The sequence below is a fragment of the Nonomuraea spiralis genome, from assembly GCF_014648435.1.
Lineage (GTDB): Bacteria > Actinomycetota > Actinomycetes > Streptosporangiales > Streptosporangiaceae > Nonomuraea > Nonomuraea spiralis.
The window spans coordinates 1-57,671 of record NZ_BMRC01000013.1; the positions used below are offsets into that span (position 1 = coordinate 1).

General features: G+C 73.3%; 48 protein-coding genes (1 of these 48 running past the window's edge). 21 read left to right on the forward strand and 27 right to left on the reverse strand.

Annotated features, from left to right (window positions below; translation table 11 throughout):
• The first annotated feature begins 259 nt into the window (after positions 1-259).
• Positions 260-1,075, forward strand: coding sequence for a TetR family transcriptional regulator (locus IEZ27_RS29565; protein ID WP_229824458.1), 816 nt, complete (start codon positions 260-262; stop codon positions 1,073-1,075).
• Here the strand turns inward: IEZ27_RS29565 and IEZ27_RS29570 are convergent.
• A complete protein-coding gene (locus IEZ27_RS29570; protein WP_189650258.1) occupies positions 973-1,893 on the reverse strand; it encodes an alpha/beta hydrolase in 921 nt (306 codons plus the stop codon). The genes IEZ27_RS29565 and IEZ27_RS29570 overlap by 103 nt on opposite strands.
• Before the next feature lie 158 nt (positions 1,894-2,051).
• Between IEZ27_RS29570 and IEZ27_RS29575 the strand changes: the two genes are divergently transcribed.
• The 3 genes from IEZ27_RS29575 (at position 2,052) to IEZ27_RS29585 (ending at position 3,613) form a co-directional block, all read left to right on the forward strand.
• Entirely contained in the window at positions 2,052-2,945 is an 894-nt protein-coding gene (locus IEZ27_RS29575) for a prephenate dehydrogenase (RefSeq protein WP_189650259.1), read from the forward strand.
• A 100-nt stretch (positions 2,946-3,045) separates the two neighbouring features.
• On the forward strand, positions 3,046-3,297 hold the full coding sequence (locus IEZ27_RS29580; protein ID WP_189650260.1) for a phosphopantetheine-binding protein: 252 nt from the start codon (positions 3,046-3,048) through the stop codon (positions 3,295-3,297).
• A 52-nt stretch (positions 3,298-3,349) separates the two neighbouring features.
• The gene (locus tag IEZ27_RS29585) at positions 3,350-3,613 is read left to right on the forward strand and encodes an acyl carrier protein (protein ID WP_125637904.1); all 264 of its coding nucleotides are present in this window, start codon (positions 3,350-3,352) and stop codon (positions 3,611-3,613) included.
• A gap of 109 nt (positions 3,614-3,722) precedes the next feature.
• Here the strand turns inward: IEZ27_RS29585 and IEZ27_RS29590 are convergent, their stop codons facing one another.
• Positions 3,723-4,550, reverse strand: coding sequence for an S-methyl-5'-thioadenosine phosphorylase (locus IEZ27_RS29590; protein WP_189650261.1), 828 nt, complete (start codon positions 4,548-4,550; stop codon positions 3,723-3,725).
• Positions 4,551-4,948: 398 nt separating this feature from the next.
• Between IEZ27_RS29590 and metK the strand changes: the two genes are divergently transcribed.
• From metK to IEZ27_RS29610, 4 genes are all read left to right on the forward strand, one after another.
• Positions 4,949-6,136, forward strand: coding sequence for a methionine adenosyltransferase (metK, locus tag IEZ27_RS29595; RefSeq protein WP_189650262.1), 1,188 nt, complete (start codon positions 4,949-4,951; stop codon positions 6,134-6,136).
• A 159-nt stretch (positions 6,137-6,295) separates the two neighbouring features.
• Complete coding sequence (locus tag IEZ27_RS29600; RefSeq protein WP_229824459.1) at positions 6,296-6,943, forward strand: isochorismatase family protein; 648 nt, start codon at positions 6,296-6,298, stop codon at positions 6,941-6,943.
• Between the two features lie 143 nt (positions 6,944-7,086).
• The gene (locus IEZ27_RS29605; protein WP_189650263.1) at positions 7,087-7,644 is read left to right on the forward strand and encodes a hypothetical protein; all 558 of its coding nucleotides are present in this window, start codon (positions 7,087-7,089) and stop codon (positions 7,642-7,644) included.
• Positions 7,644-8,183, forward strand: coding sequence for a hypothetical protein (locus IEZ27_RS29610; protein WP_125637908.1), 540 nt, complete (start codon positions 7,644-7,646; stop codon positions 8,181-8,183). Before IEZ27_RS29605 ends, IEZ27_RS29610 begins: the two co-directional genes overlap by 1 nt.
• On the opposite strand, the gene IEZ27_RS29615 is transcribed toward IEZ27_RS29610, so the two are convergent.
• From IEZ27_RS29615 to IEZ27_RS29625, 3 genes are read right to left on the reverse strand one after another with little or no spacing between them, the layout of a single operon-like run.
• Complete coding sequence (locus tag IEZ27_RS29615) at positions 8,127-8,852, reverse strand: alpha/beta fold hydrolase (RefSeq protein WP_189650264.1); 726 nt, start codon at positions 8,850-8,852, stop codon at positions 8,127-8,129. The genes IEZ27_RS29610 and IEZ27_RS29615 overlap by 57 nt on opposite strands.
• A 17-nt stretch (positions 8,853-8,869) precedes the next feature.
• Positions 8,870-9,640 (reverse strand): 4'-phosphopantetheinyl transferase family protein, encoded by a 771-nt coding sequence (locus tag IEZ27_RS29620; protein ID WP_229824460.1) that lies wholly within the window; start codon positions 9,638-9,640, stop codon positions 8,870-8,872.
• Positions 9,637-9,972 (reverse strand): hypothetical protein, encoded by a 336-nt coding sequence (locus tag IEZ27_RS29625; RefSeq protein WP_229824461.1) that lies wholly within the window; start codon positions 9,970-9,972, stop codon positions 9,637-9,639. Before IEZ27_RS29625 ends, IEZ27_RS29620 begins: the two co-directional genes overlap by 4 nt.
• 376 nt (positions 9,973-10,348) lie before the next feature.
• Between IEZ27_RS29625 and IEZ27_RS29630 the strand changes: the two genes are divergently transcribed.
• Positions 10,349-11,761: an MFS transporter gene (locus IEZ27_RS29630; RefSeq protein WP_189650265.1), complete on the forward strand. Its 1,413-nt coding sequence runs from the start codon at positions 10,349-10,351 to the stop codon at positions 11,759-11,761.
• Between the two features lie 46 nt (positions 11,762-11,807).
• Here IEZ27_RS29630 and IEZ27_RS29635 read toward each other — a convergent pair whose 3' ends face one another.
• The gene (locus IEZ27_RS29635; RefSeq protein WP_189650266.1) at positions 11,808-13,391 is read right to left on the reverse strand and encodes an acyl-CoA carboxylase subunit beta; all 1,584 of its coding nucleotides are present in this window, start codon (positions 13,389-13,391) and stop codon (positions 11,808-11,810) included.
• 241 nt (positions 13,392-13,632) lie between these two features.
• On the opposite strand from IEZ27_RS29635, the gene IEZ27_RS29640 reads away from it, so the two are divergent.
• Positions 13,633-13,824 (forward strand): hypothetical protein, encoded by a 192-nt coding sequence (locus IEZ27_RS29640; RefSeq protein WP_189650267.1) that lies wholly within the window; start codon positions 13,633-13,635, stop codon positions 13,822-13,824.
• Between the two features lie 198 nt (positions 13,825-14,022).
• Here the strand turns inward: IEZ27_RS29640 and IEZ27_RS29645 are convergent, their stop codons facing one another.
• On the reverse strand, positions 14,023-15,009 hold the full coding sequence (locus IEZ27_RS29645; RefSeq protein WP_189650268.1) for a helix-turn-helix domain-containing protein: 987 nt from the start codon (positions 15,007-15,009) through the stop codon (positions 14,023-14,025).
• 97 nt (positions 15,010-15,106) lie between these two features.
• The gene (locus tag IEZ27_RS29650) at positions 15,107-16,225 is read right to left on the reverse strand and encodes a hypothetical protein (RefSeq protein ID WP_189650269.1); all 1,119 of its coding nucleotides are present in this window, start codon (positions 16,223-16,225) and stop codon (positions 15,107-15,109) included.
• Between the two features lie 229 nt (positions 16,226-16,454).
• Here IEZ27_RS29650 and IEZ27_RS29655 point away from each other — a divergent pair, with 229 nt between their 5' ends.
• Entirely contained in the window at positions 16,455-17,957 is a 1,503-nt protein-coding gene (locus IEZ27_RS29655) for a benzoate-CoA ligase family protein (protein WP_189650270.1), read from the forward strand.
• Positions 17,958-18,021: 64 nt separating this feature from the next.
• On the opposite strand, the gene IEZ27_RS29660 is transcribed toward IEZ27_RS29655, so the two are convergent.
• From IEZ27_RS29660 to IEZ27_RS29680, 5 genes are read right to left on the reverse strand one after another with little or no spacing between them, the layout of a single operon-like run.
• Positions 18,022-18,825: a TIGR03084 family metal-binding protein gene (locus IEZ27_RS29660; RefSeq protein WP_189650271.1), complete on the reverse strand. Its 804-nt coding sequence runs from the start codon at positions 18,823-18,825 to the stop codon at positions 18,022-18,024.
• Positions 18,826-18,838: 13 nt separating this feature from the next.
• Positions 18,839-19,876, reverse strand: coding sequence for a carboxymuconolactone decarboxylase family protein (locus IEZ27_RS29665; RefSeq protein ID WP_189650272.1), 1,038 nt, complete (start codon positions 19,874-19,876; stop codon positions 18,839-18,841).
• A 10-nt stretch (positions 19,877-19,886) separates the two neighbouring features.
• Positions 19,887-21,539, reverse strand: coding sequence for a GMC family oxidoreductase N-terminal domain-containing protein (locus IEZ27_RS29670; RefSeq protein ID WP_189650273.1), 1,653 nt, complete (start codon positions 21,537-21,539; stop codon positions 19,887-19,889).
• The gene (locus IEZ27_RS29675) at positions 21,536-22,096 is read right to left on the reverse strand and encodes a DUF5987 family protein (RefSeq protein WP_189650274.1); all 561 of its coding nucleotides are present in this window, start codon (positions 22,094-22,096) and stop codon (positions 21,536-21,538) included. Before IEZ27_RS29675 ends, IEZ27_RS29670 begins: the two co-directional genes overlap by 4 nt.
• Before the next feature lie 14 nt (positions 22,097-22,110).
• Complete coding sequence (locus tag IEZ27_RS29680; protein ID WP_308427314.1) at positions 22,111-22,641, reverse strand: sigma-70 family RNA polymerase sigma factor; 531 nt, start codon at positions 22,639-22,641, stop codon at positions 22,111-22,113.
• Between the two features lie 207 nt (positions 22,642-22,848).
• Here IEZ27_RS29680 and IEZ27_RS29685 point away from each other — a divergent pair, with 207 nt between their 5' ends.
• Positions 22,849-23,700 (forward strand): metallophosphoesterase family protein, encoded by an 852-nt coding sequence (locus IEZ27_RS29685; protein ID WP_229824463.1) that lies wholly within the window; start codon positions 22,849-22,851, stop codon positions 23,698-23,700.
• 227 nt (positions 23,701-23,927) lie between these two features.
• The gene (locus IEZ27_RS29690; RefSeq protein WP_125637920.1) at positions 23,928-24,686 is read left to right on the forward strand and encodes a helix-turn-helix domain-containing protein; all 759 of its coding nucleotides are present in this window, start codon (positions 23,928-23,930) and stop codon (positions 24,684-24,686) included.
• A gap of 49 nt (positions 24,687-24,735) precedes the next feature.
• Here IEZ27_RS29690 and IEZ27_RS29695 read toward each other — a convergent pair whose 3' ends face one another.
• The 12 genes from IEZ27_RS29695 to IEZ27_RS29750 all read right to left on the reverse strand — a co-directional run bounded on the left by IEZ27_RS29695 (position 24,736) and on the right by IEZ27_RS29750 (position 43,289).
• Positions 24,736-26,106 (reverse strand): cytochrome P450, encoded by a 1,371-nt coding sequence (locus IEZ27_RS29695; RefSeq protein ID WP_189650276.1) that lies wholly within the window; start codon positions 26,104-26,106, stop codon positions 24,736-24,738.
• Entirely contained in the window at positions 26,103-26,636 is a 534-nt protein-coding gene (locus IEZ27_RS29700; protein WP_189650277.1) for a flavin reductase family protein, read from the reverse strand. Before IEZ27_RS29700 ends, IEZ27_RS29695 begins: the two co-directional genes overlap by 4 nt.
• 24 nt (positions 26,637-26,660) lie before the next feature.
• Positions 26,661-27,089: an acyl-CoA thioesterase gene (locus IEZ27_RS29705; protein ID WP_189650278.1), complete on the reverse strand. Its 429-nt coding sequence runs from the start codon at positions 27,087-27,089 to the stop codon at positions 26,661-26,663.
• 3 nt (positions 27,090-27,092) lie between these two features.
• Positions 27,093-32,777, reverse strand: a complete 5,685-nt coding sequence (locus IEZ27_RS29710) for a type I polyketide synthase (protein WP_189650279.1) — start codon at positions 32,775-32,777, stop codon at positions 27,093-27,095.
• Complete coding sequence (locus tag IEZ27_RS29715; protein WP_189650280.1) at positions 32,774-33,745, reverse strand: enediyne biosynthesis protein; 972 nt, start codon at positions 33,743-33,745, stop codon at positions 32,774-32,776. Before IEZ27_RS29715 ends, IEZ27_RS29710 begins: the two co-directional genes overlap by 4 nt.
• Before the next feature lie 4 nt (positions 33,746-33,749).
• Positions 33,750-35,696 carry a CRTAC1 family protein gene (locus IEZ27_RS29720; protein ID WP_189650281.1) on the reverse strand — a complete coding sequence of 649 codons (1,947 nt, stop codon included), beginning with the start codon at positions 35,694-35,696 and terminating at the stop codon, positions 33,750-33,752.
• Positions 35,693-36,670, reverse strand: coding sequence for a DUF1702 family protein (locus IEZ27_RS29725; protein ID WP_189650282.1), 978 nt, complete (start codon positions 36,668-36,670; stop codon positions 35,693-35,695). The genes IEZ27_RS29720 and IEZ27_RS29725 overlap by 4 nt, the downstream gene beginning before the upstream one ends.
• A gap of 144 nt (positions 36,671-36,814) precedes the next feature.
• On the reverse strand, positions 36,815-37,807 hold the full coding sequence (locus IEZ27_RS29730) for a DUF1702 family protein (protein ID WP_189650283.1): 993 nt from the start codon (positions 37,805-37,807) through the stop codon (positions 36,815-36,817).
• Between the two features lie 171 nt (positions 37,808-37,978).
• Positions 37,979-38,167, reverse strand: a complete 189-nt coding sequence (locus IEZ27_RS29735; protein WP_189650284.1) for an acyl-CoA carboxylase subunit epsilon — start codon at positions 38,165-38,167, stop codon at positions 37,979-37,981.
• A gap of 96 nt (positions 38,168-38,263) precedes the next feature.
• A complete protein-coding gene (locus tag IEZ27_RS29740; protein WP_189650285.1) occupies positions 38,264-41,035 on the reverse strand; it encodes a helix-turn-helix transcriptional regulator in 2,772 nt (923 codons plus the stop codon).
• A gap of 58 nt (positions 41,036-41,093) precedes the next feature.
• Entirely contained in the window at positions 41,094-42,932 is a 1,839-nt protein-coding gene (locus tag IEZ27_RS29745) for a 2-isopropylmalate synthase (protein ID WP_189650286.1), read from the reverse strand.
• Between the two features lie 18 nt (positions 42,933-42,950).
• Complete coding sequence (locus IEZ27_RS29750) at positions 42,951-43,289, reverse strand: hydroxyisourate hydrolase (RefSeq protein ID WP_125637931.1); 339 nt, start codon at positions 43,287-43,289, stop codon at positions 42,951-42,953.
• Positions 43,290-43,632: 343 nt separating this feature from the next.
• Here IEZ27_RS29750 and IEZ27_RS29755 point away from each other — a divergent pair, with 343 nt between their 5' ends.
• The 7 genes from IEZ27_RS29755 to IEZ27_RS29785 all read left to right on the forward strand — a co-directional run bounded on the left by IEZ27_RS29755 (position 43,633) and on the right by IEZ27_RS29785 (position 53,831).
• Entirely contained in the window at positions 43,633-43,827 is a 195-nt protein-coding gene (locus tag IEZ27_RS29755) for a hypothetical protein (protein ID WP_125637932.1), read from the forward strand.
• 215 nt (positions 43,828-44,042) lie between these two features.
• Positions 44,043-47,108, forward strand: coding sequence for an AfsR/SARP family transcriptional regulator (locus IEZ27_RS29760; RefSeq protein WP_229824464.1), 3,066 nt, complete (start codon positions 44,043-44,045; stop codon positions 47,106-47,108).
• Positions 47,109-47,204: 96 nt separating this feature from the next.
• Positions 47,205-48,263 carry a glucose-1-phosphate thymidylyltransferase gene (locus IEZ27_RS29765; protein ID WP_189650288.1) on the forward strand — a complete coding sequence of 353 codons (1,059 nt, stop codon included), beginning with the start codon at positions 47,205-47,207 and terminating at the stop codon, positions 48,261-48,263.
• A gap of 24 nt (positions 48,264-48,287) precedes the next feature.
• Positions 48,288-49,835, forward strand: coding sequence for an MFS transporter (locus IEZ27_RS29770; RefSeq protein ID WP_229824465.1), 1,548 nt, complete (start codon positions 48,288-48,290; stop codon positions 49,833-49,835).
• Between the two features lie 78 nt (positions 49,836-49,913).
• A complete protein-coding gene (locus IEZ27_RS29775; RefSeq protein WP_189650289.1) occupies positions 49,914-51,842 on the forward strand; it encodes an ATP-binding protein in 1,929 nt (642 codons plus the stop codon).
• Positions 51,839-52,492, forward strand: coding sequence for a response regulator (locus tag IEZ27_RS29780; RefSeq protein WP_189650290.1), 654 nt, complete (start codon positions 51,839-51,841; stop codon positions 52,490-52,492). Before IEZ27_RS29775 ends, IEZ27_RS29780 begins: the two co-directional genes overlap by 4 nt.
• Positions 52,493-52,571: 79 nt before the next feature.
• On the forward strand, positions 52,572-53,831 hold the full coding sequence (locus IEZ27_RS29785) for an alpha/beta hydrolase (protein ID WP_189650291.1): 1,260 nt from the start codon (positions 52,572-52,574) through the stop codon (positions 53,829-53,831).
• Positions 53,832-53,963: 132 nt separating this feature from the next.
• Here the strand turns inward: IEZ27_RS29785 and IEZ27_RS29790 are convergent, their stop codons facing one another.
• Positions 53,964-55,115, reverse strand: coding sequence for an alpha/beta hydrolase family protein (locus IEZ27_RS29790; protein WP_189650292.1), 1,152 nt, complete (start codon positions 55,113-55,115; stop codon positions 53,964-53,966).
• Between the two features lie 124 nt (positions 55,116-55,239).
• A complete protein-coding gene (locus IEZ27_RS29795) occupies positions 55,240-56,448 on the reverse strand; it encodes an acyl-CoA dehydrogenase family protein (protein WP_125637940.1) in 1,209 nt (402 codons plus the stop codon).
• Positions 56,449-56,621: 173 nt separating this feature from the next.
• Here IEZ27_RS29795 and IEZ27_RS29800 point away from each other — a divergent pair, with 173 nt between their 5' ends.
• Positions 56,622-57,671, forward strand: partial view of an acyl-CoA dehydrogenase family protein gene (locus IEZ27_RS29800; RefSeq protein ID WP_229824466.1) — the 5' portion only. 126 nt of this gene lie beyond the right edge of the window; the window shows 1,050 of its 1,176 coding nt (coding positions 1-1,050); the start codon lies at positions 56,622-56,624; its stop codon lies beyond the right edge, outside the window.

Below are 57,671 nucleotides of genomic sequence, written 5' to 3' on the forward strand. Positions count from 1 at the left end.
TCGGCTCCCACCTCGCCCGCATGGAACTCCGCACCGCACTCGACGTCTGGCTCCAGCGCATCCCCGACTTCACCCTCGCCGACCCCGACGCCGTCACCTGGGCCGCCAGCCAGGTACGCGGACCACGTACGCTCCCGCTGCGCATCGGGTGATCGACGCCCGCCGGGGAGGAAGGTGACCGGGTGACCGGTTACGCCGGGCGGGTGTGGTGATCCGTTCGGTGGTCACGTTCCGGGTGGGCGGGCTGTTTAATGCTGCCATGGGCCGAATCGCCGGCGTCACCGCCGCGGAGACTCGTCAACGGTTGTTGCGCGCCGCCGCCGAAGTGTTCGCCGAGCGCGGCTACGACGGCACCCGCGTCGCGGACATCGCCGCCGCCGCCGGGGTGAGCAACGGCGCGTTGTACGCGCACTTCGGCTCCAAGGCCGAACTGCTCGTGGCGGCGCTTGGCGCGCACGGACGGCGGCGGCTGGCCGACCTGTTCGCCGCCGACCCCGACCGGCCGGTCCCCGATCTGCTCCTGGAGATCGGACGGTGGCTGCCGCAGCGCCGCGACGCCCGCGGCTACCTCATCGTCGAGGCCCTCGTCGCCGCCCGCCGGGACGAGGACGTCGCCAGGCCCATGCGCGACCACGTCGGCGAGAGCGCCGGATCCATGGCCGCGCTGGTACGCCTCGCCCAGGACCGGGGGGAGCTGGACCCGGCGCTGTCGCCCGCCGCGCTGGCCCACTTCTGCCTGCTGCTGTCGATGGGCAGCGCCCTGGTCACGCCCGACCTGCACGCCGTCGACGACGAGGAGTGGGCGGCCCTGCTCGCCCGCGTCGTCGGCGCGCTCACCGCCCCCACTTCCACCCCCGCCCCCGCCTCCGAAGGGAGCACCGCCATGAACGTACGCATCGACCCCGAGCGCTGCCAGGGACACGGCCGCTGCCACGACCTCGCGCCCGCGCTGTTCGGCGAGGACGAGGAGGGTTACGGGCAGGCGCTCGGCGACGGGGTCGTCCCGCCGGACGAGCAGCGGGCGGCCCACCTGGCCGCCGCCAACTGCCCGGAACGCGCGGTCGAACTCTCCTGACCCGCCACACCCTCCGAAGCCGCGGCCTCCACACCCTCTGAAGCTGCGGCCTCCACACCCTCTGAAATCGCGGCTTCCACGGCTGCCGCGATCAGCGGCCAGGCACTCGACAGCGGGTCGATCAGGCTGAAATGCCCGGCGTCCGCCGGTTCGACCAGGACCGCCGACGTCTCGCCCGCGGCCAGGCGGCGGCTCATCGACACGGGCAGCACCCGGTCCTTGACCCCGTGCACCAGCACCAGCGGCCCCCGGTCGTAGGGCAGCAGGCGCATCGGGTCCACCTCGTCGAGCAGGTCGGCCCGGTCGTGGAGCAGGGCGCGCGCGGCGCCGCCGCCGAGCCCCGCGGTGAACGCCTCACCCAGGTCGCAGACGGCGGCCAGGCCCACCACTCCCAGGATCGCCGGGTCGCCGTGCCACCGGGAGCCGGGCGGCAGGCGGTGCCGCAGCGCCGACCACAACGCGAGATGGCCGCCCGCGGAGTGGCCCACCAGCAGCACCCCGGACGGGCACTCCGCCAGGACGAGCCCGAGCGCGGCGCAGACATCGTCGAACGTCCCCGGGTGGCCGCCGCCCTCCTGGCCCACCCGGCGGTACTCGGGCAACCAGACGGTGTGGCCGAGCGCGGCCAGGGCGGCGGCCATGGGACGGGTGTGCCGCCGGTCGTACCCGGCCAGCCAGTAGCCGCCGTGCAGCAGGACGAGGGGCGGGCGGCCGGTGCCCTCGTAGACGTCGATCACCTGGTCGGGGTGGCTGTCGCCGTAGCGGAGGACGCGGTCGGGAGGGCGTACCGGCCGGGACAGCAGGTCGTGGTAGGACATGTCGTGATCGTAGGAGCGCGTACAGGGGCTTGACCTGGGGTTGCGCTGGCAGGAACATGCCGTCGGGCGGCAGCAAGAAGACGGGTCGCGTACCGCCGCCGGGGGCCGGGCGCCGCGACGATGGGGGAGTGACGTCCGAGGGAAGTGAGGTTCTGGCCATGTCCCCAATCCGCCGTGTCGTGGTGATCGGCTGTGGGTTGATCGGCACGTCCGTGGCGTGCGCGCTGCGGCGGGCGGGCGTGCGCGTCGAGCTGGCCGACCACGACCCGTGGGCGCTGGCGCAGGCCGCGCGGATGGGGGCGGGCACCGCGCTGCGGGCCGGGGACGGCCCGGCCGACGTGGTGGTCATCGCCACGCCGCCGTCGTCGGTGGCCGCCGTCCTGCGCGAGGCGCAGGCCCGGGGGCTCGGCACGGTCTACACGGACGTGGCCAGCGCCAAGACGCGCGTCCTCGCCGAGGCGGAGCGGATCGGCTGCGACCTGACCGGTTACGTGCCGGGCCACCCGATGGCCGGGCGGGAGATCTCCGGACCGGGGGCCGCGCGGGCGGGGCTGTTCGAGGGCAGGACGTGGGCGCTGTGCCCGCACCCGGCGCTCTCGCCGCGCGCCCTGCGTACGGTGTCGGCGCTCGCGTCCGCGTGCGGGGCCGAGGTGACGTTGCTCGCGCCGGACGCCCACGACCGGGCGGCTGCGGCGGTGTCGCACGTACCGCTCGTGTTGTCGGCGGCCCTGGCCGCCAGGTTCGCGGCGCGGAGCCCGGACGGGGACCCGGGGGAGGTGGGCGCGTTGCCGCTGGCCGCCGGGGCCTTGCGGGACGTGACCCGGGTGGCCGGCAGCCCCGCCGGCATGTGGCGCGACATCCTGGCGCACAACGCGGGCCCGGTGGCGGACCTGCTGGAGGCGATGAGCCATGACCTGGGCCGCGTCGCCGCCGCCCTGCGCGCCGCCGACGACGGCCCGGTGGCCGAGGTGCTGGCCAGGGGGAACGAGGGACACGCCCGCATCGTCCGCGCGCTGTCCCGCACCCGGGAGCCGGAGCGGGCCGCGTCCTGACCCGGCGGCCGGCGTCCTGAGGGGAAGTGCGCACGGGAGGACAAGCGCCCCCCTCGCCCCCGCCTTATCGTCGCCCCAGGGAGGCTCAGGGGAGGGCGCTGTGCGCGACACGGACCCGGTGGACGTCGACAGGCACGTCACCGACATCTGGAACACGGTGCTCGACGTCGGCGCGGACGAGTGCGACGCCACCTTCGGCGAGCTCGGCGGCACGGCGCTCGCCGCGCTGCGGATGGCCGCCCAGATCCAGGACCGCCTCGGCGTGGCCGTCGACCTGGCCACGCTGCTCCACGACGGCACGCTGGACGCCCTGCTCGGCCAGGTCAGGGCCAGGGCACTCTCGGAGATGTAGGTCCGTGGGCCCGTTGCGAGAATCACGTGCAGACCTTGAGAAGGGACGGCCCATGACCGGCGAACTGAGCCTCTCCGAGCTCCGGGAGAAGGTCGGCGACATCTGGTACGACGTGCTCGACGTGCCCGAGGGACTGGAGGCGGCGACGTTCTCCGACCTCGAAGGGGAGTTCGCGGCCGCGGCGCGGCTCGTCGGGCGGATCAAGGAGGAACTGGGCATCTCCATCGACGTCGGCGACGTCTTCGACGCCGACCCGAACCTGGAGGCCCTGGTGGAGCGCGTCGCCCTGGACGCGCACGTGCCGACGGCGGTGTAGGCCGCGCGATCCGACCCGGGTTCCCGCGGTGCGGCGGGAACCCGGGTTTCCGTGTGTCCGCGGCCGCTCCCGTCAGGCGGCTGAGGTGAGTCAGGCGGGTCAGGTGAAGTCAGGCGGGCAGGGAGCCGAGGTGGTTCTCCTCGGCCGGGAGGGCGGCGTCCTCCAGGGCCCGCGGGCACCCGCACGCGCGGACGCGCGGCAGCCGTCCCACCGTCGCCAGGACCAGCGCCCGCAGCCGGTCCAGCCCCTCGTGGAAGATCGTGAACAGCTCGTCCCGGCGTGCGCCCGGGCCCACGCCGAGCCCGGCGTCCAGGTCCGTCACCAGCGCGACGGGCACGTAGCACAGGGCCAGTTCGCGGGCGAGCGTCGCCTCGGGGCAGCCGGTCATGTCGACCAGCGACCAGCCCTGCGCCGCGTACCACTGGGACTCGGCCCGGCTGGACAGGCGCGGGCCCTCGATCACCACCATCGTCCCGCCGTCCACGCAGTCCTGGCCGGTCGCCGCCGCGGCGCCGAGCACCGTCTCGCGGCCCACCGGGCAGTACGGGTCCGCGAACGGCACGTGCACGGCCGCGTCGTCGAAGTACGTACGGGCCCGTCCGGAGGTCCGGTCCACGAGCTGGTCGGGCACCACCATCACACCCGGCCCCAGCTCGGGCCGGAGCGAGCCGACCGCGCACGGCGCCAGGATCTGGCGCACGCCCACCGAGTGCAGCGCCCACAGGTTCGCCCGGTAGTTGATGCGGTGCGGCGGCCGTCGGTGGTCGCGGCCGTGCCGGGGCAGGAAGGCGACCGTGCGGCCACCCGCCTCGGTGAGCGAGAGCGGGGCGGACGGTTCACCGTACGGGGTGGTGAGCGTGATCTCGCGCGCGCCGTCGGCGACCGAGGAGAACCCGCTCCCGCCGATGATCCCGATCTCCGCGCTGATTCCGTTCATGATCAGCCTTTCGTCGCCGGGGCGGCCGGGACCCGGCGTAGGTGATCCGCCCGGGAAAGGGGCATCAAGTGCATCGTGGTCCCTCCGCGCGGCCGGGGCATCTCCTGGATTGCCCGACCGGTCCCGATGCCGCACAGCGAAAGAACCCGGCACGCCCGGCCGTGGTTATTCTCGGAACCGAACCTTCGTCGCGCAGGTCATCGGAGAAGAATGCTCGACGCCGATCTTGGATGATCTGTGTCCGGGAAATTCGAATTGTTTCCCGCCGCCAGGATGTGGAGCCGTTCTCATGCCAAAACTGATTCATCTGCCGAAGCCCAGGAAACCGCGTACTCCGGTGACCGCTCTCGACCTGCGCACCCCTTCGGGGCGCCGGCTGCCCTACTGAGGGGGCGGCCGTGTCACGCCGTTTGTTCACCTCCGAATCCGTCACCGAAGGCCACCCCGACAAGATCGCCGACCGGATCAGCGACAGCATCCTGGACGCCCTGCTGGAGAAGGACCCCGGCAGCCGGGTCGCGGTCGAGACGCTGATCACCACGGGCATGGTGCACGTCGCGGGCGAGGTCACCACGCAGACGTACGTCGACATCCCCGCCCTGGTCAGGCAGACCGTCCTCGGGATCGGGTACGACACCTCCCAGAAGGGCTTCGACGGCGCCTCGTGCGGCGTGTCGGTGTCGATCGGCACCCAGTCGCCCGACATCGCGCTGGGCGTGGACGACGCCTACGAGCACCGCGGCGCGGACGACGCCGACGAACTGGACCGGCAGGGCGCCGGCGACCAGGGGCTGATGTTCGGCTACGCGTGCGAGGAGACGCCCGAGCTGATGCCGCTGCCCATCATGCTGGCCCACCGGCTGGCCCGGCGGCTGGCGGAGGTCCGCAGGGCCGGTACGGTGCCGTACCTGCGGCCGGACGGCAAGACGCAGGTCACCGTCGAGTACGAGGGCGACCGGCCGGTGCGCCTGGACACCGTCGTGGTGTCCACCCAGCACGCGGCGCACGTCGCGCTGGAGGAGCTGCTGACCCCCGACATCACGCGCGAGGTCGTCGAGCCGGTGCTGGCCGGGGCGGGGATCGACACGACCGGGTACCGGCTGCTGATCAACCCCACGGGCCGGTTCGAGGTCGGCGGCCCGATGGGCGACGCGGGCCTGACCGGCCGGAAGATCATCATCGACACGTACGGCGGCATGGCCCGGCACGGCGGCGGCGCCTTCTCCGGCAAGGACCCCTCCAAGGTCGACCGGTCGGGCGCCTACGCCATGCGCTGGGTGGCCAAGAACGTAGTGGCCGCCGGGCTGGCCGGGCGGTGCGAGGTCCAGGTGGCGTACGCGATCGGCAAGGCGCGGCCGGTTGGCCTGTTCGTGGAGTGCTTCGGCACCGAACGCGTGCCCCAGGGGCGCATCCACGACGCCGTGCGCGAGGTCTTCGACCTGCGGCCGGCCGCGATCATCAGGGATCTCGACCTGCTGCGTCCCGTCTACGCCACCACCTCCGCGTACGGGCATTTCGGCCGGGACGAGTTCACGTGGGAGCGGGTGAATCGTACCGAGGACCTGCGGGCGGCGGCCGGACTGTGACCGTGGATCCGGCAGGCCGGCGTACGCCCGGGAAAAAGGGAATGGCTGGAAACGGCGGCGGGAAGTCAGCTTCCTGCCGCCGTTCCGCATTTCCCGGGCGGCGCCGGCGGCACATCATGAAAACAGCCTCAAAAAGCTGAGAGAAATTCGGAGGTCGCCGTGCCGGTCATTTCAGAAATCGAGCCCTATCCGATGCCGGACGCCGCCGAGCTGCCGCCCGCCGCGGTCACCTGGACACCCGACCCGCGCCGGGCCGTGCTGCTCCTGGTGGACCTCCAGCACGCCTGCCTCGACCTCTTCCCGCCCGGCGAGGCGCCGCTGACCGACCTGGTACGCAACGTGAGGGCACTGCGCGACCTGTGCGCGGGCCTCGGCGTACCGGTGGCCTACGCGGCCCAGCCGGGCCTGCTGACCGGCGAGCAGCAGGGGCTGGCGAAGGACTTCTGGCGGCGCAGCGACCGGCTGGAGCCCGCCCGGCGCGGATTCCCCGACCAGCTCGCCCCGGGGCCGGGCGACTGGATCTTCACCCGGCGGCGCTACAGCGCCTTCCACGAGACCACCCTGCTGTGGTGGCTGCGCGAGTCGGGACGCGACCAGCTCCTCATCGCCGGCGTCTACGCCCACATCGGCGTCCTGACCACCGCGCTGGACGCCTTCACCCACGACATCCAGCCGTACGTGGTGGCCGACGCCGTCGCCGACCTCACCGCCGCCGACCACCGGCAGGCGCTCGGGTACGTCGCCGGCCGCTGCGGCGTCACCCTGACGACCAAGCAACTGCTCGCCGGACTACCGCGCAATTTGTGAGTTGTCAGGCCCGGGTTCGCGACGGACACTGATTCCGCGATCTCCCGGAGCGGGCGCATTCGAAGGGGACCGAAACCATCCACCGGCGATCTCGCCGTGCCGGGACGACGCGTGACCGACGATCCCGGAAGCCGAGGTTTCGCATGGCCACCCACACGGTGTCGACGCCGACCGGCCTGTTGACCGCGCTCAACACCCGGTACCACAAGCCCGCCCTCACCCTCTACCTCGTCGTGGTGCTGGCCCACTGGGCCGAGCACGTCGCCCAGGCCATCCAGGTCTACGTGCTGGGCTGGCCGCTGAAGGAGGCGCGCGGCGTCCTCGGCATGCCCTTCCCCTGGCTGGTCAGTTCCGAGTGGATGCACTACGGCTACGCGCTGCTGATGCTCATCGGCCTGCTCATGCTGCGGTCCGGCTTCACCGGCAGGTCACGTACGTGGTGGAACATCTCCCTGGGCATCCAGGTCTGGCACCACCTGGAGCACCTGCTGCTGCTCCTCCAGGCGCTCACCGGGAACAACCTGCTGGGCCGGCCGGTGCCGACGAGCATGATCCAGCTCCTCGTCCCGCGCATGGAGCTGCACCTGTTCTACAACGGGCTGGTCTTCGTGCCCATGGTGGTGGCCATGCTCCTGCACCGCCGTCCCCGCCCGGCCGAGCGGGCGGCCATGCGCTGCGCCTGCGCCGTGTCGCCCGCGTGATGGCGGGCTCCGGGCGCCGCGGGGTCTCCCCGGCCTTCTCGTTCGTCCTCAGCCTGGTGGCGGGCTTCCTGCTGGTCCTGACCGTGCCGAACCTCGGCACGGTCGTCCGTGCCGCCCGCGCCGACGGCGCGCCCGGGGTGTTCGTGCCGCGCACGCTGTCGTGCATCACGCATCCGGGGCACGAGTCCTGCGTCTGGACGGGGGACTTCCGCTCCGACGACGGCGCCATCCGCCGGTCGGACGTCGAGATCTACGGCAGCGACCGTTACACCCACCAGGCCGGGCAGCCGGTCCGCGCGGTGGACATCGGCTCCGGCGGCCGCGTCTACGGGCCGGGCGGGTCGAACGAGTGGGTCTTCAGCGCCCTTCTCTTGGTCGTGGCGCTGGGCCTGCTGTGGTTCCTGCACGCCGGTTCGCTGCGGCGGCTGCTTCCCGGCTCCTCGCGGCCCGGGCTAGCACCGGGTCCCGAGGTCGCCGGCCACTCAGCGGAGGCCGGCGAGCGTGCCGGACAGGAGAGCGGCGAGCGGGCCGGGCGCTGACACCATCGGCCAGCAGCCCGTGTCCAGGGTGTGGAAGTCCCACGACGGCTCGGCGCGCAGCGCGGACACGTCGGGGGACAGACTGCCCTGGAAGTGGTCCAGGGCGCAGACGACGTAGCTGGCCTTCTGCCGCTCCAGCGGAGTGCTGAGCACGGCGGGGTCGGCCACGGCGCGCCCCGGGTGGCCGACGAACCGGGCGGCCAGCCAGCGCGCCTGCGCCGCCGTGAGGCCCTGTCCCTCGGCCACCAGGGTGTGGTCGGGGGCGGGCCAGCGGCCCCCGCCCGACTCGATCAGGCGCAGCTCCTGCTCCCGCTGCCGGTCGGGGAAGGCGTGCAACATCGAACGGCCGTCGTGCGGCAGGAACGCCTCGACGTACACGGTGTGCGCGACGCGGCCCGGCGCCCGGTCGGCGACCTGCCCGGCCACCAGCCCCGAATAGCTGTGCCCGACGAGCACGACGTCGCGCAGCCCCTCGTTCTTCAGCAGTGTCAGCACCTCGTCGACGTGCGTCTCCAGGCCGACCCCCGCGACGTCGTCGCGCGGCCCGGACAGGCCGCGCAGGGTGACGGCGCGGGCGTCGTGCCCGAGCAGGCGCAGCCGCCGGACGACGGGCTCCCAGATCCACGCGCCCGACCAGGAGCCCGGCAGGAGGAGGAAGGTCCCCTTCATCTGGATCGTCCCCCTGCTCACGCGACGCCGGCCAGCGGCCCCGGCACGGGGCCACGTGCGAAGTCTGCCCGCGCGGCGGGCAGGTGGAACTCCACCGCCTCGACCGGACGGTCGGTGATCACCGCGACCGCGGCGACGTAGCCGCTGCCGGGCGACAGGACGCGGAAACGCAGGCTCTCCGGCGGGATGTCCAGCGGCCAGCTCAGCAGGGCCGGATCCTCCGCCGGCCCGCTCACCGCCACCTCCGTCGGAGGCACCCGCAGGCCGTGCCCGGTGGCCTTGAGCGCCGCCTCCTTGCGGACCCAGACCTTCGCGAACGCCTCGTACCTGTCCTCCTGGGGGAACGCCTCCAGAACGGTCAGCTCGGCCTCGGTGAGCGCGCAGCGGGCCAGGTCGTCCACCGGGTCGGCCGGTACGGCCTCCACGTCCACGCCCACCGGCCCCTCGGCCGTCACCGCCACCGCCACCCGGTCCTCCGAGTGCGAGACCGACACGTGCAGCGGGAAGCCGCGCGCCCGGACCCGCGGCTTGCCGTGATACCTGGTGCAGTCCGGGCACGACCGGTCCACCACCACCTCCTCGGGACGGATCCCGAACTGCACGGCGCTCGCGGTGCGCAGCAGCCACGACCCCGTGAGGAACCGCCTGCGGTCGGGCTCACGGCGGAACCGCGCGGCCCGCTCCAACTCGGGCTCGCTGAGCACCGACAGCAGGGTCTCCTCCGGATGGTCCCGCGGGCCGGCCCACCAGACCTGGCACTCTCCCGGCGCCACCACAGATGCGATCACTGGTCTTCCTCCCTTACGGCTGTGCTGTTCTGGGACAGGACATGGCAGGCCACCAGCTCCCACCGGTCCACCTCGGGGTTGGCGAGGGTCTGCGTCACCTCGGCGCGCACCTGGGCGCTCGTCACGGGCTCGTCCACGCGCATCCGGATGACGATGTCCCCGCCGGCCTGGGTGAGGTCCTTGTGCCAGTGGCCCGGCAGGAGCGCCATGATGCGGATCCCGTCGATCGGGGAGCCGAGGATCGGCATCCCGCGCACCTGGCGCATCGTCACCTGGATCAGCATGGCTTCGTCGTCGCCGTACGGCGTGAAGGGGCGAACATCGGGTCTCATCTCCATCTCGTCTGCCGGATCTCTGTCTCTCGCACTTTCCACTGTGGGATCCGGGAGGGGCGCGATCCAGGGATGGGGACGTCAGGAAGCTGCAGGCCGCCGCCGCATGCTGTCAGCGTGCCCGGACGATTCCCCGCCGGGGTCCTAGGTCGAAGGTCCCGTGCCGTGCCGACCGGGCGTCCGATCCCGTGGACCGGGGGTGGGTGGCATGGTCGTACCGGAACCAGCGGGGAGGGAGGGACGATGACCGGACCGGACGGACCGAGCCCGGGCGCCGCCCACCCCGCCGCCCTCAAGGGGTGTGCCAACAAATGTCCGCCGGTCGCGGTGCAGCCATGACAGGCCACCGGACCACACACGGACGAAAGGCACACCCATGTCAGCGACCCAGTCCCCGGCCCACGGGCGGCGGCCGGGATGGAGCCTCGCGCTGCTCGCGCTCGGGCACCTGATCATCAGTCTCGACTTCACCATCATCTACGTAGCTCTGCCGGACATCGCCGCCGATGTCGGTTTCACGCCGCACACCCTGCAATGGGTGGTCACCGCGTACGCCGTCCTCTACGGAGGCTTCCTGCTGTTCGGCGGCCGGTTGTCCGACCTGATGGGGCGCCGGCGCATGTTCGTGCTCGGCCTGGCCCTGTACGGCGTGGCCTCCGTGCTGGGCGGCCTGGCCACGGTGCCGCCGGTGCTGCTCGCCGCCCGCGCCTTGCAGGGCCTGGCCGGCGCGGTGTTGTTCCCAGCGGTGCTGGCCCTGGTCAACACCACCTTCGCCGAGGGCAGGGAACGCAACCGGGCGCTGACGGTCTGGGCCATGGCGGGCGCCGGCGGGCTCACGGCGGGCTCGCTGGCGGGCGGGGTGCTCACCCAGGCCCTGGGCTGGCAGGCCGTGTTCTACGTCAACGTCCCGCTGGCCGCGGCGGGCGCCGTCGCAGCGTTCGCCCTGCTGCCCGCCGACGGCCGGATCGCCAGGGGAGGCGTCGACGTGCCCGGAACCCTGACCGGCACCGCGGGCGTCACGCTGCTGATCTTCGCGGTCGCGCACGGCTCCGAGGCCGGCTGGGCGCGGGGCGAGGCGATCGCCGCCGCCGTCCTCGCGGTGGTCCTGCTGGCCGTGTTCCTGCGCCTCCAGGCCCGGGGCCGGACGCCGTTGATGCCGCTGCGGTTGTTCCGCAACCGCGCGCTCAGCGGGGCGGTCGTGGTCATCCTGGTGTTCGGGCTGACGATGCAGGCCGTGCCGTACTTCCTGACGCTGTACTTCCAGGACGTCCTCGGCTTCAGCGCCCTGGAGACCGGGCTGGCGTTCCTCGGCCCGACGTTGTCGATCACGGCGGGCAACGTCCTCAGCGAGCGGCTGGTCGCCCACCTCGGCACCCGCGGCACGCTGATCATCGGCATCGTCGCCAACGCCGCGGGCGCCGTGCTCCTGGCGCCCGGCATGCACGGGGACGGCTCGCTGCTCACCGTCCTGGCCGGGGTCGTCGTCATCGGCCTGGGCATGGGCATCACGTACGAGGCCATGTGGATCGCCGCCGGCACCGGCGTCCCGGCGGAGGAGCAGGGCCTGGCCTCCGGGGTGGCCTCCACCGCGCTGCAGGTGGGGACGGCCGCGGGCCTCGCGGTCCTGGTGGCCGTCGCCAACCACGGCATCGAGGGGCTGGCGGGGCAGGCCCTGCGCGCCGCCTCCACCGAGGGGATGCGCGCCGCCGTCTACGTCCTGGGCGCCGTCATGCTGACGGCCGTCCTGGCCGCCCTCAGGCTCCCCACCCGGGCACGGTCGCACGTGTGACCGTGCCTCCCGCGCGCGCGGCCTGCAGTGCGGCCTGCAGTGCGGCCTACAAGGGAAGGTTGCCGTGCTTGCGCGGCGCCACGTGCTTGCGTTTGTCGCGCAGCATGGCCAGCCCCCGCGCCACCGCCGAGCGTGTCTCCACCGGGTCGATCACGGCGTCGACCAGGCCGCGTTCGGCGGTGTAGGCCGGGTGCACCAGCTCGCGGGTGTACTGCTCCAGCAGCTCGGCCCGGCGGGCGGCGGGGTCGGCCGCCGCGGCCAGCTCCTTGCGGTGGATGATGTTGACCGCGCCCTCGGCGCCCATCACGGCGATCTCGTTGGTCGGCCAGGCGAGTGACAGGTCGGTGCCGATCGAACGGGAGTCCATCACGATGTACGCCCCGCCGTACGCCTTCCTGAGAATGACCTGGATGCGCGGCACGGTCGCCTCGCAGTAGGCGTAGAGCAGCTTGGCGCCGTGCCGGATGACGCCCGCATGCTCCTGCTCCTTGCCCGGCAGGAAGCCCGGCACGTCCACGAGCGTGACCAGCGGGATGGAGAAGGCATCGCAGAACCTGACGAACCGGGCGGCCTTCTCCGCGGCCGACACGTCCAGCACGCCCGCCAGCACCGTCGGCTGGTTGCCCACCACGCCCACGACCTGGCCGTCGATCCGGGCCAGCGCGCAGATCACGTTGGGCGCCCAGCTCTGGTGCAGTTCGAGGAAGTCGCCGTCGTCCACCAGCTCGGCCAGGACCAGGCGCATGTCGTACGGCTTGTTCGGCTCCACCGGCACGATCTCGGCCAGCCGGGGCCGGGCGTCGCCGGCCGCGCCGCGCGCGGGCAACGCCGGCGGGCGGCTCAGGTTGTTGCCCGGCAACATCGCGACCAGGTCGCGTACGGCGGCCAGGCAGCTCTCCTCGTCGTCGTGCACGAACGTGGCCAGCCCCGACCGGGTGGCGTGCACCTGCGCGCCGCCCAGCTCGGCGTGCGTGATGCGCTCACCGGTGACCGCCTCCACCACGTCCGGGCCGGTCAGGTAGAGCTGGGCGGTGTCGCGCACCATGAACGTGAAGTCGGCCAGCGCCGTCGAGTAGGCCGCGCCGCCCGCGCAGGGGCCGAGCACGACGGCGATCTGCGGGATCACCCCGGACGCCTGCACGTTGCGCTGGAAGATGCCGCCGTAGCCGTTGAGCGACAGGACGCCCTCCTGGATGCGGGCCCCGCCGCTGTCGTTGAGCCCGATGAACGGCGACCCGCTGGACAGCGCCAGGTCCATCACTTTGTGGATCTTCTGCGCGTGCGCCTCGCCGAGCGAGCCGCCGAAGACGGTGAAGTCCTGCGCGTAGACGAAGACCCGGCGGCCGTCGATGGTTCCGGATCCTGCCACGACCCCGTCGGTGTGCGGGCGCTGGCGTTCCATGCCGAGGCCCTGGGCCCGGTGCCGGCGGAACATCTCGATCTCCAGGAACGAGCCCTCGTCCAGCAGCAGGTCGAGCCGTTCGCGCGCGGTGCGCTTGCCCAGCGAGTGCTGCCGTTCCACGGCCTGCGGGTGGCCGCGCGCGATGTCCTCACGCGCGCCGGCGAGCTCCTCGCGCAGACGGTCCATGGCCGGCGGGGCTTCCTGGAGGACCTCGGGGGAGATGCTCATCGTTTCCTCCTCGGACTCTTCCGGTACGTCCAGTTAAAGATCGATGGCCGCCGGATGTCACCTCCTCCAGTGCTTGACCCGGCCGGACGTGGCAGGAAGCGGCAACGGCCTGCAGCTTGCTGCCTCGCCGAAGCCTGGTTCATGGCCCCGCCGACGCGCAAAGTTGGAAGTGCGAGGAAACACCGAGAACAACCGCCGAGAAAGAGGCAGTGAAATGACGAACAGCATTGTTGCCAAGAGAATGTCCCAGTGGATTATCGCGATCGTCTCCGGGATGCTCGTCTGGGCCGTGGGTGCCACCGCCGCGCAGGCCGCCGTCGCTGCCGGCCCGGGTGTGGTGAAGGCCGAGGGCAACACCTGGCCCGCGCCCCCCGCCGGCCCCGACGGGAACACCTGGCCGATTCCTTCCCCGCTGGGCAACACCTGGCCGTAAAAGGCCCCGACCACAGAAAGGAATTGACCGTACATTTCCCCGAGGAGGTCTGCTTATTGGAGAAGAGCCGGAGAATGACGAAACCCCCGCGATCGGGTCGCGGGGGTTCGTCCGTGTGCGGCGCGTTTCGGGTGCGGCGCGTTTCGTTTGCGGCGCGTTTCGTTTGTGGTGCTTTCGTGTGCGGGAGGAAGGACGGGATCAGATCCAGTGCTCCTCCTTGGCGCGCAGCGCGGCCTGGAAGCGGTTGACGGCGCCGAGCCTGGCCATGAGGTCGGCGACGTAGCGCCGGTAGGTGCGTACCGAGATGTCGAGCTCGCGGGCGGCGATCTCGTCCTTGTCGGCCGTGGCCATCACCGCCAGCACCCGCTGCTCCATCTTCGACAGCGCCGGCTCCTCGCCGGGCGGGTCGAGGTGGTCGGCCAGCGGCACGGCGGCCTTCCACAGGCCCTCGAAGTAGATGACGAGCTGGGAGATCAGGCCGGGCTCGCGCACCAGCAGCGCCCCCGTGGAATGGGCCTTCGGATCGATCGGGACGACGGCGACGCTGCGGTCGTACATGAGCATGCGGTCCATCGGCTGGTCGGTGACGCGGATCTGGGCGCCCAGGTGCGCCAGCTCGCAGAGGTAGGACACCATGCGCTGGTCCTCCAGCGCCTTGGGGTGGAAGATCTCGCGCAGGGCCAGGCCGCGCCGCAGCGAGCGCGTGTCGAGCGGCAGCGCCGACTCGATCATCACCTCGTTGAACGGGCCGCCCGGGTGCAGGCAGAGCGTCTCCTTGTAGGAGAAGAAGGCCAGGTCGTCCAGGCGCTGGCGGACCCGCGCGCCGCTCTCCACCCGTTCGATGTCCAGCACCGGGGATGACCGGTCGCCCTCCCGCTTGTCCTCCATGAAGCTGGAGATCGCGTCGCGGGCGCCGAACACCCGGCGGATCTCGGCGTTCAGCTCCTCCAGGCGCTGCTCGACCAGGCGCTCGATGGCGATCCTCGGCTCGGTCGCGGTGACCCGGTGGCGGTCGTTCAGGTCGAGCATGGCGAGCCGGTCGAGCGTCTCGACCGCCGACTCCACCGTCTCGGGATCGAGGTCCAGGGCCTCGGGCACCGAGCCGACGCTCTCGCCCCGATGGCGCAGGAAATAGCGGTAGACCGCCTCCGCTTCGGGGGTGACTCCAATGACGGACAGATCCACGCCCCACCTCCCGGGGTCGGCGGCCGGAGCTTCAGTTCCATTATCGGAATCCAGACGGCGCGCACTCCTCGCAGCTTGCGGTTCCTGGCCGGCTCGGTCAGGGAACCGGACAGGGCAGCACGGTGGCCCCGGACGCGGCCCGGTAGCACAGCGCGCCCGGGCAGAGCACCTTGACCACCGGTCCGTCGCCGTCCGCCCGTACGGCGACGGGCTCGTGCCCGAACCGGCGCGCGGCGATCTCCGGCCAGCCGGACGGGCGCAGCCCGCTCACCTCGTCGACCAGCCGGGGATCGGCGTCGACGGCCAGGCGCTCCAGATAGGCGGCGTAGTCGGCCTCCCGCTGCCACACGGCGAACCGGCGCAGGCAGTCGGGCAGCTCCAGCGTGCTCCACGGCTGGGCCTTGGCCGCCATCGCGCGCAGGAACGCCTCGCACACGGCCTGCCTCACCGTACGGCCGGCCGCCGCGGCCATCGTCGCGCCCTCGCCGCCGACGGTCACCAGGGCGACCCGGAGATCGGGCACCGACAACACGAACGCCGACATCCGCAGCCCGAGCCCCGAGGCCGCGGCCGTCACACCGGCCGGCAGCAGGCGGCCGAGCGCGGCCGAGACCCGCAGCAGCGGTTCGCGCGGCTCGGCCCACCAGCGGGCGACCACGTCGTGGGCGACCACCTCGGCGATCGCCTCCGGCACGCCGCTGTCCACCACGCCGCTCGTCGCGGGCTCGACCAGGCATTCGTGCCCGCCCGCCCACACGACCTCGGCGGGCAGCCGGTAGCGCCGCCCGCTGAGCAGGCCGGTGCCGGGCACGTGCAGGCCGAGGCCCGCGGGCGGGTCGGCGACGAAGTCCGACAGTCGCAGCTCCGTCCCCGCCTGTACGGTCCTGTGCCTGTCTCCGTGCAGCCGGCGCAGGCCGCGCAGGGCGGCCAGCCGGGTCAGGGCCCGCGCCCTGGTCTGGGCCTCGTAGCCGGAGAAGCCGGCGACGATGACGGCGAGCTCGTCGGCCGGCGACTCGGCGCAGGCCAGATGAACGGCGCCACCAAGACACTCGGCCATGGGCGCCGCCACGGGCGCCGCCGTCGGCGCGGCCGTCGGCTCGGTCGTCCCGTGGGTCGCCTCACCGGTCGTCCCGCCGGTCGCCTCAGTGGTCGCCTCGGCGGTCGTCTCGCCGGGCGCCTCCGTCACCGGCCACGAGCCCGCGGGCGTGGATGCCATCGCTTCTCCTCCGGAGCGCGACGGCCGTCGGAGCCGCCGCACACCCAGTACACGCGCAGCTCAGCGGGCCCGTCAACGATCCGGACGCCATCCCGCAATCCGGGAGAAACGTCAGCAAGCTGCCACGCCCACCAGCTTGCTGACGCCGCCGGACCCCCTGCGGACGCCCCCCGCCCGGCACCGTGGAAGGCGGAACCAGCCCACGAGCGGAGCAGCGAGAAGGCATGCCATGGACTCTTTCAACATCGCCGGACGATTCCTCGACCAGGCCGACGGCGCCAGGACCGCGCTGCTCACCCGCGAGGGCCGCGTGGACTACGCGACGCTGCGCGCCCTGGCCGCCCGCGCCGGCAACGCGCTGCGCGAGCTCGGCGTACGCCGCGGCGACCGGGTGCTCATCGCCGCCGACGACAGCGTCGAGTCGGTCGCCACCTGGTACGGCGCCCAGAAGATCGGCGCCGTCACCGCCGAGGTCTACACGTTCCTGCGGCCCAAGGACTACCGCTACTTCGCCGGCTACGCCCGTCCCCGGCTGGTGGTCGCGGGGCCGTCCGCGCTGGAGAGCCTGCGCGCGGCGGGGCTGACCGGGATGCTCGTGACCGGTGTGCCACGCCACCTGCTGCGCCCCGGGGAGCACCACTTCGACACCCTGGTCGCCGCGCAGGACGCCCGGCTGGACCCGGTGCCGGTCGCGGCGGGGGACGTGGCGCTGTGGAAGTTCACCACCGGCAGCACCGGCGCGCCGCGCGCCTGCGTGCTGCCCGCCAGGAGCCCGCACGTCAGCTTCGACTCCTACGCCCGGGGCGTGCTGGACCTGCGTCCGGACGACGTGGTCCTGCCCGTGCCCAAGCTGTTCTTCGGCTACGCCCGCGACCTGACCGCCCTGTTCCCCTTCGGCGTCGGCGCGGCCGGCGTGATCTTCCCCGAGCGCAGCCGGGTCGAGACGATCTTCGAGCTGATCGCCGAGCACCGGCCCACGGTCCTGGTGAACGTGCCCACCATGATGAGCGCCATGCTCGCCCACCCCGACGCCGGCCGGCAGGACCTGAGCTGCCTGCGGCTGTGCACGTCGGCGGGCGAGGCGCTGCCGCCGGAACTGCACCGCCGCTGGAGCGACACCTTCGGCGTGGAGGTCGTGGACGGGCTCGGCTCCTCCGAGGCGTACCACATCTTCCTGTCCAACCGGCCGGGACGGGTACGGCCGGGCACGCTCGGCCAGGTCGTCCCCGGCTACCGCGCCCGGGTCGTGGACCCCGAGGGGCGCGACGTCCCCGACGGCGGGACCGGGCGGCTGGAGGTCAGCGGCGACGCGGTCGCGCTGGAGTACTGGCAGGACCCGGACAAGACGGCCGCCACGTTCGTGGGCGGGCGGACCGTGCGCTCGGGCGACCTGGTGACCAGGGACGCCGACGGCTACTTCCGCTACCAGGGGCGGGCCGACGACATGCTCAAGGTGGGCGGCTCCTGGGTGGCGCCCGCCGAGATCGAGAACTGCCTGCGCGAGCACCCGGCCGTCGTGGAGTGCGCGGTGGTCGGGTACGAGTTGCGGGGGCTGACCCGGCCGCACGCGTACGTGGTGGCCGCGAGCGCGGTCGAGGCCGGTGAGCTGAAGGCGTTCGTACGGGCCCGGCTGGCGGCCCAGAAGTTCCCCCGGAAGATCACGTTCGTGCCGCGCCTGCCGCAGACGGCGTCGGGCAAGGTGGACCGGCGCGCGCTGGAGGCCGGGGTGTGAGGAGCGGGCGCGCCCGGGACTGGGGGAGTTCCGGACGGGCGCGCCCGCGGTACCGGAAGGCCCCTCAGACGCCGGCGCGGGCGAACTGGCCGGGCTGCCGCCCCGCCCCCGCCGGGCCGCGGTAGGCCTGCGCGAGGTCCAGCCAGCGGTCCGCCTCGGCGCCGGTCGCCGTGACCGCCACGTCGGCGCGGTGCCGCCGCCTGGTCACCAGCAGGCAGAAGTCCTCGGCCGGGCCGCTGACCCGCTGGGCGGAGTCCTCGGGACCGTACGCCCACACCTCGCCGGACGGGCCGGTGATCTCGAAGCGGAACTCCTCGGCCGGCGGGGTCAGCCCGCGCGACAGGTAGCCGAAGTCCCGGGTGAGCACGGCGAAGACGACCAGGTGCCGGAGCCGGTCGGTCCGCTCCAGCCGGACGCCGAGCGCGTCGGCGACGTCCTGCCCGTGCGCGAAGGTCTCCATGATGCCCGCGCACGCCAGCACGATCGGCGGCAGCGGGTTGACCAGCCACGGCACGACCTCGCCCGCCGGTACGGCGGCCAGGCCCGCGTGCACCTCGGCCCGTCCGGCCCGCCACTTGGCCAGCAGCGCGCCGGGCGAGTCGTTCTCGAACGCCTTGAGCGCGGCGTTCACCGCGCCGTCGAAGTTCTTCTCGGCGCCGGCCGTCATGGCCTTGAAGCCCTCCGCGTCCGTGGCGGCGGCGGTGGCCAGGCGGAAGATGAAGGCCAGGTGGGCGATCTGGTCGAAGATCGTCCAGCCCGGCGCGGGGGTGGGCAGCTTCCACTGCTGGGCGTCCAGGCCCGACACCAGCGCGTCGAGCTGGTCGCCGTCGGCCGCCAGGTCGTCGAGCACTACCTCTAGCTCGGTCACGTCCTCGTTCCTTTCAGTCGGCTGTCGATGCGGTCGGTAGAGGGGCGGGGGCGCACCAGGCGCCGGTCCGGCGGGCGGCGGTCATGGCCGCCCAGGAGGCGGCCTCGACGAGCGCGGCCTCGCCCGGCGTGGCGGCCTGGAACTCGCCGACCACCCGCCGGTCCACCTGGTGGGAGGCGAGGGCGGTCAGCAGCGCGAGCCGGGCGGCCGGGCGTTGCGCGGGCGGCAGCGCGGCCGTGGCCTCGCCGGCCCAGCCGCGCCCGGGGCCCGGCGGGACGCCGTCCCAGCCGGACACCCGTTCGGCGACCAGCTCGCGGACCGGGCCGGGCAGCCGCCGCGCGCCGCCCTCCTCGATCGCCGCCGCGGCCCTGGCGAACGCCTCGCCGAGCCGCGGGAGGCCGCCCGTCCAGGCCAGGTCGTCCGGCAGCGGCGCGCCGGGCAGCAGGCCGAGCGAGCCGCCGGGCGGGGCGGGCCGCCGCGCGGCCGGCCGCATGAGCGCGCCGAACACGCGCAGCGCGGGCCCGCGCGCGCCGCCCGGCAGCTCCGGCGGCAGCGGCGAGTCGCCGAGGAACACGTTGACCATGCGGTTGAGGTACTGGAAGGTCACCGCGACCGCCGCCAGCTCCACGCCCGCCTCCCCGGCGACCGGCGGCCCGCCGGCCCCCGGGGTCGCGCTCGCCCTGGCCCAGGCGGCCAGCGGCCGCAGGCGGGGATCGGCCGGGGCCAGCGCCCGCAGCGTCGCGCCGTGCACGTCCACGCAGTACGGGCACGTGTTGCCCGCCGAGACCTCCATGGCCACCAGTTCCCCGGCCACCCGCCCGGCCGCGCCGGAGGCCAGCAGCGACTCGCGCAGCACCAGCCAGCACGCGGCCAGGACGGGCGGCGCGGGTGAGTGCAGCGCCACGGGCGGCGCGAGCATGCCGAAGTCCCGCTCGACCTGCTCGTACACCCGGGCCACCAGGCCGCGGGCGGCGCCGGGGAGCACCGGGCGGACGTACCGCACCTGGCCGAGCGCGCGCCGCGCCGTCATCCGGCTGAGCAGCCGGCCCATCGCCGGCGCCCTACCCGCGCAGCGCGGCGGCGGCCAGCGGCGCGGTGGCGCGGCGCCCGGCGGTGGAACCGTCGGGCGCGGGCGCGCCGTAGGAGACCTCCACGCCGCGCTCCCTGGCGGCCCTGACGATCCCCGGCACGGCCCGCTCGGCCAGCGCGGAGATGGTCATCGCCGGGTTGACGGTCAGCGCGCCCGGCACGGCCGAGCCGTCCGTGACGAAGATCCCCGGGTGCCCGCGCAGCTCGTGCCCGTCGTCCAGCGCCGAGGTGTACGGGTCGTCGCCGATCCGGCACGAGGCCAGCGGATGCACCGTGTACGCCCCGACCAGGTCGTTCGTCCACGGCGTCACCGTGGCCAGCCCGTCGCGCTCCAGGATCTCCTTGCACTCGGCGTCGGCCATCGCCCAGGCGGCCGAGGTGTTGGCGGTCGGCTTGTAGGACAGCCGGCCGACGCCCAGCATCTGCTGGGAGACCCGGTCGGCGTTGCCGCGCGCGGGCGGCGGGCCGAACACACCCTCGTTGTCGTCCTCGATCATCTGGAAGATGATCAGCCAGGACCGCCAGCGCTCCAGCATCTCCTTCTTGCGCAGCCCGAACCACGTCGGGTCCGGCCCGCCGGCCAGCGCGAGGATGGTCCCGAGGCCGGGCGGGAAGTAGAGCTGCTCCAGCGAGTAGCGGGTGTACTCGGGCAGCGAGCCGTCCAGCCGGTCCCAGTTGGCCACCGTCGGGCCCTTGCCGATCTGGTTGGCCGCGTACGCCAGGCCCTCGCCCCGCTCCAGGCCCAGCACCTCGCGCACACGCTCCTCGTTCAGCACGGCGGTGTTGAGCCGCTCGCCGTTGCCGGAGAAGTAGCGGCCCACGGCGTGCGGCATCGCGCCGAGGTCGCCCTCGCTGCGCTGCAGGATGACCGGCGTGGCGGCGGCGCCGGCGGCCAGCACGACCACCTTGGCCTCGATCGTCCCCTCGCCCTCGGTCAGCCGGTAGTCCTCGCCGTGGACGATCTTGTAGGTCACCCGGTAGGAGCCGTCGGAGGTCCTGGAGATGCTCTGCACCTCGTGCAGCGGCCTGACCTCGGCGCCGTGGGCGATCGCCGCCGGCAGGTAGTTGGCCAGCAGCGACTGCTTGGCGTCGAACCGGCAGCCGGCCATCATCCAGTTGCAGTTGACACAGGCCGCGGTGTCCACGGCCGCGGGCACCGGGTTGGCGGTACGGCCGGCGTGCCGGCAGGCGGCCGCCCACAGGCCACCCGAGTACGACACGTCCTCCCAGCCCTGCTGGGTGATGGAGATCGACTCGGCGACCCGGTCGTACCAGGGGTCGAGGGTGTCGCGGCTGATCGCGGCCGGCCACATGCGGCGCTTGATGCTGCCGCGGCGCTCGAAGACGAAACGCGGCGCCCGGGGCATGGCCGCGAAGTAGACCACGCTGCCGCCGCCCACGCAGTTGCCGCCCAGCACGCTCATGCCGTCGCCGACGGTGAAGTCGAAGATGCGGGTGTAGGAGGAGCCCAGCTTGAAGTCGTGCTCGTACTCGGCCGACTCCAGCCACGGGCCGCGTTCCAGCACGACCACGTCGGCGCCGCCGGCGGCCAGGTGGTAGGCCGGGATCGCGCCGCCGAAGCCGCTGCCGATCACCAGCACGTCGGTGCGTTCGACGCCGTTCATGCGGGGCTCCCTGAAGCTGTCGTGTCCGGGTGGAGGTCGGCGAGGGGACGGCCGTAGGAGTAGGAGGGGAAACGCCACAGCCCGTCCGCGTCGGGCGGGGCGATGCCCATGGCGGTCAGGCCGGGGTGCCCGGCCTTGAGGGCGTCGACGGTGTGCAGGTGGGCCGCGGAGTCGTAGGCCATGTAGCAGAACAGCACCAGCAGCACCCACAACGCCTTCTCCGGGTGGCCGGGCGCGGTCAGCGTGCGCACCAGAGCCGCGCGTTCCTCGAACGGCAGGGCCACGAACTCCGGGACGCCCTCCTCCAGCACGACGCCGTGCTGGTCGGCGTGGGCGCGGGCGTGCTGGTTCAATGAGCGGGCGTAGTCGTCCAGGCCCTCGCTGACGCCGGTGGCGTCCCATTCCAGCAGCTCGATGGCGCCGGCCGCGACCGCGCCGCCCGTCGGGCTCATGCCCGCCACCGCCCGGTCGCCCGGACCGCGTTTCGCCCCGGGCACGATGGTGTCCGCGAGCGCCTCCAACGTCTCCACCCGCGTCTCGTAGAGCAGTGGACCCATGGGTACTCCCTCGTTCAGGTCGGCGTTCTGTCGGTACGGTCGGTGGGGCCGGTGCGCGCCAGAGCGGCCCGCAGGGTGGTCAGCGCCCTGACGGTCTGGCTGCGCACCGTCGAGGACTCGTTGCCCATGACCCGGGCCGTGTCCTCGGCGCTGCGGCCCTCCCAGAACCGGAAGAAGATCGTCGCCCGCTGCCGCGGCCCGAGCCTGGCCAGCGCGTCCATCAGCACGATGCGCTCGCCCACCAGGTCGTAGGGGTCGAGGGCCGAGACGGCGTCGGGCGGCGCCCCGCTGAGCACCTCCCGGGACCAGCGCATCGACCTGCGGTCGCTGATGAGCAGCCGCCGCATGATCTGCCGCGCGTACGCCTCGGCGCGGTCACGCCGGTCGAGGTCGTCCCAGCGCCGGTGCAGTGCCAGCAGGGTGCGCTGGACGAGGTCGTCGGCCTCGTGCCAGTCGTCGGACAGCCGGTAGGCGACCCGGCGCAGCATAGGTCTGGCCTCCTTCGCGAAATTCGCGAATTCCTGCCCCCGCGCATCGGCCATCATCCTCACCCCCGGAACACGGCCTTGCGATTGCCGCTTTCTTCGGCATGCTCAGAATTGAATGCGCGGATCGCCGCAACAACCCCTATCGGCCGTCCCCGCGCCCTTATCCACAAAGGCGTCCGCGCCACCCCCTATTCGGCCTCCGCGGACCCCTGTTTTCCGTGCTCGGGCGCTCTTGGGCCCTTCTCGCGTGCGTACGCTCGCGGCGTGAGCGCCTCCGGTGCGGCATTACTGGCGATCAGCGACCTCCACGTCGGGTTTCCCGAGAACAGGGCGGCCGTCGAGGGGCTGCGCCCGCGCACCGAGGGTGACTGGCTGCTGGTGGCGGGGGACGTGGCCGAGCGGCTGGACGCGTTCGAGAGCACGTTGCGGCTGCTCGGCGAGCGCTTCGCCAAGGTGATCTGGGCGCCGGGCAACCACGAGCTGTGGACCACGCCGGGCGATCCCGGCCTGCGCGGCGAGGAACGCTACCGGCGCCTGGTGCAGATCTGCCGGCGCCTCGGCGTGCTCACGCCCGAGGACCCGTACGCGATCTGGACGGGGGAGGGCGGCCCGGCGGCCGTCGTCCCCCTGTTCCTGCTGTACGACTACAGCTTCCGCCCGTCCGGCACGACCCGGGCGCAGGCCCTCGACCTGGCCCGCGGGCAGGGGGTGGTGTGCAGGGACGAGTTCCTGCTGCATCCCGAGCCCTATCCCAGCAGGGAGGCGTGGTGCCGGGCGCGGGTGCGCGAGAGCGAGGAACGGCTGGAGTCGATCGACCCCGGCCTGCCCACGGTGCTGGTCAACCACTTCCCGCTGCTGCGCGCCCCCACCCGCGTCCTGCGGCACCAGGCGCTGGCGCAGTGGTGCGGCACCGAGCAGACCGCCGACTGGCACCTGCGGTTCCGCGCCGCCGCGGTCGTCTACGGCCACCTGCACATCCCGGGCACGAGCTGGCACGACGGGGTGCGCTTCGAGGAGGTCTCGCTCGGCTACCCGCACGAGCGGCGCCCCCACCACCGCGCCGGACGGCTGCTCAGGCAACTGCTGCCGCCACCCCGCCGCGAATGGTCCCGATAAAACCGCATTCTCAGATAAATTGCCGAGATTTCCGAAGATTTCCCAAAAAAGGGCGATTTGTCATGCAGCGTACTGCCGGCCCAAGAGCGTGTACCAGGTGGCAACCGAAAGGCAATGCATCCGGAGCGCCGCGGAATCGTCGCGACTCCCGGGAATTCGACGGCCGCACCGGCCGGAGAATCGACGGGAACCGCGCGCCCAAGGCCCTCCGGGTTCCGGGAGACCATATGGACGACGTCATCGAACGAGCGGTCCTGCGGGTCATCGAGAGCATGCAGGAGAACCACGGAGAGCAGCTCACCATTGACGACATGGCGCGGACCGCGATGTTCAGCAAGTTCCACTTCTCGCGCGTGTTCCAGCGCGTGACCGGGCTGTCCCCTGGGCGGTTCCTGTCCGCGGTGCGGCTGCGCGAGGCCAAGCGCCTGCTCGTGTCCACCTCGCTCAGCATCACGCACATCAGTCACCAGGTCGGCTACTCCAGCGTCGGCACGTTCAGCTCGCGCTTCACCCACAGCGTCGGGTTGTCGCCGAGCAGGTACCGGCAGTTCATGAGCGTCACGGCGGCGGACCTGACCGTCGGCGACCGCGCTTCCGGCGGCCCGTCGGCGAGCCTGCACGGCGTCGTGAGCTCGCCCCTGGCCGACCGGCCGGTCTTCGCCGGCGTGTTCCCCGGCCAGATCATGGAGGGCAGGCCCGCGAGCTTCACCCTGATCAGGCGGCCCGGCCCGTACGTGCTGGAGCACGTGCCCAAGGGCAGCTGGTACGTGATCGCCCAAGCCGTGGCCGAGTCCCGCGAGGACGCCGTGCACCACCCGCCCGAGGGCGACGCGGCGACGTGCATCGCGCGCATCGGCCCGATCGAGGTGGGCGGGGGCGACGGCACCGAGCGCGCCGACCTGCGGCTGCGGCCGATGAGCACGCTCGACCCGCCCGTCCTGCTCGCCCTGCGCGACCTGCTGGCCTGGACCGACGGCCGCGCGTGACAGAAGGGCCTCCGGACGGCGAACGCCGTCCGGAGGCCCTTCTGTCAGGTCAGGCCGGGCTCACCGTCATCGGCAGCCCGCCGCGCACCCGCAGCGACAACATGGCCTCCGGGACCGCCCGGCGGCCCGGCAACCCGGTCAGCCGCAGCTCGCGGGTGACCATGGCCAGCACGAACGTGGCCTCCATCATCCCCAGGTGGTTGCCCACGCAGAAGCGCGGGCCCGCGCCGAAGGGGATGTAGGCGTACCGGGGGCGGTCGGACGGCGCGCCGGGCTCGAACCGCTCGGGCCGGAACGCGTCCGGGTCCCGCCAGTACGCCGGATGCCGGTGCAGCGTGTACGGGCTGATGAGCACGTCCGCCCCCGCCGGGACCCGGTACCCGCCCACCTCGTCGTCCTCCCGTGCCACCCGCGTCAGCGCCCACACCGGCGGGTACAGCCGCATGACCTCCTCCAGCACCGCCGCCGTGTACGTGAGCCGACGCAGGTCCTCGTACACGGGCGGGCGGTCGCCCAGGACCGAGACGGCCTCGGCGTGTACCCGCTCGCGCACCTCCGGATGCCGGTCCAGCAGGTGGAAGGCCCACGACAGGGTGCTCGCGGTGGTCTCGTGCCCGGCCAGGAGCACCGTGATCAGTTCCTCCCGCAGCCGCTGCCGGGCGGGCCCGGGGTCCTCCCGCAGCCCGGTGGACTCGATCAGCAGGGACAGCAGGTCGCCGCCGCCGGTCGGGTTCGCCAGCCGCTCGGCCACCAGCAGGTCCACGATCCGGTACAACTCCCGCCGGGACCGGCGGAAGCGCAGGTGCAGCGGCAGCGGCAACCACAACGGCACCATGGCCAGCGTGACCATCTCGAACATGGCCTGGTCCTGGACCCCCTCGAAGGCGTGCCCGATGGAGTCGTGCGCGCCGAGGTCGGCCGCCAGCAGGGTGCGGCCGAGCACGCCGAGCGCCAGGCCGGTCATCTCGCCGGCGACGTCGACGGGCCCGCCGCCGGCCTTGGCCCGCAGCCGGGCCACCAGGCGGCCGGCCTCCTCGGCCAGGACCGTGTCCTGCTGGGCCAGCCGCTTGTTCTGGAACAGCGGCTGGATGGTCCTGCGCTGCTGCCGCCACCGTTCGCCGTCGCTGGTCAGCAGCCCGTCGCCGATCACCCGGCGGGCCTCGTCCAGGCCGATGCCCTTGCGGTAGTTGCCGCTGTTGTCGGCCAGGACGTGTTTGGCGTGGTCGGGGTGGTTGAACAGGTAGATGGCCTTCGGGCCGATCGTCATGCGCACCGCGTCGCCGTACCGGGCGGTCGCCTTGGACAGCAGCGCCAGACGGTCGGAGACCAGCCGCTTGTACAGGACGGGCGCCGCCCAGGGGGGTGGGCCGGGCGGCACGCGGCCGCCCAGCGCCACCGGGCGGGTGCCCAGCGCGGTCACGCCGACACCCGTTGCAGGGCCGGGGAGGCCTCCCCGAAGCGGCCCCGGTAGACCAGCAGCCCGTCACAGTCGTCCCGCCGGGTCAGTGACAGCACCTCGCCGACGAAGATCGTGTGATCGCCGCCGTCGTACGCGCGCCAGACCCGGCACTCGAACATGGCCGCCGCGCCCGCGATGAGCGGCACGCCGGTGACCTCGCCGGGCGTCACCTCGATGTCGGCGAACTGGGCCAGGCCGAGCGGCCGGTAGCGGTCGGCGAAGTGCCGCGCCTCGGCCTCCTGGTGCCCGGCCAGCACCGACACCCCGAACGACGTCGCCGCGGTGATGCACTGGTGCATCACGGCGCCCTTGCCGACGCACACCAGCAGCAGCGGCGGGTCGAGCGAGACCGAGGTGAAGGAGTTGGCCGTCATGGCGTGGGGAACGGAACCGCCCGTCGTGATCACGGTGACGCCGGTGGCGAACACCCCGAACGCGTCGCGCAGCGCCTTGGCGTCCGCGACCGCGGGGGCCGAAGAGTGGACTTGCACGGTTGACCTCCTGGGGTCCGGGGGCTAGGCCACGTACGGTTCGAGCGCCCGGACCAGGGGCTCGGGGACCCTCGCCGGCGCGGTCTTGGTGTTCGGCCCCCGCATGCAGGCCACACGCTGCCTGCCGCGGGCGACGAGGACCTCGGGCGCGCCCGGGGTGACCCGGACGTAGTCGAAGCCGAACTCGATCTGCGTCTGCGCCAGCTCGATCAGGCGCATCCTGATGGACAACTGGTCGAAGGCCGTGATCTCGGCGAAGAACTCGCAGTCGACCTTGAGCGTGAACAGCTTGAGGTCGTCCTGGAGGTCGGCGAGCACGTCGCGGGCCCGTTCCATGAGGAACATCTCGCGGCAGCGTCCCTGCCAGCGCAGGTAATTGACGTAGTAGACGTTGCCGACGAGGTTGGTCTCCTCGAAGCCGACCGTGTGCAGGTACTCGTAGTAGGTGCCCATGGGCTAGGACCGCCCTTCGGTGAGTATCGCGACGACGACGGGCGCCGGCAGGCCGCTCACCCGGGTGGCGAGCGTGGCCACGGTCGCGCCGGCGGCGGTCAGGACCACCCACCCGTCGGAACCGGCCCGGTCCACCGCGAGCGGCGTCCCGTCCTGCGTCCCGGCGGTCCGTACGCAGGCGAGCGCGGCGCGGACGCGGGCACGGGCGGTGTCCGCGCCGTCCCCGGCCTTCGCGGCGATCTCACCGGCGAGCGCGTCGTGCCCGGCGGGTGTGTCCCGCGTGCCGTCCGGGTCTTCGGCGGTGACGGGCTCGACGGCGCAGGCGAGCGGCCCGGGGGCGGCCACGCACAGCGTCAGGCCCGGCACGCGGGCCGACATCGTGCGGCGTCCGTCCCCATGGGCGCCGTCCGCCGCGCCGAGCCGCGCCACGGCCAGCTCGCCGCCGCCGTCGCCCGGTTCCACGACGACCGCGACCCGCGCGCCCGTCAGGTCCTCCAGCGTGCGCTCCAGGTACGAGCCGAGCAGCGGCGCGGCCCACGGACCGGCCCCGCCCTTCTTCCGCACGGCCTGGAGCCGCAGCCCCTCCCAGCGTTCGACGACCTCGCCGTCCTTCGTCCGGACCGCGATGTCGTAGATGTAGGAGTCGCCGTCCCTGGACCGTTCGGAGGCGCAGTAGCGCACCTCGTCCGCGCCCGACAGCGCGGCCCCGGCCGGGTGGACCCGTTCGATGCCGGTCGGCAGCAGGGTCGCGTCGGGCACGCACACCTGGTTGCCGTGCATCAGCGCGTCCCGCATGCCCGGGTCGCCCAGGAGCAGGTCACCGGGCAGGAACCCGGCGAACCAGTCGCACTCCTGTGCCACCTGGAGGTCGGCGTCCACCTCGCGGGCCGCGGCCCGGTGGTAGCGGCGCAGCCGCTGGAAGCGCCTGCCCTGGAAGAGCACCTCGCCGTACAGCTGGGTGTCGGGGTCGAGAGCCACCGGCGGCAGCTCGTCGCCGGACTGCTCGGGCGGCCCCGCGGGCGCGGGCCCGCCGTCCAGGCGCAGCACGGCGGTGAAGTGGTCGACGTCGAAGCCGGTCTCCTGGCTGCGGATGGCCACGGCGAGCGTGTCGTGGCCGGTGACCGTCGCCGCCACCCGGAGCGTGGTGCTCCCGTCGGGCGGCACGATGATCGGCCGGACGAACTCCGCCTGCTCGACGACGGGCGCGCCGGGCCGGCCGGTGACCGCGTACGCCACCTGAGCCATGGCCTCCAGGCCGAACACCGCGGGGAACAGCAGGTTGCCGTCCAGCAGGTGATCGGCCAGGTACAGGTCGGTCCCGGCGTTCACCTCGACCTCGCTGACCAGCTCCACGCCGTGGTAGCGGACCAGCGGGGCGCCGACGAAGCGCAGCAGCGGCAGCTCCGGCTCCTCCCGCCGTACGGTGTGGATGCCCTCCGTACGCCCGCTGATCACCACGACGCCGGGTGCGTCGGGGTCGCTCACCAGGCGCCGCATGATCTCCACGCCCCGGTCCACCGGGATCGGCGTGATGCCCTGCTCGACCAGCCGGTCCACGACCGACAGCCGCTCGCCCATGCCGACCTCGGACCAGACCGACCACTCCATGCAGATCGCCCGGCAGCCGGGGTGCCGCTCGCCCGCCTCGCGGGTCAGGTCGGCCAGCCACTCGTTGGCGGTCGCGTAGTGGCCCTCGCCGTGCAGGCCCGCCCGGCCGATGATGCTGCCGAACGTCACCAGCAGCCGCAGCCGTCCCGGCTCGACCGCCTCCAGCACGTTGCGCAGGCCGTCGATCTTCGGCGCGAACGTGCGGCGGAAGGCGTCCAGGTCGAGCCCGGCGATGCCCTCCGGCTCGTTGCGCCCGGCGCCGTGCAGCACCGCGGTGACCGGCCCGAGCTCCTGCTCGGCCGCGGCCACGGCCGCCCGCACCTGGGCGGCGTCGGTGACGTCGGCCCTGGCGTAGTGGACGGTGAGCCCGGTCTCGGCCATGCGCCGCAGGTTCGCGGCCAGCTCCTCGTCCTGGGCGGGGTCGGAGCGGCCGAGCACGGCCACCTTCGCCCCGCCGGCCATCGCCATCGCGCACTCGGCCGTGATGCCCTTGCCGCCGCCGGTCACCAGGAGCACGTCGGAGCCGGTGAGCGGCTCCTCAGTCCGCTCCTGCCGGTAGGGCAGGGCCCGCAGCGTCGGCACCCGCCGGACGCCGCCGGCGTCGTAGTGGACCTCGCAGAACTCCGTCGTGGCCGCGGCCTCGGCGGCTACCCAGCCCACCGCCTCCGGCACGCCGGCCGGTACGTGCACGATCGTGGTGGGCAGGCCGCTCTCCAGGTGGAACGTCTTGGCCAGCCCCGCCGCGCCCCGCCCGTGCTGGACGAGGACGAGCCGGGCGCCCGGCCCGCCGGCCAGGGCCGCCTTGGCGCCGAGCAGCGCCTGCTCAAGGTCGTCGGCCGCGCACCGCGCGGGTAGGCACACCAGGACACCGGATCCGATCTTCTCCCCTTCGAGGGCCTCGCGCAGCGGCTGGGCCAGGAGCGAACCGGCCGGCGCGAACACCTGCCACCGCCCGTCCCGCTCCTCGGCCGTACGGCGGGGCCGCGGCTGCTCGTCCAGGTCCACGGCGAACGGGCGCACCCACGGCGCCGCGCCCGTCACGCCCCTCGCCGACTGCGCGCGCGGCTGCGCGGCCAGCCGGTCCAGGGCCTCGCCCAGCTCCTGGAGCGTCGCGGTGGCGACGTTGGCCGGCGCCATGCCCGCGGGCACGCCCAGATGCTGGGTGGCCTGGTCGATGATGTGCATCACGGTGACCGAGCTGAGGTGCAGCTCGTCCAGCGGTTTGCTGTCCTCGGTCACCATCTCCAGCGGCAGCTCGGCGCGTTCGGCGGCCAGCCGCCGCAGCAGCTCGACCGTCGACTCGCCCTGCCGCGCCACCTGGCCGTCCGGCGCGGCGGCCCGCTCCCGCGGCTGCGGGGCGGCGGCCTTGACGCGCACCTGCGGCGCCTGCTCGGCGGGGCTGGTGAAGAACGAGAACGCCGCGCCGATCTCCAGCGGCTTGACCAGCCGCCCGTGGAACAGCTCCTCGCAGGCGACGGGCACGCCCGCCACGTGCGCGGCGCCGGCCACGCCGAGCAGCCCGGCCAGCGACTCGCTGTCGGTGTCCAGCGCGACGGCCGGCACGTCGGTCAGCTCGGCCGCCAGCCTGCTCAGCACCCGGCCGGGACCGACCTCGACCAGCAGGTCCACGTCCGCGGCCAGCGAGCCGAGCGCCTGGGCGAACCGTACCGGCGCGGTGATCTGCCGGTGCAGCAGCGCCGGGACGTCCGTGCCGGGGGTCAGGTCGTCCCCGGTGACGGTGGAGACGACCCGCCGGGCGACCGGCCCGAAGCGTTCCTCCTCCAGGTATCCGGCCAGGGCCTCGGCCGCCGGGGCGACCAGGGGCGAGTGGAAGGCGTGCGAGACGTTCAGCCTGGTCCAGGTGAGCCCGGCGCGCTCGGCCGCGCGCCCGGCCTCCTCCACCGCCGCCACCGGACCGGCGACGACGGTCTGGAGCGGCCCGTTGAACCCGGCGATCACCACCGGCAGGTCGCCGGCCAGCTCCAGCACGGTCTCCGGAGCGGCCCGGACGCCGGCCATCGTGCCCGGCTCGCTGCGCTCCCGCATCGCCCGGCCGCGTTTGGTCGCCACGCGCAGCAGCGCGTCCTCGTCCATCGCGCCCGCCCAGTGCAGGGCCGACAGCTCGCCCAGGCTGTGCCCGACGGCCGCGTCCGCCTCGATGCCGAGCAGCGACAACGCCCGCAGGCCCGCCATCGAGCCGGTGACGATGCGCGGCTGGGCGATCTCGGTGGCCGCCATGTCGCCGTCGGCGGGCAGCGCCGCCGTGGTGTACACCTCGGCGACGTCGGTGAAGCGCCTGGCCAGAGCGCCGCCGCCGGTCCCCTGGCCCGAGCCCTGCCCGGGGAAGAGGAAGCCGATCCTGGGCCGGGCCGCGGCGCGGCCCACGAACGCCTTGCCGTCGGGGCTGACCAGCGTGTTCTCGCCGGACTCCAGGACCGCCAGCACGCGGGTGAGCCGGCGTTCGGCGTCGTCGGGCGAGGAGACCACGACGGCCGCCCGGCACGGCAGGCCGCGTAGCTGGCCGCGCAGCGTGGCGGCCAGGTCGGCGAGCTGGCCGTAGGACACCTTGGGCACGAACGCGAGCAGCTCCGACACCAGGCCGCGCAGCTCGTCCCAGGAGCCGGCGTCCAGCAGGAACAGCTCGGCGTCCTGGGCGGCGGCGGCCAGCGCCTTGACGCGGCTGGACGCGCGCCGCCGCGGCCCGGTGTTCTCCAGCACCACGTGCGTGTTGATGCCGCCGAAGCCCATGGCGGTCACCGCGGCCCGCAGGGGCGCGCCCTGCGGCCACGGCTCGGCCGTGCGCAGCACCCGCAGCGTGGCGCCCTCGTCGGTCAGCACCTGGTGCGGGTCGACGCAGCCGATGGTCGGCGGCAGCACCTGCTCGTGCACGGCCATGGCCGCCTTGATCAGGCCCGCTACGCCCGCGGCCGCCTTGGCGTGGCCGATCATGCCCTTGATCGAGCCGACCGCGGCCGGCCGCGCGGCCGACTCCCTGGCCCGCGACAGCGCGGTCAGCTCGGTCGCGTCGCCGAGCGCCGTGCCCGTCCCGTGGCCCTCGAACAGCTCGACGGTCTCGGGGCCGAACCCGGCCTTGTCGTACGCGCGGCGCATCGCCAGCAGGTAACCGCTCACCTCCGGCCGGGTGATCCCGCCCTTGCCGTCGGAGGAGATGCCCCAGCCGGCGATCGTGGCGTAGATCCGCCGCCCGGCGGCCAGCGCGTCCTCCTCGCGCATCAGTACGACGATCCCGCAGCCCTCGCCGGGCCAGAACCCGTTGGAGTGCCGGTCGTACAGGCGGAAGTCGCTCTTGGCCAGCGCGCCGGTCTTGGCGAACCCGATCACCTCGAACGGGTCGATGGACAGGTCGACGCCGCCCGCCAGAGCCACGTCCACGTCGCGGTCGGCCAGCGCCTTGCCGGCCGTCACCACCGACAGCAGGGACGAGGAGCAGGCGCCGTCCACGGTGTAGCCGCCGCCGTTGAGGTCGAAGTGGTTGCAGATGCGCCCGGCGATCGTGTTGGACAGCCCGCCGGCCAGGGTGTCCTCGTCCACCGGTGGGAAGGGGCTCTTGTAGGACTCCTCGTAGTCGGCCAGGAACGCGGCCAGGCGCTCGTCGTCCCAGCCCTGCTCCTTCAGGGCCGCGGCGAGCGTGCGGCGCACGTACGGCCAGCGCAGGCGCAACACGTTCGCCCGGGTGAACTCGCCGGTGAGCGTGTTGCCCACGACGACCCCCGTACGCTCGCGGGGCAGCCCCTCGCCGTCCGCGAACCCGGCGTCGGCCAGGGCCCGGCCGGCCATGTCGAGGGCCAGCCAGTGGGCCAGGTCGGTCGACCGGTACGTACTACCGGCGATCTTGTGTGCCACCCGGTCGAAGGCGTAGCCCTCGATGACCGCGGCGGTCTTGGCGTAGAAGCGGTCCGGCGCTGCGGGATCGGGGTCCCAGTAGTCCTCCAGCCGCATGCGCTCGTCCGGGAGCCGGCGGAAGGCGCGGCGGGCGGCCACCGCGTTCTCCCACAACTCCCTGGGCGAGGCGGCGTCCGGGTACCGGCAGGCCATGCCGACGATCGCGATCCTCGTCATGCCTTCGCGACCTCTTTCCGCGCGTCCCGCAGCGCCTCCGCGGCGGCTGCGCTGACCCTGGCGGCGTCCAGCTCGCGCGCCTTGTTCACGATGTGCAGCGCCCACAGGAAGCCGCCGCGGATCAGGCAGACCGCCGCCGTGGCGAAGAAGATCCCGTACGGGATGTTCATGCCCATGAGCAGGCCGTACACCACGGCCACACCGCCGCCGAAGGCGACCTGGGACAGCGGTCTGGACGGGCTCGTGCCCGGGTCGGTGATCATGTAGTTGGTGAACAGGATGAACGCCACCCCGGTCATCATCGACAACCCGCCGAGGATGGAGATGTCGTCGATGATCAGCCCGCGCACCACGGCCTGGAGGGCGAAGACGCCCACCCAGCCGCCGATCAGCCACATGCGGCCGGTCAGCTTGCCGTTGATCATGGTGCCGCCGATGATGATGATCCCCGGGATGATCCAGTCGATCGGGTTGTCGACCTTCTCGGTGAAGTGGTACGGCGGCGCGATGCTGGCCCACGGCAGCAGCAGCAGGATGACCGCGATGCCGAAGTTGGACGGGTTCATGAAGTGCCGCATCCGGCCGCGTACCGGGGCCTTGAGCACCCACTTGGCGCCGACGGCGACGGTGACGCCGAACATCATGACCAGCACCTGGTCGTTGACGTAGATCAGCATGTTGAGCGCGATGGAAGTGATGTGCGCCGGGTAGAGGAACTCCATCAGCCCGCGCGGCCCGTTGCCGAGGAAACGCGGCGCCCGGCCCTCCTGGCGGGCCCCGATCACCTCAAGGATGATCTCCACGGTGTAGCCGGTGGCCAGGGCCACGAACGGCCACGACCACGGCTGCTCGAACCCCAGCACGGTGTAGCCGAGGATGTTGAAGATGGTGATCGAGATCGCGAACCGGCGCAGCGCCGTGATCACTTTGGGGTCGTGACGTGGCGGGGTGATCGTCTTGGCGGCCATGCCGTCACTTCTCCTTCGCTTGCGAGCCGAGCTGGAGGGTGTGCCAGCCGGGGGTGAGCCGGAGCTCCTGCTGGTGCCGCTGCCCGGCGCGGTCGCGCCAGTCCAGCTTGACCTGCACGGGGCCGGTGACGTTCGCGCCCAGGCCGATGTGCACCGCGTTCGAGCGCTTGCCGGAGTGGCCGCTGCCGCCGTCCACGCGGCCGACGAACGTGCGGCCGTCGGACGTGGTCACGGTCACCTGCGCGCCGATCACCGGCGACCCGGCGGCCGGCAGCGGGCCGGTCGCGGAGGGGGAGTCGTGCAGCAGGCGCAGCCCGAGGAACGAGCCTTCCGACCGGCTGGTGTTGAGGTAGAAGGCGGGCGCCTCCCACTGACGGGCCACCGCGAAGTCGATCAGGCCGTCGCCGTTGACGTCCCCGGTCGCGATGCCGCGCGTCGGCACGGGCACGGCCAGGCCGAGCTGCTCCGACAGGTTGGCGTAGCGGCCGTCGGGGCCCTTGGCGAAGAAGGCCAGCGTCTGCGCGCCGGCGATGTCGGCGCCCTCGGTGACGTTCGGCCACGACTTGGGGTTGCTGGTCACGCCGTCGTTGGCGGCGGCCAGCTCCTGGAGCGGCGGCCAGCGGTTGACGTCGCCCTTGATGAACCCGGTCGCCTGGACGATCTCGTTCTCGCCGTCGTTGTCGAAGTCCTCGATCTTCGGGTCCCAGCCCCAGCCGGACCAGGCGGTGCGCAGCTCGGCGCTGAGGTCCTTCCACGGCGCCTCGCCCTGCCGCAGCTTCTCGCGCAGCTCGGCCTTGCTCTTGGCGGTGGACAGGAACGTGAAGTTGCTCTCCTGGATGCCGTACGGGGTGGTGATGTTGCTGACGAAGAAGTCGAGGATGCCGTCGTGGTTGAGGTCGCCGGCGTCCGAGCCCATGCCCTTGAAGGAGTCCTCGCCGAGCACCTTCGACTTGGGCACGCCGATCTCGTGCGTCCCGATGGTGGGCGAGAACGTGATCGTGCCGGGCTTAGAGGTGTTGTAGAGCAGGTGGTCGGGCCCGAAGTCGTTGTTCAGCAGCAGTTCGGGCAGGCCGTCGCCGTCCAGGTCGGCGCTGGTCGCGCCCAGCTCCCAGCCGGTGGAGACGTCGGAGGGCAGCACGCCGTCCAGGCGGGTGAAGCCGCCGTTGCCGGTGCCGCGGAAGAAGTAGTCTCGGCCGCCGTTGACGGCCTTGGACAGCGAGTGGTTCATCTGCACGCCGCCGTCCACGCGGCTGTCCAGGATCGGGCTGCCGTCGGGGAAGTAGTTGCCGACGAAGATGTCCTGCTTGCCGTCACCGTCGAAGTCGGCCACGGTCGCGACGTTGCTGTTCCACAGCTCGCCGGTGTACTTCGTGCCGCCGGGGTTGGGCACCAGCTCGGCCGCGTCGAAGGCGGCGGCCTCGAACCGGGTCGCCGTGGGCCGCTGCAGGTGCAGCGTGGGCGTCCGGCCCCACCAGTAGACGAGCAGGTCGGTGCGGCCGTCGTCGTTGTAGTCGGCGGGCACCGCGCCCATGGGCGCCATCGCGTCGGTGACCGGCAGCGAGCCGAGCGACAACGCGAACGGCCGGTACCGCTCGCCGCCGCCCTCGACCGGCGCCGGGGTGACGACCACCTGGTCGGTACGCGGGTCCACGATCACCAGGTCGTCGTCCCTGCCGTTGCCGTCGAGGTCGTTCAGCGCGATCGCGGCCCCCACGGAGGAGATCCACGCGTCGATGTGCTTGTAGGCCTGGTTCACCTTGCGGACGGTCTTGGCCGGGCCGCCGCCCGGCATCGCGATCGTCAGGGGCTTGAAGCCGTACGCGCCGGCCATCTCGGCCTTGGTCGCGTCCGAGGCGAAGGTCGGGTGGCCGATCGCGAAGACGGCGATCATCAGCGCGAGGGCGGAGACTCCCGCCGCCTGCTTGCGCAACCACGCGGCTACCGAGGTCACGAGGGAACACCTCCATGGAAGACGAACGTCTCGGCGATGCGCCGGCGCCACGCCTCGTAGGCGGGCGGCTTGTCCTGTGCTGTCGCTGTGGGGCGGGTCGCGCGGCTCACCTCGGCCGCCTGCTCCGCCGTGGTGCCGCAGAGAACGCCCACGGCCGACTCGGTGTGCGGGAAGAGCAACCCGGCGCGGATCCTGGCCTCGGCCGCGAACACGCTGCCCTGGGCCAGCGGCCCGCGGTGCGCGCCCGCCCGCTCGCGCAGCCACCGCAGCTCGGCCTCGTCGGCCCCGCCCGCGTAGGTGGCGGCCAGGCCGATGCCGCTGTAGAGGTCGGCGTGGCGGGACTCGGGGAACCGCTCGATCAGCGTGACCGCCCGCTCGGCGCTGGTGCCGGCGACGAACCACAGCGCGCGGCCGATGCCCTGGTCGAGGGCGTGGGCGGCGTACTCCTCGTGGCCGGGGGGCCAGGAGAAGCGGGGCTCGCGCACCTGCTGGTGCACGTACCGGTCGGTGTGGAAGTAGGCCTGGTGGAAGCCGTAGCCGTCGTGGACCAGCCACAGCAGCAGCGGGTCCAGCAGGTCGGCCTTCGGCCACAGGAAGCGGGGGAGCCTGGCCATCGCCCAGCCGATCCCCACGTAGACCATGTAGTTGTGGTGGTGGCCGCGTCCCTGGAGGAAGGTGTTGACCCGGCGCAGGTCGCCGAAGGTCATGCAGTCCAGGATGGCGAAGCCCATGCCCGCGCCCTCGTAGGCGAAGCCGCGGAAACGCGCGGGCACCTCTTCGAGCCGGTCCTCGGCCTCGGCGACGGTACGTGATTCCACGGCGTGGGCATAGCCGGCGAGAAAGTACGCGCCGACCGTCTCCAGAATTTCAGTGGACGCCGCGTTCTTCACCCAGAAGCCGCGTTTCTCGACTTTCGTCTCGCCGACGTCCGGCACCAGAATTTTGCGTCTGAGCGACCGCAATGCGCTTGCCAATTGAGCCTCCGCCGCTTATAGCCCGAACAATCCAATTTCATTGACACATGCCGCCCAGCGGCCGGACAACTTCGGGTTTGCTCAGCTCGGAGGCTCATTTTCGGGCACGCGAAAGCGAATGACCTGCCATTTACCGCAGGCCGGTCAGCGGGACGGGACTTCTGCTCCGGCGGCGAAATGCGCGCGTACTCCCGCACGCCACAACTCGTAATCCGGGACGCGCGCCGACGTTCCCGGGGCGACTTCGCTGTCGTCGGCGAGCGCGACCGCGCCCGCCACGTCGAGACCGGTCAGCACCGCGCCCGTCGCCGCGGAATGCTCCGGGACGAACCCTGAGTAATGCCGCGCCTTGGTCGCGAAGACCGAGCCCTGGGCCAGCTCGGCCCGGTGCTCCCCGGCCTCCTCGCGCAACACCGCCGCCGCCTCCGGCTCGCACCCGGCGAACGTGGCGGCCAGCCCGACGCCGCTCCACAGGTCCGCCTGCCGGCCCGCGGCGAACGCGCGCACCGCCGCGGCCACCTCGCCCGGCCTGCCGCCGTGGATGAACCACAACGCCCGGCCGACGCCCTGGTCCACGGCGCGCGGGAAGTAGGCCGCATTCCCCTGCCAGGGGTAGGAGTCGGGCACCTGCTGCCCGTCCACCCAGCGGCGGGTGTGGAAGTAGGCCAGGTCGAAGCCGTACCCGTCCACGGCCAGCCAGCTCATCGTCGGGTGGTACGGGGTGCCGTCCAGGTCCGGCAGCACCTTCTTCCACAACACCCGCGGCAGCCTTGCCATGGCGAAGCCGATGCCGATGTAGGCGAGGAAGATGTGCGGCTGCCCCGGCCCCATCAGCAGGTCCCGGGTACGCCGCCCGCGCCCGCCGCCCATGGCGTCCAGCACGGTGAAGGCCATCGTCGCGCCCTCGTAGGCGAAACCGCGCTGCTCGACGTCCACCAGGGACAGCCGGCGCTCGATCTCCCACTGGTCGCGTACGTCGATGCCCCACTCGAAGCCGCACACGACGGCCTGCGGGATCGCCTCCAGGCGGCCGGTCAGGCCGGAGGGGACGACGGGGAAGCCGCGTGCGCCGAAGGTCACGTCGGCCAGGGATGGCGCCAGTACGAGCCGGCGCAGCGAACCGAGCAGAGACGACATGGTGTGCTCCTCCTCAGGAACGTGAAAGACCCCGCCCATGAGCGGCGCCGCGGCGCCGGGAAGGCCGTCCTGGCGGGGGCAGGGGGCACGTCCCGCCTCTCGGATGACGTGTCCGCTTCAGGATGGGGCCGGACAGCCGGCCGGGCATGTCGCAAAGTGCGCGATCGGGGGTCAGCTCGCCCACGCCGTCAGCCGCCAGCCGTCGCCGCCGCCGGGCAGCGGCCTGCGTACCAGCCCTGAGGGGTCCGACCAGGCCGACGCCTCGCGCTCGGCCGCCTCGGCCAGGCGACGGAAGACCGCCGCGACGACCGCTTCGAGTTCTTCGGGGGTCGCCTGCCCCCGCACCACCGTGAGTTCCATGCCTTCGACGCTCGCCCGCGCGCCCGCGGGCGCGCAACTTCGTACATGCCCGGCCGGGCACGGGTGTGCCGGGCCGGGCAGGTCAGGGGCGAACGGTCAGGGCTGGGCCTGGTCGTCGAACTCCACCACGAGGGGGAGGTCGGCGCGGCGGCGGATGTTCAGCTTGCGGTAGGTGCGGGTCAGGTGCTGCTCGACGGTGCTGATCGTGATGTAGAGCTTGGCGGCGATCTCGCGGTTGCTGTAGCCGGCCGCGGCCAGCGCCGCGACCCGCCGCTCGCCGACGCTCAGCACGCCGATCAGGTCGCCCGGCAGGGGAGAGGGCGCGCCGTCGGCGTCCGCGGCCCGGCTGAGCGCGCTGATCATCGGCTCGGCCCCGCACTCCAGGGCCGCGGCCTGCGCCCGCCCGGCCACCGTGCGGGCCCGCCGGAACTCGCCCAGCGCCTCGTACGCCTCCACGAGGTCGAACAGCGCCCTGGCCAGCTCGTACCGGTCGCCCGCGAGCTGCAGGTACTCAACCGCCTGCCGCAGCAGCGCCGGACGCCGGGCCGGCTCGGACACGGCCGCCTTGAGCCGCATCCCGATGCCCCGCCCCCGGTAGGCGCCGGGGCCGCAGCCGTCCAGGTGGGCCTTGATCAGCTCCCTGGCCTCCTCGGTCTGGCCCATCCGCAGGCACGCCTCGGCCGCGTCCGCCTGCCACGGGATCAGCGCCGGGTTGTTCAGGCCCCAGGCCGTCACCAGCTCGCCGCAGCGCAGGAAGTCGTGCAGCGCCGGGACGAAGGACTCGCCGGCCAGGTTGTAGCGGCCGCGGGCGTACAGGTAGTGCAGCCCGTAGCGGGTCTGGAACATGGCCTCGGCGACCGGCCGGTCCAGCGGGTCGCGTACGGCCTCGTGCCGGCCCATCGCGGTCCGCGCGATGATCAGGCTGGCCAGCGGGCCGCCGATGGCCACGCCCCAGCTGCTCATGGGGATCGTGTCCAGCGCGATGCGCGCGTGCCGTTCGGCGGCCGGCATGTCGCCCTGGCGGATCGCGATCTCGGCCCGGATGGCCGCCAGGCGGGCCCGGCGGCTGGGCGCCTGCCGGGCCGCCGCCTCGTCGCCGAACAGGTCGCACAGCGGGGCGGCGCGCTCGCAGCGCCCGGCGTAGGTGAGGGCGAGCAGGGAGTTCTCCACGACGTCGAGGGACATCTCGTCCAGGCGTTCGCCCTCCAGGATGCGTTCGACGGCGTCGAGGTTGTGCTCGCGCGGGCCGCGGGTCAGCACCTCGGCCAGGGCGAGCGTGGACTCCAGCCGCCGGTTGACGGCGACCGACACCATGCCCGCCAGGATGTGCTCCCTGGGCGGGTTGGCCACGTACGCGGCCAGCGGCGGGCAGGTGACACGCAGCCACAACTGCGCCACGACCAGCTCGGCCAGCGTCGCGTGGTCGGAGGCCGACGCCTCCTGGTTGAGCTGTTCGAGCACGTCGCGGGCGTCCTCGAAGCGGCCGTGCCACAGCAGCGCGCGGGCCAGCACGACCGCGTCGCTGCCGTGCAGGCTGCCCTTCTGCAGGGCCTCGGCGAGCTGGTCGAGGTGCCCGGCGGGAGCGGCCGGGTTGATCCGCCACTCCGCGCGGACGAGCATCGTCATCAGCTTGGAACGCTGGAGCTCGTCCGTGCACTCGCGCCAGGCCAGCTTCAGGTAGGCCACCGCCGACTCCACCTCACCCTTGCGCAGCGCGGCCAGCGCGGCCTCCTCCAGCGTGGGCACCACCCACGGGGCCTCCACCCTGGCGGCCTGGAGCAGGCGGTCGGCGACCACGCCGGGCCGTACGCCCCTGGTGTAGGCCAGCTCGGCGGCCCGCCGGTACAGCTCCTTGCGTTCGGACAGGTCCATGCCGGCCAGCACGGCCGAGCGCACCGCCTCGTGGCGGTAGCCGCCGCTCTTGAGCAGGCCGGTCGCGCCGATCGTGAGCAGTTCCCTGCTGACGTCGACCGGGGGCAGTTCGAGCATCTCGGCCAGCCCGTCGGCCTCGCCCAGGATGGCCAGGCCCTGCGCCACCCGGACGGTACGCGGATGGCTGCGCCGCAGGCACGTCTCGACCGCCCGGACGAACCGGTCGCCGACGACCAGCTCGCGCGGCGGCTCCTCCACGGCCCGCAGGTGATGGCGGTAGTCGGCGGCCAGCTCACCGGCCAGCAACGGGTTGCCGCCGCTGATCGTGTGCCACTCGTCGGCGAACCGCTCGGCCGCGGTGAGCCCCACCTGGCCCGTCACCAGCGCGGCCACGCCCTTGCGTGACAGCGGGGTGAGCTGCAGGCGCAGGCAGTGCGGCAGCCGCAGCAGGTCGGTCTCCAGCGGCCCGTCCGTGCCCTGCCGGTCGTTGAGCGTGAACACCGCCACGATCCGCGCGTTCCGCACCCGCCGCGCCAGGTAGGCCAGGCAGAGCAGGGACGTACGGTCGGCGTGGTGCACGTCGTCCACGACGACCACCAGCGGGCAGCGTTCCGACAGGTCGAGCAGCACCGTGACCAGCGCGTGCACGACCTGCGGGTCGAGCAGCCGCTCGGCGTCGGCGTGCGCCGCGGTCGCGGTGCGCACGCCCTCCTCCAGCAGCCGCTCCGAGCGCTCGCGCTCCTCCTCGACCAAGGGGGCGTCCTGGATGAGCTGGCGGAGCAGGCCGAGCTGAAGCTCCTGCTCCATGCGCGATCCTGTCGCCGTCACCGCGAGCGCGCCCAGCTCTATGGCCTGTTCGGACAGGGCACGCAGCAGCGCGCTCTTGCCCGTCCCGGCGGGCCCGCTGACCAGCGCGACCCGCCCGCGGCCGAGGATGGCGTTGGCGACGAGCGACTCCAGGCAGGACATCTCCTCCTGCCGTTCGATGAGAGTCATGGCCGTCTCCCCAAGATGTCGTGTTGCGCTCACGCTAGGCCGGGGCGGTATTCGATCTCTATCGTCCCGCCATCAGCCGCCGGCTCCTGGCCGGGCGACGCCGTCCCGCCTCGGGAAGGGGCAGGTCGGAGGTGGGTGCGGCGGGCGGCGGGCTCCCGCGGCGGGCGGCGGCCACGGCCGCGCCCACGGCGGCCAGGGCCGCGGCGACCACGTCGCGCCCGATGCCGGCTCCCCAGACCGTGCCGCCCTCCGGCCCGCACTGGGCGTAGACGGCCACTTCACCGCCGGGGACACCACCTGAGACACCGCCTGGGACATCGCCCGAGACGCCGCCTTGGACGCCGCTGGGGGCGCCGCCTGGGATGCCGGTCGGGCCGTCGAGGTGGTGCACGGCGCGGATCCGGACGCCGGCGCGCCGCAGGGCCGCGCGCAGCGCCGCGACCGAGGCCGCCCGGCCCCGCGCGCCCCCGCCACTACCCCCGCCGCTGCCCCCGCCGGCGTCGGCTCCGTCGTCGATGTGCAGCGTGGCCACCGTCCCGGCCAGGTCGCCGGGGGCGGCGCCGGCCGCCATGTACTCCTCCTCGAACAGCCGCCTGATCCGCTCCGGCTCGATCTCGCCCTGCCCGGCCTCCGCCATCGCCTGTACGGCCTGGGCCAGCTCGATCTGCAGCCCGCGCGGCAGCGTGAGCCCGTACCGGGCGTTCAGCAGGTACGCCGGGCCGGCCTTGCCCGACTGGCTGGTCACCCGGACCACCGCCTCGTACGTACGTCCCAGGTCCCGCGGGTCCACCGGCAGGTACGGCACCTCCCACGGCAGCCCGGCCGGATCGCGACCGGTACGTGCCGCCTCCCGGTCCATCGCGTCGAACGCCTTCTTGATCGCGTCCTGGTGCCCGCCGGAGAAGGCGGTGAACACCAGGTCGCCCCCGTACGGGTGCCGCGGCGGCACGGCGAGGCCGGTGCACTCCTCGGCCGTGCGCCGCACGCGCTCGAGGTCGGAGAAGTCGATGCCGGGGTCGACGCCCTGGGTGGCCAGGTTCAGGCCCAGCGTGACCAGGCAGACGTTGCCCGCCCGTTCGCCGTTGCCGAACAGGCAGCCCTCGACGCGTTCGGCCCCGGCCAGCATGGCCAGCTCGGCCGCCGCCACGCCGGTGCCGCGGTCGTTGTGGGTGTGGACCGACAGGCACACGTGCTCGCGGTGGGGCAGGTTGCGGTGCAGCCACTCGATCTGGTCGGCGAACACGTTGGGCGTCGAGCGCTCGACCGTCGTCGGGAAGTTGAGGATGATCGGCCGGTCGGGCCCCGGCTGCCAGACGTCCATGACGGCGGCGCAGACCTCCAGCGCGAACTCCGGCTCGGTGTCATGGAAATGCTCCGGCGAATACTGGAACCGAACATCGCACCCTTCAAGCGATTTATCGGCATATTTCATGATTAATCGTGTTCCGAGGACGGCCAGATCCTTGCACTCGTCCCGGTTCATCCCGAACACCAGCCGCCGCGCCAGCGGCGAGGTCGCGTTGTAGAGGTGCAGCGTCGCCCTGGGCGCCCCGCTCACGCTCTCCACCGTGCGCTCGATCAGCTCGTCGCGGGCCTGGGTCAGTACGGTCACGCACACGTCGTCCGGGATGCGGTCGCGTTCGACCAGGAGCCTGACGAAGTCGTAGTCGTCCTGGCTCGCGGCCGGGAAGCCGACCTCGATCTCCTTGTAGCCCATGCCCACCAGCAGGTCGAACAGCACCAGTTTGCGCTCGGGATCCATGGGCCTGGGCAGCGCCTGGTTGCCGTCGCGCAGGTCCGTGGACAACCAGCGCGGCGGCGCGCTGAGAACGGCGTCCGGCCAGCGGCGATCGGCGAGCGGCATCCTGGGGAAGGGTTGGTAGCGGCTGATCTTCATGTCCGGCCTCACTGTCCCTCAGCTGAGCGATCCGAAATAGACGGTCGAGAAATGCGGGGAGATGAGGACCACGATGTTGTTGACGGCCGTCTCGTCGATCATGCGGAAGGTGACGACGATCTCCGGATACGCCGGCCTCAGCCCGAGCCCGACGAAGTAGGGGTCGGTGGCGAACACGATGCGGTACAGGCCGCGGTCGAGCAGGCGGTCGGCCCACTCGCTGACCGATCCGTCCTGGTCCGTGCGGGTCTCGGCTTCGAGGACCCAGTGCCCGTCGGCGTCATGGTCGAGGCGTACGTGCAGATCCGCCGCACCCCGGCCGTAGACCGCGTCCTGGGCTTGCACCGCTATTCCCATCTCACCTCTCCGAGTGGTCCGCGCGAGTCGCCCGCGCACATGGCCACCCGGACGGCGACAGGTCGCGCCGCCCGGGCTCGCGCCCAGGCTCGCGGTGCCGCCTATCCACCGGCCCTCCACCCGCTATCGCTTCGCTATCGCCCGGCGATCGCCGGACGACCCTGCCACTTTTCCCCCTCTATCCGAGCTATCGCCAACAGGTACGGAGATCGGTGTGCATAGCGTCTAACGTGCGCTGATGTCAGGTGAAAAGAGGATGGATATAGCGCGAATTGCGGCCCGTGTGAGCGTCCATTCCGAAGCCGCGGACGAGACCGCGGTAAGCACACGGAGGTAGATCGAAATGACCGCAACGACCACCGTCACCGTCCGCGTCCGCATCGCGATCGCCATCCTGCTCGCCGCGCTCGCCGGCTTCGCGGCCATCGCCGCCGTACCGCACCCCGCGCACGCCGTCCCCGCCGCCGGCGACCACGGCACGGTCAACGGCACGATGGACTGGCCTTGGGGCCTGATCGAGGGTGCCTTTCAGGACTGACGGTGACAGGGAACACGGATCACCCTGAAACGATCCAAAACTGGCAACATACCCCAGGGCGTTGTACCATCCACCCAACCATGGCAGAAACTTTTGAGGGGTAAGCACCAATTACGCCGCTCATCATGGCAATCACGCCCGGTTTCCGGTCGCGTCGGGAAAGATCTTTGACCGAGGGCGATGATTTGTTTGAGGAGATGCGGGTGGAGTTTCGCGTGTTGGGTGCGCTCGAGGTCACTGCGAGCGAGAGACAGCTCGATCTGGGCGGGGCGCGACAGCAGATCGTCCTCGCCGTCCTGATTCTGAACGCCAATCACTCGGTCACTCTGGACCGCCTCGTCGAGGCGATCTACGACGAGGACCCGCCGGCCACGTCCCGAGCGCAGGTGCAGATCTGCATCTCCGCGCTCCGGCGCCTGTTCAGCGCCCACGGCCACCCCGAGATGATCGTCACCACCCGGCAGGGCTACATGCTGCGTGCCCCCGCCGACGCGATCGACGCACGCCGTTTCGAGAGCCTTGTGAGCCGGGCCCGCAAGGCTCGCGACGGCCGTTCCCACCCCGAGGCCATCCAGTACTACCGCGAGGCGCTGGAACTGTGGCGCGGCCCGGCCTTCGACGGCATCGAGAGCAGGGCCGTGCAGGCGCTGGCGAGCGGCATCGCCGAACAGCGCGTCACCGCCAACGAGGACTGCGTCCAGCTCGAACTGGACCTCGGCCGCCACCACGAACTGGTCGGCGAGCTGGCCGCGCTCGTGCAGGAACACCCGCTGCGGGAGGGACTCGCCGCCCAGCTGATGGTCGCGCTCTACCGCTCGGGACGGCAGGCCGAGGCGTTGCAGGTCTACCGCGACGCCCGGCGCGTGATCGTCGAGGAGCTCGGCATCGAGCCCAACGAGCGGCTTCAGCAGCTCGAATCGGCGATCCTCACCTCCGACGAGAGCCTGGACGCGCAGCCGCCCGCCGCGGCGGCCCCGGCCGAGCCGCCCGCCCGCCCACCGGCCGTGCCGGGCATGCTGCCCGCCGACATCGCCGACTTCATCGGCCGGCAGGCGCAACTGGAGACCATCAGGCAGCGGCTGACCGTGCCCCTTTCGGGGGACGGCCGCTTCGCCGTGCCCATCCTCGCCGTCGCCGGGCGGGCCGGGATCGGCAAGACCACGATCGCCGTGCACGCCGCGCACAGCGTCGCCGCGCACTTCCCCGACGGCCAGCTCTTCGCCGACCTGCACGGCGGCGTCTCCCGCCCGGTGCACCCCATGCAGGTGCTCGACCGGTTCCTGCGGGCCTGCGGCGTCCAGGGGACGGCGCTGCCCGACACCCTCGGCGAGCGGGCCGAGCTGTACCGCATGCTGCTGGCCGACCGCCGGATGCTGATCGTGCTCGACGACGCCGCCGCCGAGAGCCAGGTGCTGCCGCTGTTACCCGGCAGCCCGACCTCGGCCGTCATCACCACCAGCCGGACCCGGCTCGGCGGGCTGGCCGGCGCGACCCACGTGGACGTCGACCTCTTCGACGCCGCCCAGTCCGTCGAGCTGCTGTCGCGCATCGCCGGGGCCGACCGCGTACGGGCCGAGCCGGAGTCGGCCGCGGCCCTGGCCGAGCTGTGCTGCTACCTCCCCCTCGCGCTGCGCATCGCCGGCGCGCGCCTGGCCTCGCGCCCCCACTGGGCCGTGGAACAGCTCGTGGACCGGCTCGGCGACGAGGCCCGCAGGCTCGACGAGCTCAAGCACGGCGACATGGGCATCAGGGCCAGCCTGTCCCTCACCTACGACGCGCTCACCGAGCAGGCCCGCTGCCTGTTCCGCCGCCTGGCGATCCTGCACTCGCACATCTTCTCCGCCTGGACCGGCGCCGCGCTGCTCGGCCGGCCGCTGGCCGACGCCCAGGACCTCTTCGACGACCTGGTCGACGCCCAGCTCATCGAGGTCGCCGGCGTCGGCAGGAGCGTCAACGTCCAGTACCGCTTCCACGACCTCATCCGCGTCTACGCCCACGAACGCCTGGCCGCCGAGGAGCCGCCCGCCGAGCGTACGGCGGCGCTGGCCCGCGTGCTCGGCGCGCTGCACCGGCTCACCGAGACCGCCAGGACCCGCGAGTACGGCCCGCCCGCCGGCCCCCACCTGCTTCCCGCCCCCGACTCGCCCCTGCCGGACGAACTGGTCGAACGCCTGGTCGCCGACCCGATCGGCTGGTTCGAACGCGAGCGCCACGTGCTGCTCGCCGGCATCCGCCAGTCCGCCCAGGCGGGGTTCGTGGAGTTGTGCTGGCGTACCGCGATGAACGCCGAGCCCTTCTTCGAGCTGCACGTCTACCTCGACGACTGGCGTGAGATCCAGGAGATCGCCCTGGAGGCCGCGCGCAGGGCGGGCGACGAGCGCGGCCAGGCCGAGATGTTGTGCGTCCGCGGCACGCTGGCCCAGACCGAGCAGCACTTCGGCGAGGCCCGGCGCGACTTCGAGGCCGCTCTCGCGCTGTTCGAGAAGACCGGCAACGTCGTGCAGATCGCCCGGTCCAGACGGAACCTGGCGTTCCTGGAACGTATGAACGGCCAGCTGGAGGCGGCCTCGACGCACCTGGAACAGGCGCTGGCCATCTTCACCGACATCGGCGACCAGATCTCGGCCGCGCACACGCTGGACAACCTCGCCGCCATCCGCTCGGAGTGCGGCGACATCGACGACGCCAAGATCATGCTGGCCGAGGCGCTGGTACGCGGCAAGAGCGGCGGCAGCCGGCGCATCATCTCCCAGATCCTGCACCGGATGGGCCGGGTGCACCTCCAGGCGGAGGAGTTCGCGCTGGCCGCGGGCGCGTTCGAGGAGGCGCTCACGCTGGTGGAGGAGATCGGCGACACCGTCGGGGAGTCGTTCGCCCTGCACGGGCTCGGCATCGCCCACCTGCGCAGGGGACGCCTGCACGAGGCCGGCGACCTGCTGCGGCGGGCGCTGGCCGTGGCCGAGACCGCGCGCCACCGCCTGGCCGAGGCACACGCCCTGGCCGGGCTGGGCGAGCTGGCTGTCACCACGAACGAGCCCGGCGACGCGATCGGCCGCCTGCGCAAGGCGGTCACGCTGTTCCGGCAGATGCGCGCGCCGCTGTTCGAGGCGCAGACGCTCATGATCCTGAGCGAGGTGCTGGGCGCGCTCGGCGACGCCAGCGCGGCGGAACGGGCGTTGTCGCGGGTGCACGAACTGGCCGACGTCGTCGACGAACGCGCCGGTCAACGGCTGCGCGACAACCTCTCCTCCGCCGCCGGCCTCGTCGAGGGCATCGGCTGACCTCCACCCCCGTCACGACGCACCAAATCGGCCCGTCCGGGGATCCCGCACTGTCAGAGATGCCCGCGAGGGGCCGCCGTTGGGATTCTGGCGAGCATGAAGGCTCTGGTGCTGTCCGGCGGGTCAGGCACCCGCATGCGTCCCTTGAGCCACTCCATGCCGAAGCAGCTCATCCCGATCGCCAACAAACCGGTCCTGGAGCACGTGCTGGACAGCCTGCGCGTGCTCGGCGTGACCGAGATCGGCCTCGTGGTCGGCGACAGGGAGGCACAGATCGCCGAGGTCATCGGCGACGGCTCGCGGTTCGGGACGCGCGTCACCTACATCCGCCAGCTCCGCCCGCTGGGGCTGGCCCACTGCGTCAAGCTGGCGCGCCCGTTCCTCGGCGGCGAGGACTTCGTCATGTACCTCGGGGACTGCGTCCTGGCCGACGGGATCGGCCCGATCGCCGAGGAGTTCCGCGCGCTGCGGCCGGCCGCCCAGATCGTGGTGCACCGGGTGGCCGACCCCCGGCCGTTCGGCGTCGTCGAGACGGACGAGACCGGCGCGGTGCTGCGCGTGGTGGAGAAGCCGGAACGGCCGCGCAGCGACCTCGTCATGACCGGCGTCTACTTCTTCACCCCCGCCGTCCACGAGGCGGTGGACCGCATCGTCCCCGGACGGCGCGGCGAGCTCGAGATCACCGACGCCGTCCAGTGGCTGCTGACCTCCGGCCAGGAGGTCAGGGCGAGCCTCTACCGCGGCTACTGGAGCGACGCCGGCCGGGTCGAGGACGTCCTGGAATGCAACCGGCGGCTGCTGGCCCGGCTCTCCCGCGACATCGCCGGCCACGTGGACGCGGCCAGCCTGGTACGCGGCGACGTCGTCCTAGGCCCCGGCGCGCGGGTGATCGCCTCCAGCGTCGAGGGCCCGGCGATCATCGGCCCGGACACCCTGATCGTGGACAGCCACATCGGGCCGGGCACGTCCATCGGGCGCGACTGCGTGGTGCGCTCCACCAGGCTGTCCGACTCCATCGTGCTCGACGGCGCCTCGATCGTGGCCGCCAGCGGCCTGCGCGGCTCGCTCATCGGGCGCTACACCACCGTCGCCCCCGGACGCAGCGACCACCGCCTCGTGGTCGGCGACCACACCCGGATCGAGCTGACCACATGAACCCAGGGATCAAGGAGTGAGGACGTGACCGACGACGTCGCCCCCCGGGCGGGGCGGAAAGAGTGGCTCGGGCTGGTGGCGCTGTTCCTGCCCACGATGCTCGTGGCCCTGGACATCAGCGTGCTGTTCCTCGCGTTGCCGCACCTCAGCGTCGACCTGGGCGCGGACGCCACCCAGCAACTGTGGATCACCGACATCTACGGCTTCATGACCGCCGGTTTCCTGGTCACCATGGGCTCGCTCGGCGACCGCGTCGGCCGCCGGCGGCTGCTGCTGGTGGGCGGCGCGGCCTTCGGCCTCCTGTCGCTCCTGGCCGCCTTCTCGACCAGCCCCGAGATGCTGATCGTGGCCAGGGCCCTGCTCGGCGTCGCCGGGGCCACGCTGCTGCCCTCGACGCTGTCCCTGATCGGCGTCATGTTCCGCGACCCCCGGCAGTTCGGCCTGGCCATGGCCGCCTGGGGCACCGCCTTCATGCTCGGGATCGCGCTCGGCCCGGTGGTCGGCGGCGCGCTGCTGGAGCGTTTCTGGTGGGGTTCGGTCTTCCTGATCGGCGTGCCGGTGATGCTCCTGCTGCTCGCGGCGGCCCCGCTGCTGCCGGAGTTCCGCGACCCCGCCGGGGGCCGGGTCGACCTGGTCAGCGTCGTGTTGTCCCTCGCCGCGATCCTGCCCCTGATCTACGGGCTCAAGGCGGTCGCGCGCGACGGCTGGGGCGTCGGTCCCGCCGTCGGGATCACCGCCGGGCTGCTCGTGGGCGCGGCGTTCGTGCACCGGCAGCGCGCGCTCGCCCATCCGCTGCTGGACCTGCGGTTGTTCCGCCATCGCGCGTTCACCGCCGCGGTGCTGATCGGGCTGCTGTGCGGGGCGTTGCAGACCGGGACCGGCATGGAGGTCGCGCTGTTCCTCCAGACGGTCGAGGGCATGTCGCCGCTGGAGGCGGGCCTGTGGCTGCTGGGCCCGGCCGTCGCGCTGATCGTCTCGATCAACCTCACCCCGCGGCTGGCGAGCCGGGTACGGCCGGCGTACCTGCTGAGTGGCGGCATGGTGATCGCGGTCGTCGGCCAGCTCCTGCTCACCCAGGTCGCGGTGGGCGCGGTGACCGCGCTGATCGTCTTCCTGGGCGTCTGCTACTTCGGCGTCGGGCCGGTCGGCGGCATGATCAACCAGGTGGCGATGAGCACCAGCCCGCCCGAGAAGGCGGGTTCGGCGGCGTCGCTGGTGGCCACCGGCGGCGAGTTCGGCGTCGCGCTCGGCGTGGCGGCCCTGGGCAGCCTCGGCACCGCCGTCTACCGCGGCGCGTTCACCCCGCCCACCGGCACCCCGGCGCTCGCCCAGGACGGCATCAACGGAGCCGTCGCCGTGGCCAGGGACCTGCCCGCCGACCAGGGCGCCGCGCTGCTCGGCGCGGCACGGGAGGCGTTCACCACGGGGCTGCACGCGGTCGCGTGGGCGAGCGCCGCCCTGTGCGCCGTGCTGGCCGTGCTCGCGCTGGTCCGGCTGCGCGGCGTGGCGCCGTTCGCCGGGGTGCACGACGGCCACCACCAGCCGGACCAGGAGCCCGTCCTGGTGGACTGAGAAGGTGGACTGAGCACGCCGGGAACGCGGGTCCGGAGAGCCGGGCCCGCGTTCCCGGCGGAAGGCTAGCCTGATGCCGTGTCGTCCCTTCTGCTGTGGTGCCCGCTCGCCGGCGCCGCCCTCCTGTACGGCGCCGCCGTCCGGGCCACGGCCGGGGTCACCGTCGCGGTGGCGGCGGGCCTCGTGGCGGCGGCGACGGTCACCGCGGCGGTCTGCGGATGGCGGCCACCGGCGGTGGCGGGCGCGGCGTTGTCGTCGGGCGGGGTGGCGGCGGTCGTCTGGGCGTTCGGGCGGGCACGCAGACGCGCGCGGACGCGTACGGAAGCCCTGGCCGCGCACCGGGCGGCGGGCACACGGGCGGGCGACGCCGTCGCGGACGCCGTACGGCTCAGGATGGCCGCCGAGCTGCACGACACCGCCGCCCACCGCCTCACCGGCATCGCGGTGGCCGCGGCCGCCGCCCTGCACGTGACCGACCCCGCGCTGCGGGAGTCCGCCCTGCGCCACGCCGGGGACACCGCGCGCCTCGCCCGCGCGGAGCTGGCCGGCGCGCAGGCCGGCGTCGTCGCTCCGGCGGCGATCGACGCCCTGGTCGCCGGCTGGTCCGGGCCCGGCGCGGGCGGCGGCGTACCGGCCCGGGTGCACTACCGCAGGACGGCCACTTCCGCCCCACCCGAGGTCGCCGCGGCCGCCTACCGCGTGGTACGCGAGGCCCTCACCAACGCGGCCCGGTACGCCCCCGGCGCCCGGGTCGAGATCGCCGTCCTGGGCGAACCCGGCAGGCTGACCGTCGAGGTGCGCGACAGCGGCGGCGAGGAGGCACACGGCGACCTGGGCACGGGAACCGGCCTGGCCGGACTGTCCACCACTGTGGCGACCTGCGGCGGCACCCTCACGGCCGGCCCGGACGCCGGCGGCTGGACGGTACGGGCCGACTTCCCCGCCCCGGCCGGGGCGGCCCCGGCGCGCGGGACGTGGTGGCGCGGGCCGCGGGCGTGGGACGCGGCGCTGGTCGGGCTGGCCGTCGCGCTGACGATGGGGGCGAGCCTGCTGCCGGGGGACAGCCCGCCGCCGCGGCACCTCCTCGTGCTCGGGCCGCTGTTCGCGCTGCACGCCCTGCCCCTGTGGTGGCGGGTGCGGCGGCCCGCGTGGAGCCTGGCCGCGATGCTCTCGATCTATCCCGTGGCGATGGCGGGCTGGACCGAGCCCCCCGCGGGCGACCTGTTCCTGTGGGGCTGGTGGGTGGAGCTGGCCCAGCTGTACGCGTTCGGCGCCTACCACCGCCGGCGCGCCGGGATGCTCGCGATCCTCGCCGTCGGCCTGGTGGGCGGCCTCGCGCTGGCACTGGGACCCGGCATCGCCGGTGACCGGACGGCGGCGTGGGCGGTGCTCGGCCCGGCCGTGGCGATCCTGTCGGCCCCGGCGTGGGCGGCGGGCGTACTGGTCGCCCGGCTGCGGGCGCGGCGGCGGGCGGCGGAGACGACCGAGCGCGACGTGCTCGCCGGGCGGCTGGCGGACGTGGCCCGCGACGAGCGGGAGCGGATCGCGGCGGGGCTGCGCCGTACGGCGGTCCGGCACGCGGACGCGGTCGTCACGGCGGCCGAGCGGGGCGACCTCGAAGCGGTCCGCGACGCGGCCCGCGCCGGGCTCGACACGCTCCGGCGGCTGCTCGGCGAGCTGCGCCGGCCCGCCGGGGCCGACGGCCCCCCGCCGACCCTCGCCGGGCTGGAGGTGCTCACCGCGCGGCGCCGGGCGGGCGTACGGCACGTCGGCGACCCGGACGGCCTGGCGCCCGAGCTGGAGGTAGGGGTGTTCAGGACCGTCGAGGGGATGGCCGGGGAACGGATCACCGTGTCGTACCTGCCGGAGGGCGTCCTCGTCGAGGGGGCCGCGGGCCGGAACTCCCGGCGGCGGTTGCGCACCCTGGCCGACGCCTACGGCGGGACGCTCACGACCGGCGGCGCGACCGGCGACGGCGGCGACGTGCGGGTATGGTTGCCCAGATGATCAGGGTGATCGTCGTCGACGACCAGCCGGTGGTCCGCGTCGGGATCGCCGCCGTGCTGGCCGCCGAGCCCGACCTCGACGTGGTCGGCCACGCCGCCGACGGCGAGTCCGCGGTGGCGCTCGCCGCCGAGCTGCGGCCCGACGTGATGCTCATGGACGTCAGGATGCCCGGCCTCGACGGGCTCGCCGCCACCGCCAGGATCACCGCCGCCAACCCGGGCACGCGGATCGTCGTCCTGACCACCTTCGGCCTCCAGGAGTACGTGTTCGGCGCGCTGCGCGCGGGCGCGTCCGGGTTCCTGCTCAAGGACGCCGAGCCCGCCCGGGTCGTCGACGCGGTACGGGTGATCGCGCGCGGCGACGCGCTGCTCGACCCGGTGATCACCCGTCAGCTGCTCGAACGCTTCGCCGCCGCCGCCGACCCCGGCCCGCAACCCCGCCTCGACGGGCTCACCCCGCGCGAACGCGAGGTGCTCGGCCACGTCGCGCGCGGGTTGTCCAACGCCGAGATCGCCGACGAGCTGAACCTCAGCCCCGCCACCGTCAAGGACCACGTGGCGGCGCTCCTGGCCAAACTGGGCGTGCGCGACCGGCTGCACGCGACCATCCACGCCTACGAGAGCGGCCTGATCCGTCCCGGGAGCCGTTGACACCCCGCCGCGCGGCGGGGGCACGGATCGATCGGCGGCAGGAGGAGAAGCCGCGGCCGCGTTCCTAACGTTGTGGCGTATGAAACGTGTGTCAGGCGCGCTCCTGCTCGTGGGCGCCGAGATCGCCGCGGTGGCCGCCGGGGCCGTGGTGTTCCTGCTCGTGGCGGCGGTGACCGCCGCCGTGCCGCTGTTCGCCGGGGCGGGGGTGCTCGCCGTCGCGGCCGTCGGCCGGCTGCTCGGCGGTCCGGCGTTCCGGCGGCTGGGGTTGCCGCGGCTGGTCCTTCCGTACGTGCTGGTGAACACCGTGGTGCTCGCCGCCCTCGCCGGGGTGGCGGTCTTCCGTCCCGCTCCCGTGCCGCCGGCCGCCGCCGCGCCCGCCGGGGTCGCGTATTGGCAGCTCCCGACGGGCTCCCGCATCGCCTACGTCAAGCTCGCCGGCTCCGGTACGACGGCCCGCCCGCCCGTGATCTTCCTGCACGGCGGTCCTGGCACGCCGGGCGAGGGCCTGCCGGAGGGCAGCGAGGACCTGGCCGCGGCCGGGTTCGACGTGTACGCCTACGACCAGGTCGGCGCGGGCCGCTCCACCCGCCTCGCCGACCCGGCCGGCTACACGGTCGCCCGGCACGTCGCCGACCTGGAGGCCATCCGCGGCGTCCTCGGCGTGCCGAAGCTCATCCTGGTCGGCAGGTCGTGGGGCGGCACCCTGTCGGCCGCCTACCTCGCCGCCCACCCCGACCGGGTGGCCAGGGCCGTGCTCACCTCGCCGGGCGCCATCTGGGACCCCGCCTTCCCTGGCGGCGTCGGCAGCCCGTGGGACCACCTGCCCGCCGCCCTCCAGGAACAGGCCGACGCCCTGACCAGCTCCCCGCGCATGCTCGTCCAGTCGCTGCTCGTGGGGGTCAACCCCGCCGCCGCGCGCGCGTTGGTGCCCGACGCCGAGGCCGATGCCCGGATGCGCGCGCTGCTGCTGGTGGCCAAGGACACCACGGGCTGCGCCGCCGCGGCGCCGGCCCCCGTGCACGGGAACCCGCCCGGCTTCTACAGCAACCAGGTCACCTCCGAGGACGCCGCCGCGCGGCCCGACCCGCGCCCGGCGCTGCGCGAGGTACGGGTGCCGGTGCTCATCATGCGCGGGCAGTGCGACTACCTGAAGTGGGAGGTCACCTACGACTACCGCCGTACGCTGCCGGACTCGACCCTGGTCTACGTCCCGGGGGCCGGTCACTCGATCGCCAACGGCCGCCCCGACCTCTACCGGAGCCTGATCGGCGCCTTCCTCCTGAACCGTCCCCTCCCGGTCCGCCCCTACACGGGGACCACCGACCCCGCCCGGCCCTAGGACCGCCCACCCGGGCGGCGGGAACACGACCAAGGTCGTGAGCCCGCCGCCCGGGTTGGCACGGGCGGTCAGCCCGCGCTCGGCGTTGCACGTGCTCATGTTCACCGGCTACGTGTGGGCCGGGTGAGCGGATCAGGGCACCCGGGTCACCTCGGGGAAACGCGGTGAGGGGCCGTGCAGCAGGCTGCTGTCCCGCCCGCGCAGGTGCCGGTCGAAGAAGGCGACGGGATAGGTACGCTGCACGGCCAGGCCGCGCTCGGGCGGCAGCGTGCCGATCTGCTGCCTGAGCTGCTCCGGGGTCCAGCCGAGCAGCCCGACCGCCTGCGGGTAGAGCACCTCGGCGTCGCCGAAGGAGGCGTGCACCGCCCCCTCGATCTTGACGTTCAGCTTCCAGCCGCGCAGGTTCCGCCAGAACGTGGCCAGCTCGGGCATGACCGCCCGGTCCGCCCGCGCGCTCATCAGCATGTACGGCCTGCTCAGCCCCGCCCGCACGACCGGGCCGAACGCGGGCCCGTCCAGGCTGAGCCCCGCCTTGACCCTCGGGTCCTTGAGCATGGTGGCGGCCACGGTCGCGCCGCCCATCGAGGCGCCGAACATGCCCACCCGGCCGAGGTCGAAGGCGCCGCGCAGGCCGGGCGGCAGGCGGTGCCCCCCGGCCTGCCCTCCGGCGCCGGGATCGCCGCCCCCGTTCAGGACGGCGATCTGGTCCAGGACGAAGCGCATGTCGGAGGAACGCAGCTCGACCTGCGCCTCCGGCGGTGTGCCGGCCGGCATGGTGTGGGTCTCGACCCGCCCGCCGGGGAACTCGACGTGCGAGCTGTCGTGCGTGTGGTCCACGGTCACCACCAGGTAGCCGCGGCTGGCCAGCTCCTCGACCACGGCTGTGTTGTCCCCGCGGTCGGCGCCGTTGCCGGGGGAGTACAGCAACACCGGCAGCCGCGTGCCGCGGACGGGCGCGCCCAGCCGGGCGTGGGTGAGCGGCAGCCGTACCTGCTGGGGGGACAGGCCGTTGTCCTTGATGTAGAGGGCCGCGGCGGCCGGGGGCAGGTAGGGCGCGCGGTCGCCGCCGCCGGGCTTCGCCGGGTACCACAGGCTGATCATCAGCTCGCGTTTCGAGCCGGTGTAGGGGTCGGTGCGCGAGGGGTCGACGAGGTACAGCTCGGCGGTGCCGATCGGGTGCGGCCCGCCGGGGCGCGGCAGCGTGAGCGTGAGCGCGGTCGCCTGCGCGGGGACGGTCAGCGTTGCGGTCGCGCCCAGAGCGGCGACCAGAAGACGTAAGAACATGACGACAAGGGTCACCCGCGGCGACCCGCCCCACCATCCGCCGTACGGCCGGAACCGCTCCTCCTCAAGACCTAGGAGCGGGCGCCCGGTGTCCCCTGCCGGACGCCGCGCCCGCCGGACGGTCCTAGGCGATGCCGAACCGGGCGCGGGACAGCTCCCGGTTGGCCAGGGCGGCCAGGAAGATCGCGAACCCGGCGTGGCTGTGCGTGGTGGACATGTCCCGCCAGATCCGCTCGATGCGCTGCCCGTCCCGGACCGCGCTGGAACCCGCCGTCGGGAACAGGCAGCCCTCCACGGCCCGCCACGCCAGCCGGGCGACCTCGCGGCTGATGGTGGCCAGGCGCACGTCCCGCTCCCTGGTGAACGCCTCCGGCCCGGCGGCGCAGGTCCGGCTCCACTGCTGGATCGCGTTCGTCATGGCCGCCTCCGCGGCGGCGAGCATGCCGCTCGCCTCGCCGTACCAGAACTGGTAGTCGGGGTCCTCGGCGCGGGTCGTGAACGGCGGGAAGATGGTCGTCCTGGTCCGCATCAGCTCCTCGTAGGCGTCCAGCGCCCCCTGGGCCATGCCGAGGACGACGGCCGCGCTGCCGAGCAGCATGACGCTGAGCGGGCCGCCGCCGTACTCGGGGTTGCCGTGCAGGGCCCGGCCCGGGGTGCCCTCGGTGACGGCGACCTGGCTGAGGTGGATCGGCAGCGTGAGATGGCCGGGGACGCGGCCGCCGTCCATGGCGATGCTGTGCGACCCGCTGCCCTTCAGGCCGAGCTGGCCGCCCCAGTCGTCCAGCCGGCGCCACTGGTCGCGCGGCGCGACGAACAACATCGGCGCCCCGTCCACGACGACGTGGCCCATGAAGTGGGTGGCGTACGGCGCGCCCGAGCAGTAGCTCCAGGTGCCGTCGAGCAGCCAGCCGCCCTCGCCGTCGGGACGGGCCGAGCCGCCGGGCGCGACCGTGGCCGGGCAGATGAAGTCGCCGCAGGCGAACAACTCGGACTGGGCCCGCTCGCCGAACAGCGTGGCCACCGCCAGCGTGTGCGCCGAGCCGAAGGAGTACATCCAGCCGGTGGACGGACAGCCCCGCGCGAGCGTCATCGACACCCGCATGAAGGTCTCCACGCCGAACTCGTACCCGCCGAAGCGGCGGGGGACCAGGATGCGGTAGAAGCCCGCCCTGGCGAACGCCTCGTGGGTGTCGGGTGCGTAGTAGGTGCGCCGCTCCGTCTCTGCCTGGCGCTCGACCAGGGCGGGAACCATGGCCTCGGCCCTGGCGACGATCTCGTCGGGGGTGAGCCCGGGCTCGGGCGGAGCCACGGGGGCGTGGGTGACGGCTGTCATGCTGCGCGACCCCTTCGTCTCGGGTTTTCCCCCAGCCTCGCCCGCGCGCGACGACCTTCGCATCTCCGTACGTGCCCGGCGATCCCGCACTCCGGAAGATGCACCGCCCGCTCGGCGAATGGGACGTTCAGGGAGCAGTGTCCCGACTGACGTCCCGGGAGGACATGGTGTTGATGACGGGTGCTCCGGCGCGGGAAGACCTCGTCCGCCGCGCGACGGAGGCAGGCCCTGTCCTGCGCAGGAACGCGGCCTGGGCGGAGGACAACCGCAGGCTGCACGAGGAGACGATCGAGGCGCTGGCCGAGGCCGGCGTCTTCAGGCTGCGGACCCCGCGCCGCTACGGCGGCCACGAGGCCGACACGCGCACCTTGGTCGAGGTCGCCGCCGAGCTGGGCCGGGCCGACGGCGCGGCGGCGTGGACGGCCTCGGTCTACTGGATCCCGACCTGGATGGCGGCCCACTTCCCCGAGGCGGTTCAGGACGAGGTGTTCGCCACCCCGGACGTACGGATCTGCGGCACGCTCAGCCCCACCGCGATGGCCGTACGCGCCGAGGGCGGCATCGTGGTCAACGGCAAGTGGGGGTTCGTCAGCGGCGCCCACCACAGCCACTGGCAGGAGATCGTGGCCGTCGTCATCGGCCAGGACAGCGAGCCCGAGCCCGTCATGGCGCTGGTCCCCATGAGCGACCTGACCGTGATCGACGACTGGCACACCTCCGGCCTGCGCGGCACCGGCAGCGTCAGCACCGTGGCCCAGGACCTGTTCGTCCCCGCCGAGCGGGTCATGCCGCTGGGCGCGATCCTCCAGGGACAGCACGCCGACGGCGCCAACGCCGGCTCCCCGATCTACCGCTCGCCGCTGCTGCCGGTGGCCGCCGCCTCCTCGGTCGGCACCGTGCTCGGCCTGGCCAAGGCCGCCCGCGAGGTCTTCTTCGAACGGCTCCCCGACCGCAAGATCACCTACACCGGGTACGCCAGCCAGAGCGCCGCCCCGCTGACCCATCTCCAGGTCGCCGAGGCCACGTTCAAGATCGACCAGGCCGAGTTCCACGCCCACCGCCTGGCCTCGACCGTGGACGGCAAGGACGCCGAGTCCGCCTCCTGGACCATCGAGGAACGGGTACGCGCCCGCGCCGACATGGGCGCCGTCTGCCGCCTGGGCAAGGAGGCCGTGGACATCCTGGCCACCGCCAGCGGCGGCTCGTCGATCTACAGCGACGTG

Bases quoted from the DNA above. Each gene is read 5' to 3' on its own strand.
- IEZ27_RS29565 (WP_229824458.1), top strand. From the start codon at position 260: ATGGGCCGAATCGCCGGCGTCACCGCCGCGGAGACTCGTCAACGGTTG.
- IEZ27_RS29570 (WP_189650258.1), bottom strand. From the start codon at position 1,893: ATGTCCTACCACGACCTGCTGTCCCGGCCGGTACGCCCTCCCGACCGC.
- IEZ27_RS29575 (WP_189650259.1), top strand. From the start codon at position 2,052: ATGTCCCCAATCCGCCGTGTCGTGGTGATCGGCTGTGGGTTGATCGGC.
- IEZ27_RS29585 (WP_125637904.1), top strand. From the start codon at position 3,350: ATGACCGGCGAACTGAGCCTCTCCGAGCTCCGGGAGAAGGTCGGCGAC.
- IEZ27_RS29590 (WP_189650261.1), bottom strand. From the start codon at position 4,550: ATGAACGGAATCAGCGCGGAGATCGGGATCATCGGCGGGAGCGGGTTC.
- IEZ27_RS29605 (WP_189650263.1), top strand. From the start codon at position 7,087: ATGGCCACCCACACGGTGTCGACGCCGACCGGCCTGTTGACCGCGCTC.
- IEZ27_RS29610 (WP_125637908.1), top strand. From the start codon at position 7,644: ATGGCGGGCTCCGGGCGCCGCGGGGTCTCCCCGGCCTTCTCGTTCGTC.
- IEZ27_RS29615 (WP_189650264.1), bottom strand. From the start codon at position 8,852: ATGAAGGGGACCTTCCTCCTCCTGCCGGGCTCCTGGTCGGGCGCGTGG.
- IEZ27_RS29625 (WP_229824461.1), bottom strand. From the start codon at position 9,972: ATGAGACCCGATGTTCGCCCCTTCACGCCGTACGGCGACGACGAAGCC.
- IEZ27_RS29630 (WP_189650265.1), top strand. From the start codon at position 10,349: ATGTCAGCGACCCAGTCCCCGGCCCACGGGCGGCGGCCGGGATGGAGC.
- IEZ27_RS29635 (WP_189650266.1), bottom strand. From the start codon at position 13,391: ATGAGCATCTCCCCCGAGGTCCTCCAGGAAGCCCCGCCGGCCATGGAC.
- IEZ27_RS29640 (WP_189650267.1), top strand. From the start codon at position 13,633: ATGTCCCAGTGGATTATCGCGATCGTCTCCGGGATGCTCGTCTGGGCC.
- IEZ27_RS29650 (WP_189650269.1), bottom strand. From the start codon at position 16,225: ATGGCATCCACGCCCGCGGGCTCGTGGCCGGTGACGGAGGCGCCCGGC.
- IEZ27_RS29655 (WP_189650270.1), top strand. From the start codon at position 16,455: ATGGACTCTTTCAACATCGCCGGACGATTCCTCGACCAGGCCGACGGC.
- IEZ27_RS29665 (WP_189650272.1), bottom strand. From the start codon at position 19,876: ATGGGCCGGCTGCTCAGCCGGATGACGGCGCGGCGCGCGCTCGGCCAG.
- IEZ27_RS29670 (WP_189650273.1), bottom strand. From the start codon at position 21,539: ATGAACGGCGTCGAACGCACCGACGTGCTGGTGATCGGCAGCGGCTTC.
- IEZ27_RS29675 (WP_189650274.1), bottom strand. From the start codon at position 22,096: ATGGGTCCACTGCTCTACGAGACGCGGGTGGAGACGTTGGAGGCGCTC.
- IEZ27_RS29680 (WP_308427314.1), bottom strand. From the start codon at position 22,641: ATGATGGCCGATGCGCGGGGGCAGGAATTCGCGAATTTCGCGAAGGAG.
- IEZ27_RS29690 (WP_125637920.1), top strand. From the start codon at position 23,928: ATGGACGACGTCATCGAACGAGCGGTCCTGCGGGTCATCGAGAGCATG.
- IEZ27_RS29705 (WP_189650278.1), bottom strand. From the start codon at position 27,089: ATGGGCACCTACTACGAGTACCTGCACACGGTCGGCTTCGAGGAGACC.
- IEZ27_RS29710 (WP_189650279.1), bottom strand. From the start codon at position 32,777: ATGACGAGGATCGCGATCGTCGGCATGGCCTGCCGGTACCCGGACGCC.
- IEZ27_RS29715 (WP_189650280.1), bottom strand. From the start codon at position 33,745: ATGGCCGCCAAGACGATCACCCCGCCACGTCACGACCCCAAAGTGATC.
- IEZ27_RS29730 (WP_189650283.1), bottom strand. From the start codon at position 37,807: ATGTCGTCTCTGCTCGGTTCGCTGCGCCGGCTCGTACTGGCGCCATCC.
- IEZ27_RS29735 (WP_189650284.1), bottom strand. From the start codon at position 38,167: ATGGAACTCACGGTGGTGCGGGGGCAGGCGACCCCCGAAGAACTCGAA.
- IEZ27_RS29740 (WP_189650285.1), bottom strand. From the start codon at position 41,035: ATGACTCTCATCGAACGGCAGGAGGAGATGTCCTGCCTGGAGTCGCTC.
- IEZ27_RS29745 (WP_189650286.1), bottom strand. From the start codon at position 42,932: ATGAAGATCAGCCGCTACCAACCCTTCCCCAGGATGCCGCTCGCCGAT.
- IEZ27_RS29750 (WP_125637931.1), bottom strand. From the start codon at position 43,289: ATGGGAATAGCGGTGCAAGCCCAGGACGCGGTCTACGGCCGGGGTGCG.
- IEZ27_RS29755 (WP_125637932.1), top strand. From the start codon at position 43,633: ATGACCGCAACGACCACCGTCACCGTCCGCGTCCGCATCGCGATCGCC.
- IEZ27_RS29765 (WP_189650288.1), top strand. From the start codon at position 47,205: ATGAAGGCTCTGGTGCTGTCCGGCGGGTCAGGCACCCGCATGCGTCCC.
- IEZ27_RS29780 (WP_189650290.1), top strand. From the start codon at position 51,839: ATGATCAGGGTGATCGTCGTCGACGACCAGCCGGTGGTCCGCGTCGGG.
- IEZ27_RS29785 (WP_189650291.1), top strand. From the start codon at position 52,572: ATGAAACGTGTGTCAGGCGCGCTCCTGCTCGTGGGCGCCGAGATCGCC.
- IEZ27_RS29790 (WP_189650292.1), bottom strand. From the start codon at position 55,115: ATGTTCTTACGTCTTCTGGTCGCCGCTCTGGGCGCGACCGCAACGCTG.
- IEZ27_RS29795 (WP_125637940.1), bottom strand. From the start codon at position 56,448: ATGACAGCCGTCACCCACGCCCCCGTGGCTCCGCCCGAGCCCGGGCTC.